Below are 55,695 nucleotides of genomic sequence, written 5' to 3'. Positions count from 1 at the left end.
GATTACAATTCCTTTGAGGAGGTCGCTCAGGCTGCGGCACATTGGATAAATGATTACAACAATTATCGAATTAAAGAAAAGCTGGGTGGTAAGAGCCCTGTACAATACAGGCTTCTTACCACCCAGCGATCAGCATAATACTTTTTGTCCAACATTATGGGGTCAGATCAAATTAGGTACGAATCCAAGAAACCAGTCCTTCATAAGGCAGATGAAAGACAGAATTAGGTACGAATCCAAGAAACCAGTCCTTCATAAGACAGATGAAAGACAAACCAAAGCCGAAACCCTGGTAACCAGTCCTTCATAAGGCAGATGTAAGACAAAATTAGGTGCGACCCCAAGAAACCAGTCCTTCATAAGACAATGGGGGACAAACCAAAGCTGAAACCCTAGTAACCTGTCTTTTGTTTCATATGACCAATAAAAGCTATAACAACTGATTGTTAAAACAAAAAGTAATCCCCCAAAATACCAAAGGCCAATTACTTTGCAGCAACCAACAGCTTGCCGACATATTTCAAAGCCTGACCTGTTCCGAGTACAACAGATTCCAGCGGGCTATCTGAAAGGTGGACAGGAACAAAGATTTCTTTGCTTAGCCATTCTTCCATCCCATTCATCAATGAGCCGCCTCCGGTCAAGATGACACCACGGTCTACGATATCACCGCTCAATTCTGCAGGACAATCCTCAAGTGTGGCACGAATTGCCTCTAAAATATGCAATAAATCTTCTTTCATCGCATTGCGAATTTCATAGGATGATAGTTTTAGAGTTTTAGGCAGACCGGTAACCAGGTCTCGGCCGCGGACATCCATGAAAGCTTCCTCGTGATCTACAAGTGCATAGCCTATTTCCATCTTTATGTTTTCAGCAGTTCTTTCCCCAATTAGTACATTGTACTCTTTACGGACATATTGAATAATATCGTCATCGAGGCGGTCTCCGCCAATTTTTATAGAATGACAAGCAACAACCCCGCCAAAGGAAATGATCGCCACTTCGGTATTTCCGCCGCCAATATCAACCACCACATTGGCAACTGGTTCATCAACTGGCAATCCCGCACCGATTGCTGCCGCAACAGGCTCTTCAATCAACTGAATTTTTTTCGCTCCAGCATTTCTTACAACATCTTCAATGGCTCTTCTGTCCACACTGGTAGAACCAGATGGGATACATACCACTACATTTGGTTTCCTTAAGGATAACCCCGCCTTTTTAGAAGCTTTTCTCATAATTTGCTTCAGCATTTCGGTTGTCACATCAAAGTCGGCAATAACCCCATCTTTTAGCGGGCGGATGGCCACTATTTTTTCAGGCGTTTTACCAATCATTTCTTTAGCTTCCGCGCCAACCGCCACCACATTCTTAGATACCGTATCAATGGTTACTACTGATGGTTCATTAAGAATAATGCCTTTATTTTTGCTATATACCAAAATATTTGCTGTTCCCAAATCAATCCCAATATCAAATGTACTTAACATGTATTTCACCTTTTTTCATAATTTTTGTAAAAAGAAAATTTCATAGGCAATCTGACAATTTTCGTGTTATTTTTACAAAATAACAATACGAATAACCTTATCATGCTTTGAGGGTAGATAGTTGTTTGTAATTGAAGTGTTAATGTTTTGTAAATAATTAATAGAAAGCTCTCTGTTTTGTAACAGACGAAAAAATAAATTAATACAAATTTAAAGCATAGAATTTGCATTTCTTGTATATACTTATTTGATGTTCAACTGCTTTTTAAAATTGTGTTACGATAATATATAGAAAGGGCATCCTTTCTACTGAATTTGAAAACAGAGGCAGTGTGAAAATATTGGATTCAAAACAAAAATTATTGGTCATTATCGGACCGACAGCAGTTGGAAAAACAAAGTTAAGTATCGAAATGGCAAAAAAATTTAATGGTGAAATTATAAGCGGGGATTCGATGCAAATCTATCGTAGAATGGATATCGGTACAGCAAAAATAAGAGAAGATGAAATGGAAGGAATTCCACACCATTTAATTGATATAAAAGAACCAGATGAAAGTTTTTCCGCGGCAGAATTCCAGAAGCTTGTACGTGGCAAGATAACAGAGATTGCTAAAAGGGGAAAGCTGCCGATCATTGCCGGCGGTACCGGATTATATATTCAGTCCGTTATTTATGATTATCAATTTTCTGATGTTTCTGGGAATGAAGAATTCCGGCACCAGCTTGAACAAAAAGCAAAAGAAATTGGAAATGAAGCCTTGCATGAGGAACTAAAGAAGGTAGATCCGGAAAGTGCTGCTAAAATTCATCCGAATAATGTCAGACGAGTAATCCGTGCTTTAGAAGTTTATTATCAGGCAGGAAAAACAAGGAATGAATATGAAAATAACGGGCAAACTGATTTATTGTATCATACAGCTGTCATTGGTTTAATGATGGACCGGGAGCAGCTTTACGGGCGGATTAATGCCCGGGTTGATAAAATGATGAACGATGGCCTTTTGGAGGAAGTGAAAACCCTATACGAGCAAGGATTAAGAAATTGCCAATCCATCCAGGCCATTGGGTATAAGGAAATGTATCAATTCCTGGACGGCGAAATCTCACTTGATGAGGCTGTAGAGAAGTTAAAACAAAACTCCCGTCGATATGCCAAAAGACAATTGACTTGGTTTCGAAACAAAATGGAGGTAAAATGGTTTGATATAACAGATGTGAACAATTTGTCAAAAAAAGAAGAGGAAATTTCACATTATGTTGAAGGAAAGCTTCAAATTAAATCGAATACATATTAGTAGAGATAAAAGAGGAGGAAATCAAAAAAATGAAAACAACGATTAACATTCAGGATCAATTTTTAAATCAATGCCGTAAAGAAAATATTCATGTTACGGTTTTTCTATTAAATGGATTTCAATTAAGAGGCCAAATCAAGGGCTTTGATAATTTTACGGTTTTGTTTGAATCTGAGGGTAAACAGCAATTGGTTTACAAACATGCTATTTCTACCTTCGCACCGCAAAGAAATGTGCAGCTTGAATTAGAACAGCAATAAGATTTGCTATAAGCCGGGGCCCGCTCATGCAGGGCTCTTTTTATTATTTAAAAAAATTTAAATTTTCCTGTGGATACTCTCGACTGGTTATTTGAAACCATCTTCAGCACCCAGCCCCTCGAGATCTTAAGACGTCCCCTTCCAGAGGGCAGGCCCATCCTGCGTGGGACGTCTTAAACTTGTCGGAGCTGACCGCTAAGGACAGCGTCTAAGAGAATCTGCATCGCAGGAACAGTCTGCCTTTGTTCCAAAGGCGCTTGCGCTTTTTGTTCTTTATCCGCAAAATAAATAATGATTTCGCCAAACTGTGAATACAAATAAATTGAAGGATTGTGCAAAGTTTCCGCATGGTGTTCGCAGATTGAGAGGTGAAAGCTTTGGATCAACCGATTCGAATGAAAAGCAACGGCCAAATAAAAGTTGTTCTCAGTTCCCAAAAACGAAAAACAACCATAACAAAAGGATTACCAGACTTTCAAGTTGCTCCAAAGGACATTCCCCCTGAGCATACAGCCCTTAAGGAAATAGAGGAGGAGCTTGGAGCTTTAGTTGGCATGGAAGAAATGAAACGAATGATAAAAGAAATTTACGCCTGGATTTATGTAAATAAAAAACGTGAAGAAATGGGATTAAAAGCAAAAAAACAGGCCCTTCATATGATGTTTAAAGGAAACCCAGGTACAGGAAAAACGACTGTGGCAAGACTTATTGGTAAACTCTTCCAGAAGATGAACGTCCTAACAAAAGGACATCTCATTGAGGCAGAACGGGCAGACCTTGTCGGTGAATATATTGGTCATACGGCCCAAAAAACAAGGGATTTGGTAAAAAAAGCACAGGGCGGCATTTTGTTTATAGATGAAGCTTATTCATTAGGCCGCGGCGGTGAAAAAGACTTTGGAAAAGAAGCTATTGACACACTTGTTAAACATATGGAGGATAAACAGCACGAATTTGTTTTGATCCTGGCGGGGTATTCACGGGAGATGGAATACTTTTTATCACTTAATCCTGGTCTTCATTCCCGTTTTCCACTGGTCATTGATTTCCCCGATTACAATATTGAACAGTTAATGGAGATCTCGTCCAGAATGATCTCCGAAAGAGAATATACGCTGAGTCATGGAGCAGAGAAGAAATTAAGAGACCATTTGATTTGGGTAAAGTCTGTATTAAGTCCAGCAAGTTTTTCAAATGGACGTTATGTTCGTAATATTATTGAAAAGTCAATTCGGGCACAGGCTATGAGACTGTTAATGTTAAATAGCTATGACAGGCATGATTTAATGACCATTCGAAGTAATGATTTGGTTTTTGAAGAAGATGGATAAGGTATTTTAGGAAACGGCAGATTAAGAAAATCAGCCGTTTTTTATATTTTTTACTGTATTTCTGACCATAATTAGAGTAACGTCCTGTTTTTTGATATGATGTGAATTAGAGTTCTTGAGAAAGGGTGCTGCTGTTTGGAACAAAAGGATACAAAAGAAACAGCCATACTGGTAGGCTGCCAAACATCTGATGATGATTTACGGTTTGACTATTCAATGGAAGAGTTAGCGTCTTTAACTGAAACCGCTCAAGGTGAGGTAACGGCAAACCTGGTTCAAAAACGAGACCGGCTTCATCCTGCTACATATATCGGCAAAGGAAAAGTAGAGGAACTTAAAGTACTGGTGGAAGAGCTGGATGCTGAAATTGTCATCTTTAATGATGAATTATCTCCCAGTCAAAAGCGGAATCTGGCGAATGAAATCAATGCCCGGATTATTGACCGGACACAGTTAATCCTCGATATCTTTGCTCAAAGAGCCCGATCTAAAGAGGGGAAACTTCAGGTTGAATTGGCACAGCTTCAATACATATTACCTAGACTTGCTGGTCAAGGTACCGCGTTATCCAGGCTCGGCGGAGGAATTGGGACAAGGGGGCCTGGGGAAACAAAGCTGGAATCAGACCGTCGTCATATTCGCAGGAGAATTGATGACATTAAAGGACAGCTTTCCGTCATTGTCCAGCATCGCGAGCGATATCGAGAAAGAAGGAAGAAAAATAGAGCTTTTCAAATTGCCATTGTCGGATATACGAATGCGGGAAAGAGTACCTTGTTTAACCGCTTATCAGAAGCAGATTCGTATGAGGAAAATCAATTATTTGCCACATTAGATCCAATGACCAGAAAGTTAATCCTTCCTAGCGGATATACGGCTCTTATAACGGATACGGTTGGGTTTATACAAGATTTGCCAACGGCGCTGATTGCCGCCTTTCGTTCAACGCTTGAAGAGGTGAAAGAAGCTGACCTTATCCTTCAGGTAGTGGATATGTCGAACCCGGATTATTTTCAGCATGAAAAAACGGTTGGTAAGCTTCTTGAAGAACTAGAGGTGAAAAATATCCCGCAAATCACGGTTTATAATAAAAGAGATATAAAACATTCTGATTTTGTACCAACAGCGGATACACCGTCTATCTTTATCAGCGCCTATAACAGCGAAGACCGCCATGCCCTAAAAGAGAAAATTGAAAAAGTCATGATGGGGATGATGGAGCCGTATGAGGTCAAAATTCCTTCAACAGAAGGGAAGCTGTTATCTCAATTGAAAAACGATACGATTTTAAGAGAATTAAGCTTTGTAGAAGACATTCAGGCATACAGATGTAAAGGATATTCTTTAAAGGATCATTCCATTACAGGACAATTACAGAAATATAAAGATTAAGATAGGAGAATACAACATGTTTCAACAGTTAAAAAATGGGGAAAAGCTGGAGCCGCTGGTTAGGGAAGTCGAGCAGCAAGTCTTAGAGGTTCATAAAAAAATCGATGAAAGAATTGATACCAATCAATTTCGTGTCCTGCAAAGTTTTCAAAAATATAAAGTAAGTGATACACATTTTAACCCTTCAACAGGTTATGGTTATGATGATATTGGCAGGGATACGCTCGAATCAGTTTATGCCGATGTTTTTGGAGGCGAGGCAGGACTTGTCCGCCCGCAAATTATTTCTGGAACACATGCGATCTCGATTGCTTTATTCGGAGTTCTTCGTCCTGGTGATGAATTGCTGTATATCACAGGGAAACCTTATGATACGCTTGAGGAAATCGTCGGCATTCGGGGAAATGGTGTCGGTTCACTAAAGGAATTTGGTATTGCCTATGACAGTGTTTCTCTAACAAGTGAAGGCGGCATTGACTGGGATGAAGTGGCGAAGAAAATCAAGCCTAATACGAAAATGATTGGTATTCAGCGCTCTAAAGGCTATGCAACAAGACCATCCTATTCCGTTCGTGAAATCGCCGAAATGATTAAATTTGTGAAGGAAATCAAACAGGATGTCGTCGTATTTGTCGATAATTGCTACGGAGAGTTTGTCGAAGAACTAGAGCCTTGTCATGTTGGAGCAGACTTAATGGCGGGTTCGTTAATCAAAAACCCTGGGGGCGGCATTGTAAAAACCGGCGGTTATATTGTTGGGAAGAAGAAATGGGTGGAAGCCTGTTCTTACCGCTTAACTTCTCCTGGTATCGGGGCAGAGGCAGGGGCTTCATTATATAGTCTTCAAGAAATGTATCAAGGCTTTTTTCTAGCGCCCCATGTCGTGGGACAGGCATTAAAAGGAGCGGTTTTTACCGCTGCTATCCTTGAAAAATTGGGAATGAATTCCTCTCCAAAATGGGATGTGGAACGAACAGACTTAATCCAGGCTGTTCAATTTGATGACAAAGATAAAATGGTTGCTTTCTGCCAAGCCATTCAATTTGCGTCGCCGATTAATTCTTATGTTACTCCACATCCAAGCTATATGCCTGGGTATGAGGACGATGTCATTATGGCTGCTGGTACATTTATTCAAGGGGCAAGTATAGAATTGACCGCTGACGGCCCAATTCGTCCTCCTTATGTTGCCTATGTTCAAGGAGGTTTGACCTATTCCCATGTAAAAATGGCGGTATGCCTCGCAATTGATCATCTGTTGGAAAAAGAATTAATCAGTCTTAATAATGAATAAGAAGGGCTTTCAAAAAAGCCTTTCTTTTTCGAAAAAATGATGTAAGGTTTTCTGACATGTACTTGACAACATTTCTTACACCAAATATAATGACATTATAAAATAGCAAGAAAGGAGAAATTATGGTGAATGGAAAAGAGATTCGTCGTTCCATGCCCCTGTTTCCCATCGGCACTGTCATGCAGCTGACTGAGCTTACTGCAAGGCAAATTCGCTATTATGAAGAACACCAGTTAATTTCTCCAGCTAGAACAGAAGGAAACAGACGGCTTTTCAGCTTAAATGATATTGACAGACTATTAGAGATTAAGGATTTAATTGACCAAGGTGTAAATATGGCTGGAATCAAACAGTTATTCTTGGTTAAAGAGCAGCATGAGAGTGAACAGAATCAGCAAGTGAAAAAAGCGAAAAGGGAGCTGTCTGACGAAGAATTAAGAAAGCTTCTGCGCAATGAACTAATGCATTTGGGAAGATTGAACCGTTCGTCACTTAGACAAGGTGACCTCTCGCGTTTCTTTCATTAATATTCAAATTACAACGGAGGTTTGAGCATGCCTAAATATTCAAGAGAAGATATCAAAAGAATGGCAAATGAAGAAAATGTTAAATTTATCCGCTTGCAGTTTACTGACATTCTAGGAACAATTAAAAATGTGGAAATTCCGATAAGTCAATTGGAAAAAGCGCTTGATAACAAAATGATGTTTGATGGCTCATCAATTGAAGGTTTTGTAAGAATTGAAGAATCTGATATGTATTTACAGCCAGATTTAAATACTTGGGTTGTATTCCCGTGGACTGCAGAAAAAGGAAAAGTAGCCCGTTTGATTTGTGATATTTATAATTCAGATGGCACACCTTTTGCTGGTGACCCAAGAAATAACTTAAGACGTGTTCTAAATGAAATGCAAGAGCTTGGTTTTACCAATTTTAACTTAGGTCCAGAGCCAGAGTTTTTCTTATTTAAATTAGATGAAAAAGGGGAGCCAACTTTAGAGCTTAATGATAAAGGCGGCTATTTTGATTTTGCTCCTACTGACCTTGGAGAAAACTGCCGTCGTGACATCGTTCTTGAGCTTGAAGAAATGGGCTTTGAAATTGAAGCTTCTCACCATGAAGTTGCACCTGGACAACATGAAATAGATTTTAAATATGCAGATGCTTTAACTGCATGTGATCATATTCAAACATTTAAGCTTGTTGTCAAAACAATTGCCCGCAAGCACGGTTTACATGCGACCTTCATGCCGAAACCATTGTTTGGTGTGGCAGGATCTGGAATGCACATGAACCTTTCTTTATTTAAAAATGGTGAAAATGCTTTTTATGACCCAACCGGCGATCTTCAAATGAGTGATAATGCCCGTCATTTTATTGCTGGAATCTTGAAACATGCGCCTAGCTTTACGGCAGTAACCAATCCGACTATTAACTCTTATAAGCGCTTGGTTCCTGGTTATGAGGCACCTTGCTATGTAGCGTGGTCAGCACAAAACCGGTCGCCTTTAGTTCGTATTCCGGCATCACGCGGCCTAAGTACTCGTTGTGAGGTGCGCAGTGTTGATCCATCTGCAAATCCATACCTTGCAATGGCTGTACTTTTAAAAGCTGGCCTTGATGGAATTAAAAATAAATTAACTCCTCCTCCAGCTGTAGACCGTAATATTTATGTGATGAGCACAGAAGAACGTATAGAGGAAGGAATTGTTGATCTTCCAGCAACATTAGCACAAGCCTTAGAATTATTAAAACAAGATGAGGTTATTGTGGCAGGACTAGGCGAACATATTTTTGAAAGATTTCTAGATGCTAAAGAGATTGAATGGGATATGTTCCGTACGGTGGTTCATCCTTGGGAAAGAGAACAATATATGACAATGTATTAATAGATGAAGCCTTGGCAGAGTTGTGCCAAGGCTTTTTTCTTTAGGATAAAGAAAAGGCCGGCATCCAGCCGGCTGTTTAGAATTAGTGAATTTGACGATAAACTCCAATAACTTTTCCCAGGATTGAGACATTCTTTAATATAATTGGGTCCATTGTAGAGTTTTCCGGCTGAAGGCGGATATAATCTTTCTCTTTGAAAAATCTTTTACAAGTGGCTTCATCATCTTCCGTCATGGCAACCACGATATCCCCGTTATCAGCGGTTTGCTGCTGTTTGACGATGACATAGTCTCCATCTAGTATTCCTGCTTCTATCATACTTTCACCCATAATTTCTAACATAAAGACCTGCTCATCCGATGGTGCTAATCTTTCAGGCAGAGGAAAATACTCTTCAATGTTTTCAATAGCAGTTATTGGCAGGCCGGCAGTTACCTTACCTACAACAGGAACATTAACGACCTGATTTTTAGGAATATGGGCATTTTCATCTATTTCTAATATCTCAATGGCTCTAGGTTTAGTAGGATCTCTTCTAATAAGACCTTTACTTTCCAATCTTGCTAGATGACCATGAACAGTTGAACTGGAGGCTAGGCCAACTGCTTCTCCAATCTCCCGGACAGAAGGAGGATATCCCTTGCTTCTAACCTCATCTTTGATGAAATCAAGGATATCCTGCTGACGCTTTGATATTTTTATCATGGTAATGCACCTCGTCTTGGTTAATGTTACCTTAATTATACCATGCATACCTATATTATACAAACATAAGTTCGAAAAAATGTTGACATAAAACAAATGTTCGTATTATACTAAATACAAATAAAACGAACGTACATTCTATAAAGAGGGGTCATTTTTATGAAGAAACTATGGAACCAATACTCATATGCTATTATTCTTATCTTGCTAAGCTGTTCTTTCGCTATCATTCTAACAATTCAGAATGGGACTGAGGCATCCAATCACTTTGTGAAAATTACTGTATCAGAGGGGGATTCACTTTGGAAAATATCGGAGCAATATTCGGGACAGCACTCCATGTCAAATAAAGAATTTGTAAACTGGGTTAAAAAGCATAATGAAAATACTGACGATCAATTATTTCCTGGAGAAGAAATTATTATTCCTATCAGTAACGATGTCTCACCTGCTGCCGAACTTGCAAGTGCTCCTGAGAAATAGAAAGGAAATGAAAGAGCATGAGAGCCATTATTTATTGCCGTGTAAGCACCAAAAAAGAAACCCAGGAAACGTCTCTTGAACGGCAGGAAGAGGAATTAATTCAATTGGCCAAAAGGAATCAATTTGAAATTGACAAAATTATCAAGGAACAGGCAAGCGGATATGACTTTGAAAGAGAAGGAATCCTTGAACTGCTGGAAAGAATTAAAGATCCTCAAGTCCATGCTGTCTTAATCCAAGATGAAACAAGGCTAGGCAGAGGCAATGCTAAAATCGCGCTGCTGCACTGTATTTTAAAAGAAGGAATAAAGCTTTACAGCATTTCACATAACGGTGAACTGCAGCTTTCGGAATCCGATTCCATGGTATTAAAAATTGTCGGTATGGTAGAAGAATATCAACGAAAGCTGCATAATGTAAAAATCAAGCGGGGAATGAAACGCGCCGTTCAGAACGGGTATAAACCAGAGAAAAACTTGAAGAATCTCGGAGAACATGCAGGAAGAGAGAAAATTGAAGTGCCCATTGAAGAAATTGACAGGCTGCGCAAAAATGGTCTGACATTTGCGGAAATCGCTGCAACGATGAGAGGTTTTGGCTATAATATATCGAAAGCAACGGTACATAGACGATATAGGGAGTATTTGGAACAAAGAGAAAACTAGCCTTTTTCTTGTCAGCGGGCTATTTTTTTAGTAAATTTATTTCTATGTAATTAGATTTTGAAAGGATGTGCCCGAATGCTGTCCAAAGAGAAAATTGCTAGAATCAATGAGCTTGCAAGGAAGGCAAAAACAACAGGTTTAACTGAACTAGAGGCAAAAGAACAATCAAAGCTTAGAAGTGAATATTTGGCTGCTTTCCGATCCAATATGCTGGATACATTAACAAATACCAAAATTATTGATCCGTTAGGAAATGATGTAACTCCGGCGAAAATAAAAGCGAGAAAACAAAATAAACTTCATTAATTATCAGGGGAATACAATTTAAACTGTATTCCTTTTTCTACATATAAAAGTCATGAATGTATCAAAATAAATAGTAATCGCCCTTTAAAGGGTAATTAATTGAATTAAAATCTTCTGCACTATATTATTAATAATGTATTTCATATCCTCGAAAATAGAAAGGATGTAACAAATGTTTAATACTATTGATGATTTATCTATTACAACAATCCGAACGCTTGCAATTGATGCAATTGAAAAAGCTAATTCGGGACATCCAGGTATGCCGATGGGTGCAGCTCCAATGGCTTATACATTATGGACAAGATATATGAACCATAATCCTAAAAACCCACATTGGTTTAACCGTGACCGTTTTGTATTATCTGCAGGTCATGGATCTGCTTTGTTATACAGCATGCTTCATTTATCTGGATACAACCTATCAATGGAAGATTTAAAGCAATTCCGTCAATGGGGAAGTAAAACTCCTGGTCACCCTGAGTTTGGACATACAGAAGGGGTGGAGGCTACAACAGGACCACTTGGTCAAGGTATCGCAATGGCAGTTGGTATGGCAATGGCAGAAAGACACTTAGCAAGTGTTTATAACAAAGATCAGTATGAACTTGTGAACCATTTTACATATAGCATTTGCGGAGACGGCGATTTAATGGAAGGTGTTTCTGCTGAAGCAGCATCACTTGCCGGCCATTTAAAATTAGGCCGTTTAGTAGTTCTTTATGATTCAAATGATATTTCACTGGATGGAGACCTAAATAAATCATTCTCCGAAAGTGTTAAAGGACGTTTCGAAGCATACGGATGGCAATACCTTCGTGTGGAAGATGGTAATAATCTAGAGCAAATCGCTGCGGCTTTGGAAGAAGCAAAAGCCGACCTTGATAGACCGACAATGATCGAAGTTAGAACGATTATTGGTTATGGTTCTCCAAATCGTGCTGGTACTTCCGGTGTTCATGGTTCACCGCTTGGTGCTGATGAGTTAAAGCTTACCAAAGAAGCATACAAATGGACGTTAGAAGAAGATTTCCATGTTCCAGAGGGAGTTTACGAGAACTTCAACAAATTGATTGTGGAAAATGGGGAGAAGAAAGAAAAAGAGTGGAACGATTTATTCGCACAGTACAAAAAAGAATACCCAGAACTTGCTGGACAGCTTGAATCAGCGTTAAAACAAGAGCTTCCTGAAGGTTGGGATAAAGATATTCCTGTATACAGCGAAGGTAAATCTTTAGCAAGCCGTGCTTCTTCAGGTGAGGCAATTAACGGAATTGCGAAAAACCTTCCAATTCTTATCGGCGGTTCCGCAGACCTTGCTGGATCAAATAAAACAACCATTAAGGGAACAGGTGACTATGCACCAGGTGCATATGAAGGCCGTAATATTTGGTTTGGTGTCCGTGAATTCGCAATGGGAGCAGCGATGAATGGGATTGCTCTTCACGGAGGAGTGAAAGTATTTGGAGGAACATTCTTTGTTTTCTCTGATTATCTTCGTCCAGCAATCCGTCTTGCAGCCTTAATGGGACTTCCTGTCACATATGTATTTACTCATGACAGTATCGCTGTAGGAGAAGACGGTCCGACTCACGAACCTATCGAGCAGCTTGCAGCATTACGTGCAATGCCGAAACTATCAGTCATTCGTCCTGCAGATGGGAACGAAACAGCTGCAGCATGGAAGTTAGCGGTTGAATCAACAAATAAACCAACTGCGCTTGTATTAACCCGTCAGAATCTCCCAACATTAAAGGGAACCGATCAAAATGCATATGATGGTGTTTCAAAAGGTGCATATGTCGTATCACCTGCCACCAAGGAAACTCCAGATGCATTATTATTAGCCAGCGGCTCTGAAGTAAGTCTTGCTGTTGAAGCTCAAAAAGTTCTTGCAGGTGAAGGCGTTGATGTATCCGTTGTAAGCATGCCTTCATGGGATCGTTTTGATGCACAAAGCCAAGATTATAAAGATTCCGTATTGCCTAAGAACGTGAAAAAACGCCTTGGTATCGAAGTTGGTACTTCATTTGGATGGCATAAATATGTTGGCGATGAGGGTACTGTATTAGCAATCGACAAATTCGGAGCTTCAGCACCTGGGGAAAAAGTAATGGATGAATATGGCTTTAACGTTAATAATGTGGTATCACTTGTTAAAGGCCTTTTACAAAAATAAGATTTTGTAAAGAGTGTGGATTTGGTTCCATACTCTTTTTTTTGCGGTTAATAGAAGGAATATTTCAAAAAGTGGGGAATTTATTCTAATAGGCTGGGTTTAAATTTTGGTTCGACAAAATTAGTGAAAGTTTTCGCCGCCTTAAGACAAACGTTTTGTGTCATCCTTTCTATAATAGAAGAAAGAGTTGTCAGCGAAGGAGAGGTCTGTGTGAGAAACTATCAGCTTTATTTAATAGAAGATGAATTTGCCGCTCATTACTTCGGACGAGAACGATTGTTTTTTCAGCTTTTTCAAGAACATCAAAACGCGGATGGCGAGTTGAGATTCATTACGAAAAGACAAATAAACTACATAACCAAAAAAATAGAGGTCTTAAAAATCCATCAGCTGATTCAAAGGCAGCTGGGAAGATTAAGAGGATTTAGAGCAGAACGTGGTGCATATACAATTGAATTGAGTGGAAAAATAAGCATAGCGAAGTTGGAAGTTTTTCAAGATTTAATTACCATTGAGGCACATGGAAGTTATGAAGCGGAAACAGCATTTTTTGAAGTCCTTCGAAAATGTGAGTCCTCCTTCCTAGCCATTGATTTGGAACATGAACGGGGTGGATGGCTGAAGCCTATTAAAGAAAGAAAATTTGTCTAATTGCAAGGAAATATTGTCTAATTCTGTTTTATTTAGTACACTGTAGTATGGTAGACAACATGAAGGAGGAAGTTGAATGGGTATGTACATTCTAGTTGGTGTACTAGCATTAGTTGTTGGTATAGCACTAGGATTTTTCATTGCTCGTAAATATATGATGAGCTATTTAAAGAAAAATCCACCAATTAATGAACAAATGTTAAAAACAATGATGATGCAGATGGGAATGAAACCATCTCAGAAGAAAATCAATCAAATGATGAACGCCATGAACAAGCAAATGAAATAAATGAAACTTTCAATCAGCGAAGGGAACACCAACGCTGATTATTAGTTCCGTTCATGCGGGATAAAACGGACAAGCACTCATATCAATGGGTGCTTTTTTCATTGATTAAAATTATTTCTTAATCTTTATTATTTTGGAAATATTTGATAAAATAGATTTTCGATATACTTAAAAGTTTAATAACCTTTAACTTTTTAACGCGATAAAGATTTTAACTGTGTTTTGGGGGCGGATATATGAAGGTGTTTTTACAATTGGGATGGTTTTTTAAGCAGGAAAGGAAGTCATATATCACTGGAGTAATATTATTGTTGTTTGTCGCATTACTGCAAGTGATTCCGCCAAAAGTAATTGGGGTAATTGCTGATCATATCAATGAGGGAACGATGACAAAAAAACTGCTGATGGAGTGGATGGCGGTCCTAATCGTCACAGGGATGCTCATGTATGGGTTAAGGTTTTATTGGCGGATTATGATTTTTGGTTCGTCCGTCAAGCTTAGTAAGATCTTAAGGGACCGTTTATATCATCATTTTACGAATATGTCTCCTGCATTTTACCAAAAAAGCCGTATTGGTGATTTAATGGCCCATGCAACAAATGATTTATCCGCCATTCAGCAGACAGCAGGAGCTGGTGTTTTAACGCTTGTAGATTCTTTGTCAACCGGTGGTTTTGTCATCATTGCCATGGCTTTTACGATTAGTTGGAAATTAACGTTGATCTGTTTAATTCCAATGCCTCTTATGGCTCTTTTGACAAGCTGGTTTGGGACGATGCTGCACAAAAGTTTTTACAAAGCACAGGGGGCTTTTTCATCTCTCAATGATAAAACCCAAGAAAGCATAATGGGAATCAAGGTGATCAAAACGTTCGGCCAGGAAAAAGAAGATATCGAGGATTTCCGAAAACAATCCGAAGATGTTGTCCAAAAGAACATTGTTGTAGCTAAAATTGATTCACTTTACGATCCCACCATTTCAATCCTTACCGGTATTTCCTTTTTCTTATCCATTGTGTTTGGAGCGAAGTATGTTTTAAATGGCGTATTAACGATCGGGGAATTAATTTCATTTACTACATATTTAGGCTTATTGATTTGGCCTATGCTTGCCTTTGGGTGGTTATTTAATATCGTCGAGCGCGGCCGTGCTTCATATGACCGTGTAACGAAACTTTTAAGTGAAAAGGTTGATATTCAAGATCAGGAAAATGCACGTGATGTTGTGCCATGTGGTGATATTGAATATAGACTGACATCATTTACGTATCCGGGTGAAACCCATCCTGTTCTGAAGGACATCCAATTTTCTTTGGAAAGAGGAGAAACGCTTGGAATTGTAGGAAAAACGGGTTCGGGTAAAACCACTTTGTTAAAGTTATTCATTCGTGAATTCGAAGGTTATAAAGGAGAAATTCTGTTTGGGGGTTCCAAAATAGCTGATTATAAACTGGATCAATTACGTGGAGCTATCGGTTATGTGCCACAGGATCACTTTTTATTTTCTGCTAATGTTGAGGAGAACATTGCTTTTGCCAACCCAGCAGTGAAACAGGCTGAAATTGAGAAGGCGGCTAAATTAGCCAATATCCATGACGATATCCTTCAATTTACCCATGGCTATCAAACGGTTGTCGGAGAGCGCGGTGTTTCATTATCCGGAGGACAAAAACAAAGGATTTCAATAGCCCGAGCCCTGCTGATGAATCCTGAGGTATTAATACTCGATGATTCTTTATCAGCTGTGGATGCAAAAACAGAAGAGGCCATTCTTGCATCACTTAAACAAAATCGCAAAGGGAAGACCACCATCATCACATCCCATCGCTTAAGTGCCATTCAGCACGCGAACCAAATCATAGTCCTAGAAGAAGGAACAATTATTGAAAGAGGTACACACGAGGAGTTAATGGAATTAGACGGCTGGTATAAGAATATGTATTTACACCAGCAGCTTGAAGAACTAGTGGAGCTTGGAGGACAGTAAAATGGAAGAAAAAATAGAGCTCTCAGGAAGTGAACAAAGAAAGGTTTTATTTCGTCTGCTTTCTTATACAAAGCCGCATAAAAAAATAATTAGCTGGGCGTTTCTTCTCTTGTTGTTAACGACGGCAGGTGACATTGTTCTGCCCATTTTAGTGGCAATCTTTATTGATGACTATTTGCAGCCGGGAAGACTGGAGTTTAAGCCGCTCCTCCTTCTCGGGTCAGCTTATATGGGAATTCAAATTTTAAAATCCATTTTATTATTTTTTCAGTTGGTGAAATTTCAGGAAATCGCCTTGTATATTATTCAACAGCTTCGAATTGATGTGTTTTCCAAAGTACAGGCACTTGGATTGAAGTATTTTGACAAAACCCCGGGCGGCAGTATTGTTTCACGGGTAACAAATGATACTGAAGCGATTAAGGATATGTTTGTAACCGTTATTTCGACATTTATTCAAAGCGGATTCCTGCTTATAGGCATTTTTATCACCATGTTTATTTTAAATGTGAAATTGGCTTTGTTTTGTTTGATTATTATTCCCATCTTACTGTTTGTCATGGTTCTTTACCGTAAATGGAGCTCAAGATTTTATCTTGATATGAGAGAAAGATTAAGCCAGTTGAATGCAAAGTTAAGTGAGTCGCTGCAGGGAATGTCAATTATCCAGTTATTTCGTCAGGAACGACGCCTCCGCAGGGAATTTGGCAGCATTAATGAACAGCATTATAATGCCGGAATGAAGAATATCAAAATTGATGGTCTGCTTTTAAGACCGGCAATTGATATGATTTATATTTTGGCGTTAATCATTGTGTTAAGCTATTTTGGCATAACATCCTTTACTCATTCCATTCAAATTGGGGTTATATATGCATTCGTCAATTATTTGGACCGTTTTTTCGAGCCAGTCAATCAAATGATGATGCGCCTTTCATTATACCAACAGGCGATTGTAGCTGGTTTCCGTGTGTTTAGGTTGCTGGATGAGGAGGAAATAGCTCCAAAGCAAGTGGGTATGCCTTTAGAAATTGCTAAAGGGGAAATTGAATTTAAAAACGTAAGCTTTTCATATGATGGAAAACTTGATGTATTAAAAAATATTTCGTTTACCGCAAAACCGGGTGAAACAGTTGCACTGGTAGGGCACACTGGAAGCGGGAAGAGTTCTATCATAAATTTGATGATGCGTTTTTATGAGTTCGATCGAGGTGAGATTATCATTGACGGACGCTCTATTCGAGATTTTTCGAAGGATGAACTAAGGGAGAAAATGGGCCTGGTTTTACAAGATCCTTTTTTATTCTATGGGACCGTTAAAGACAATATCCGCCTGCATAATAACAGCATGACAGATCAGCAGGTTGAGGAAGCAGCGAAATTTGTTCAGGCACATCCATTTATTGATAGGCTTGAAGATGGATATGAACATAGGGTAGTTGAGCGCGGTGCTGCCTTTTCAAGCGGGCAGAGACAGTTAATTGCTTTTGCTAGAACAATTGCTGCTAATCCGAAAATTTTGGTTCTGGATGAAGCAACAGCCAATATTGATACAGAAACAGAAGAGGCGATCCAAACGGCATTGGCCAAAATGAGAAAGGGAAGAACGACAATTGCGATTGCTCATCGGCTTTCAACGATTCAAGATGCTGATTGTATACTAGTCCTTCATAAAGGAGAAATTGTTGAACGAGGCACACATCAGGAACTGCTTGCACAAATGGGATTATATCATAAGATGTATCTTCTGCAGAATGGGATTCAAAGCTTTTTGAAAGTGCAGTAAATAAAGCCTGGAATCATTCCAGGCTTTTATCAGTTCGTTCTATACATGTCCAACTTCTAATAGGATGTAGAAGGGACCCTTTTTGTATATTTTCGATTATATTCATTTAATAACTGGTCTAACTCTTGACTGCACCGGATGGCGATGGAGGAGGTATAGCCGTTGGTATTAGCAGCTTGTATTAATTCAGCACGTTTTTTTTCGATAAGGGCAACTAATTCTGATTTAATCACGGCCAATTTCCTTTCCGGATAGATATCCAAACTTTGGTGTATTGGTAGAAATAAACTTATTTTGGACATTATTTTACTAGTATAACCTAAGATGTAAATTTTTTCAAAGGTGAATGTTAAAAAAGTAACTTAGATTACATGTAAGACCTTTAAAAGGAGCATTGGACACAAAATATTCAAGTTTATTCATTATCATTTGGGTAAAAGTTTTGTTAGAATGAAAGGGTATCGACAATGGTAGGAGTGTTTTTATGTCTGATGTAAATATATTTTTGGCATTGGGAGCCGGGTTTTTAAGCTTTATTTCGCCTTGCTGTTTACCCCTGTACCCAGCTTTTTTATCATACATAACGGGGATGTCAGTTGCGGAACTAAAAACCGAAAATGCTCTGCTCCAAAGAAGGAGTTTGTTTCACACCATCTGCTTTCTCATAGGGTTTTCCATTATTTTTATTGCAATGGGTTTCGGAACATCCTTAATTGGCAGTTTCTTTAGGGAATATAAGGATTTAATTCGCCAGCTGGGCGGAATTTTTATCATTTTCTTTGGTTTGGTTATTGTTGGAATACTAAAACCGGAAATTATGATGAAGGATCGCCGTTATGAGTTTAAAAACAGGCCGTCTGGATATATTGGTTCTGTTCTAATCGGAATGGCATTTTCAGCAGGATGGACGCCTTGTACAGGTCCCATTTTAGCGGTTGTTCTAACACTTGCTGCTAATAATCCAAGTTCAGGTATGATGTACATGATTGCTTATGTACTGGGCTTTGCTATTCCATTCTTAATTCTGTCATTCTTTATTGGTCGAATGAAATGGATTAAAAAGCACAGCGTCAAAATCATGAAAATTGGCGGGTACATCATGATTGTCATGGGTATTGTCTTATTCTTTGACTGGATGACCAAAATCATTTCTATTTTCCAAACATTTTTTGGAGATTTCACAGGATTTTAAATGAACGATAGCAGAAACCATTTAACACTCAGTTTAAATGGTTTTTCCTTTTTTTGTATCTGTTCCTATAAGGATCTAAAATTGGGAACAGAATTGAGTTAAAATCTTTCTCACTTTGAGAGCTTTTAAAGTATAATGGGTAAGGAAAATATGTTGATAAGGGAAGAATGAAAACCATGAACTATGTTGTTATTTCTTCAATTGGTGCAGTTTTTATGGGCTTTTTCGTTTTGTTTGTCCGGATGAAGGCTGCGAAAAAACCAACAAACGGCAAAAAGATTATTATGCCGCCAATCTTCATGGCAAGCGGGGCACTTATGTATGTGGTACCACAGTTTAGATTAACGCCTATGGAAATTTTGGAGGCAGTAGTTGTAGGCATGTTGTTTTCAATCTTACTAATTAAAACCTCCAAATTTGAAATCCGTGACAATGATATTTATTTAAAGCGTTCAAAGGCGTTTATTTTCATTTTAGTAGGTTTACTGCTCATTAGACTTATTATGAAGTCTATTCTAAGCAGTACCATTGATGTCGGGCAGTTAAGCGGTATGTTCTTCCTGCTGGCCTTCAGCATGATTGTGCCTTGGCGGATTTCCATGTACCGTTCGTATATGAAACTTTATAAAGAGCTTCATGGAATCAAAATCGTTTAATTGTTGAAAACACTGATCTGATCGATTGGGTCGGTGTTTTTTTAGATTAAACGTGAAAAATATTGAGGAGATTTGAAACTAAGTTTCAACTAGTGCGGGCACTTATTTCGGCGGTGTCAAAAACCCAATAACACTACTTTTAAAATGCTGGGAAGTGTATAAAAAAAACTCTAATAGAGGTCGGTTTCAAGAAAACTTCTATGTATAGCTAGCATATTGTCGTTTCACCTTTTTTGATTTTGCCATTTTTATCATCCACATAGTCCGTTCCGCTCTCACAGTTTTCTTTATTTACCCATTGAATGATATACTCATTCCCTTTATGACTAACAGATTTTATTTCGACTTTGCCAATCTGTTTGGTGTGATCTTTTATCACAATTGATTTTGCTTGTTCTTCAGGAATTTTAGGTTTGGAAAAATCATTACAACCACTCATTACCAAATTCAACGAGATACACAATATTAAAGTAATTTTCTTCAAATATTTCACCTCCATATTTGCTTAGACGGATAGGATAGTATTGAAGTTTCATATAATACCATACTATTCCATTTTTAATCTAACAATATTCTCTTAGAAAGCAGCCAATAAAAAAACTGTCCAAACGTTGTGGACAGTTCAAAATAAATGTTCAAATGGAGTCACATCAATTTTATTTTCAAAAAGCTTTTTTCGTAAGAATTTATGATCGCGCTTAGGCGTTGCTTGGATATAACCGCGAATCACCAATTCTTGTGTTATTTTCGAGGCATTTTCTTTTAAGGCAAGTTCCCCAATTTTTCCGGCAATCTTGTGTTTTGCCACATCACGGAAGAGTTCTGGAACCGGACTGACTAAATCTTCAAGCAGAGCTTTTTCCTCAGGTCCCCATAAATGAAGGGATTCGTTCACATAATGCTCTTCCCAATCCATTACAGATTTGCCGTCTTCCTTTGGCATTTTCTTAAGGAACTTTCGAAACATAAAAAAGCCGCCGATTCCCATCATACCCGCAAGAAAAACAACCCAAAAAAGAATAAACCATAAAAACCAGCCATGAAGCATCTATATTCACCTACAGAATACTATTTTCATTCTATCATTATAGTCTGTTTTTATGGAAAAAGACAAGCAAACACGATATAAAAAGGACGTTAATCATCAAAAAATGCTTAAAAAGAAGTCAATTATTAATAAAATAGGCTGATTTATTGATTTAAACTACATTCCATTGTAAGATTAGACAAGTGAGAGTAATTATTTTGATATACCTTATGGGGTCGGATGGGGCACTGGTGTCCTCCACGGTCTTCAAAACCGCTTGAGACCACCGTGTGTGGTCTGGTGGGTTCGATTCCCACACGGTCCCGCCAAACTTTATACTAAATATACATAATTAACCACATGGTGAATTTTTAACCTGTGGTTTTTATTTTTTAATGAATAAATTTGCTCCTGGGTATGTGTAATATTTATATGAAACAAGATTTTTCTGGCGTACAAGCTCCTTGTTCATCAATCAGAAAACAATCCCTCTTTCCCGTAAGATGGGGATTGTATGAATTACTTTGAGAAGTAACGATTATTCATGCATTTCTGTCAAAGGTACTACTTTGGCTAAGACCAAATGCATCAGTTTCCATTGTGATCACTTCATAATGAAATTTAACCTCTTCTGTAACTCCAGCACCTGAACCAGTTTGATCGAATCCTGTTACGGTTACATCCTCAAGAATAATTGTTAATATAGTAATGCTATTTTGAGTAACAGTGAGGGTCAATGATGGAAAATGAGTTCCTCTTATTACGGCATCAAAAAGAGGAATGGAACCAATGTCAAGTTCCTTTTGAACAAAGAGATCGCCTGCTTCCACTTTAGACGCACCACCACCACCGCCACCTTCATCTGGTGGGGGATTTGAAAAACCAATGCTATACGAAGAAATGTCAAATGTTAGATCCGGATTAGGACTGCTTCTTTCAATGACAATTGACATCAAGGTTGTAGGATAAATAATCCCCATCTTACACCTTCCTTTTGTTTTTTTGAAATAGCTCATTACATCATATGAGATGTCAATCTGCATTGAATAGGGTGCTTGCTTATTTATTAGAAAAACTCATAGAAATTCGTTATAGAATTACAGATTATGGTAAACAGTTATCAAAACCGCTGGAGACCACCGTGTGTGGTCTGGCGGGTTCGATTCCCACACGATCCCGCCAACTATACATATATCGGATGTAAAAACCGTACGATGCACTCGTACGGTTTTTTTAAATTATGACTGACTTTATTCAGTTGCGCTCACGAAAGCGTGCAAAATAAAAAATTACCTGCATTGATCGGATGGTCATCGGATTATTAAACCACCTCTGCAGGTAATTATACTACCTGGACAATGTCGTTCAGTTGAATTGAAATGACGCCGCGTTTTTCGATAAATTGTTTTAAGGCATCTATGGCATGAGCATTTAAATTTCTCCGATTGCTTCCATATTTTTGCGGAACCCCCTGCATTGTAACGAATGATGCCAAGTATGTTTGATTGATATCAACAAGCTGGTCATTAATAAATAGCTGTTGAATACGTGTTCCAGCAGGATTTTCGATTTTAATGAACATTCTTAGTCCAAAACAGCGCTTCATATATCCTCCCATCTGATGATAGGGGTTACCTGCAAAAGTTCGTTCTAAATTTTCCTCTAACATCTCGAGTATTTCTTTGCCGGTTAATTCCACTGTAGAAACGGGTGGGTTGGTGGGGATTATGTTCCATAGGTCATTCATGGTAATTGGGCCGGGAGGAATTGGAGCACCATAACGCCATCCATTAGAGAAAGCAATCTCGGCATTGGAAATCTCTATAAGTGATTGCAAAAGCAGATTATCCATGGTTGTCTCTAATTGAGCATATCGATGAAGTGCAGTTTTTGTTTCCCCAACTTTGCTTTGAAGCATAGCTCTATGGGGTTCAAGTATATAATTAATAAGCGCTTGAACCTGGGGATCAGGTTGAATGCTTTCCGATACCTCAATTAACTTGTGCCTAAATGTTAGAATCTGCCGGTTTTCAATTTCCAAATCCAAGCGCCCGATGAAGGAGCCATGGCAGCCGGATTGAATGATGAGAGTGTTGTTGATCAGGACAGGTTCGTAAAGACGGTTATGAGTATGTGCGCTCAACAATATATCAATTCCATCAACCTCAGCGGCAATCTTGGCTTCAATAGGAAATCCTAAGTGTGATAGAACGACAATGAGGTCGACATGATTCACTTTACGTAATTTATCAATTTGTGTAAGCAGCTCCTCATTTCCCAGTGTAAAACTGACACCAGTGGAAAAGTGTGAAGGCATTGTTTTATCTACTATATGGCAAGCAATCCCAATTACGCCGATTTTTAAACCTGCTCTTTCGATAACCATATCGGTTGGGAAAATGGGTTGTTTGCTTTTTTTATCATAACAGTTATTTGCCAACATCGGGTATTCAAGTGCTGCAGTTAATTTTTTTAAATGGTTTGGACCATAGGCAAACTCCCAATGAGCTGTCATACCATCAATTCCCATCTTGTTTAAGATAGGGATGAGTGACTCCCCATTGCTGGAAACAGCAGGGTAAGTTCCATGAAAAGTGTCGCCATTATCTAAGATTAGCACCCCGCCTGGATTCTGTGCACGAGCCTCTTTAAATATAGTTGTAATCCGGGAAAACCCGCCTGCGTTTCGAAAGTGAACTTCTCCTTTCTCCTTAATGAACATCTCAGGGTGAAGATTCAAGTATGCGTGAGTGTCGTTCATCTGTAAAATGGTCAAATGCCGTTTCCCGCCCATTGAAACATAACCTCCTTTAATAAAAATGAAAAGAGCTCATTGGTTACTTTTCCCGTTTAAATATGATTTATAAGAAGAATAACTGCCATGTCTGAATTTGAAGGAACTGAAAATGGGGATCATTATTTTCTGTTCATTTTATGAAATGGAAAAAATTTTAAAACCATCTTGGTAAGAAACTCGAATTGAGCGGCTTGTAAGTGTTTGAAAAATAAATTCTATATGGTGAAAAATATGGCAGGCAGTTGTTGGCATGGAAAGATGAATTAGAAAAATAATAATTCTGAAAGGAGGGATTGGATTATGGAGATTACGGTCAATAAAGTGCTGGATGCTAAAGGATTAGCTTGTCCCATGCCAATCGTAAAAACAAAAAAAGAGATGACCACACTTGAGCCGGGGCAGGTCATGGAAATACAAGCAACGGATAAAGGCTCTACTGCTGATATTAAAGCTTGGGCTGAAAATACGGGTCACCAGTACTTAGGCACAGTGGAGGAGGGAAGTGTTTTAAAACATTACCTTCGAAAAGCAAGTGCAGAAGAAGAAAAACCAGAAACGACACACCCGGATATTATGAATTTAGATGACCTTCTTATGAAAATAAAAGGAAATGAAAAAATTTCTGTATTGGATGTAAGGGAGCCGGCAGAATATGCATTTGGACATATTCCTGGTTCCATTAATATCCCTCTTGGAGAATTAGAGCAACGGTTTGAAGAATTAAATAATGCCGAAAATCTTCATATTATTTGCAGGTCTGGAAATCGGAGTGACTTGGCTGCGCAAAAGTTGACGGCAAAAGGTTTTAAAAACGTAAAAAATGTGGTACCTGGAATGAAGGAGTGGGCAGGACCAGTCGATAAAAGTCACTAAACAAGGAGGAAAAGACATGAAAGTGGCAATAATTGCAGCAAACGGCGGGATGTTCGATGCCTACAAAGTGTTTAATATCGCAACAGCAGCCGCAGCAACAGATGCCGAGGTCGGTATTTTCTTTACATTTGAAGGTTTAAACCTTATCCATAAAGAGGCACATAAGAATCTGCCAATGCCTCCTGGTACAGAACATTTTCAGGAAGGTTTTAAAAAGGCGAATATTCCTCCAGTTCATGAGCTGGTATCGATGGCAGGTGAACTGGGAGTCAAAATGATTGCTTGTCAAATGACAATGGATGTAATGAGTTTGGAAAAGGAACATTTTATTGAAGGAATCGATGTAGGGGGAGCCGTAACATTTTTGACTTTTGCCAAGGATGCTGACGTTACGCTAACCTTTTAAATAAACAATACAATGAAAAGGAGGGGGAAAATGGAAACGGTAACAGCTGTTAAGAAAATATCGGTTAAAGAATTGGCACGGAAAGTTTTAAACCATGACGATTTATTCATTATTGATGCTCGAAATACCGATGATTTCGACGATTGGAAAATTGAAGGGGAAAATGTTGAAATTATTAATGAGCCATACTTTGACTTATTAGAAGGGGTTGACCCTATTGCCGACAAGCTGCCAAAAAATAAGGTAATCTATGTAATATGTGCAAAGGGCGGTTCCTCAGAGTTCGTTGCTCAGCAAATTGCAGAAGCTGGGTTTACAGATGTTTACTCTATTGAAGGCGGGATGAAAGCCTGGAGTGAACATTTAGAGCCAATAAGAGTCGGCAGTTTAAAAAATGGCGGAGCGATTTATCAATTTGTTCGAATTGGTAAAGGGTGTTTGTCTTATTTAGTGGAATCAAACGGAGAAGCCGTACTGATAGACACCAGTCGAATGTTGGAGCCATATGAAAGCTTTTTAAAAGAACATAATTTGAAATTAAAATTTGTCCTTGATACTCATTTACACGCCGACCACATCTCGGGCGGAAGAAAAATTGCAGAAAAGCTGGGGGCAGTCTATTATCTTCCGCCAAAAGATGCTTCTGAAGTTACCTTTGATTATCAGCCAATTCATGATGGGTCAGAGTATAAAGTCGGTGAAACAAAGATTACGGCAGTATATTCACCAGGACACACCATTGGAAGCACGTCATTTATCGTTGATGATCAATATTTGTTAATAGGAGATATATTATTTATTGATTCCATAGGACGGCCTGATTTGGCAGGGAAAGCGGAAGATTGGGTAGGAGATTTAAGAAATACTTTATATAATAGGTACACAAAACTGGCGGATAATTTGTTGGTACTGCCAGCTCATTATATGAGCATAAAAGAAATGAGTGAGGATGGCAGTATTTCTGAAAAATTGGGTGTGTTGTATCAAAAGAATCATGGGCTGAAAATAATGAATGAAGATGAATTTAGAAAAACTGTAACAGAAAATTTGCCGCCGCAGCCCAATTCCTATCAGGAAATTCGTCAAACTAACATGGGAAAAATAACTCCTGATGAACAACAAAGAGAAATGGAAATTGGACCCAACCGTTGGTAAAATAGGAAAATAATAATCTCTCAGCCCGTGGAAATTTCAGCGGCCGCTAAATAATTAATTAGGTTAGGCGGGGAAAAACATTGTCCTGGTATTTTAACTGAAGAAGAGCAAAAAATATGAAGGTAGCTATTAACGGCTGCCTTCTGTTTAATTTGAAGAGTATTAATTAAAGGTTTTATTACTTTCAATGTATGTTTCAAAAGCTGGATGAAATTCCTTTTGATAATGATGCTCAGGACACGATTTGATGACGATTGATTTTAATGTTTTAGAATGATGTGTTTCTAATACTTTATTGCATTTAGGACAATGCTCAATAAAAAGGTTTTTTAAAAAGCTCATACCCAGCCTCCTATCCCGTTAATTCATATAGTTATACTATGAATTATACAGCATTTTTGTGAATTTACAATAGTTTAATGGAATGGGCGAATCAATATGATGGCATGAAATAATCCCCATTCAAAATTATTACATCTCCTAATAGCGATTTTTATTTGGATTTATAAAAAAATATTATCACAGAAGGGAAACATCTGACATCTAATAATTTTTTTTAGTCCCATTCTATGACTCTCAATTGGCAAAATTTTTAATATTTCCAATAGAACAATGGACCTTCATTGGTTGAACACTTGATTCAATTTTAATTGGGATAAGAAGTCATTTCTTAACTGTTTCTTAACATTCATCTGAGAGTATACAGTAAAGAAGAATCTTGTTATAGAAATTTTTTTGGTTAAAAGGATAAATAAGTTACTCCCTTAACTTTCTCTTATCACGTTCCAATTTGTTGTATTTTATTATTTTCCGGTCAATTATAAAGGAGTGAAACAAGTGATCAAAAAAATTCTTGTTGTTTTAGTATTAGGTGGATTAATTGGATGGGGAATATATAACTATACGTCATCCCCGGCACAATCCCAAATAGAGGTTCAGAAAAGTAAACCAGTTAACAGTAAATCTGTTGAGATTGGTTTTGAAGAAGGGAATAAAGCACCTGATTTTGGATTACAGACTTTAGATGGGAAAAATATTAAACTATCTGATATGGAAGGAAAAAAGGTAATTTTAAATTTTTGGGCAACCTGGTGCCCGCCTTGTAAAGCTGAAATGCCTCATATGCAAGAATTCTATCAAGAACAAAAAAGTCATAATGTCAAAATATTGGCAGTGAATTTAACAACTGCTGAAAAAGATGCAAATAATATTGCGAAATTCGTAAAGGACTATGGCTTAACTTTTCCAATATTACTTGATCAAAATGGTGAAATAGGGAATTCCTATCAAGCCTTTACCATCCCAACGAGTTATATTATTGACACGAAAGGGATTATACGTAAGAAAATAATTGGACCTATGGATAAAGAAATGATGACTGAACTAATTAACAGTATTAATTAAAAGTGGGGCAGAGATGAAGATTAGGGGAAAATTCGATCCTAATGGTTGATGATGACCACTATATTCGCTGACTTATTGAAAAGATATTGAAAAAAGCTTAAAGGCGTTGGATTGTAAGTTTTAGAGGCTATAGAACAGCATTTTTTATGTATGACCCATGCTTACCCATTGCAGCCGCTGTTTTAAATGATTTTAATGGTTTTGAAATTTGCAGCTGGATACGAACTATGCAAAAAATGCGAGATACCGATTGTGTTTGTTTCTAAAATAACAAATGATGAACATAAAGTAAATAGGGTTAAAAAATGGTTAATTGAGTATTGTATTCTGATTATCTGTGTAAAAAAATGTAAAACTGACGAGGTGTGGTCGTCAGTTTTTACAGTTGAAGGATTATTTTTATTTGAAGTGTTATTTGATAGTTTAAAGTCATTCGTATTTTTAAAAAAAGACATAGTACTAAAATGGTAATCCACCACTTCAGTAAGAAGGGTGGATTTTTTACGCAAATATTTTAAGGAAAACTAAAGGTGAAGGTGCATTAAGTAATCAGTATGCCCCTTTTGGGGATTTATTACATTATTAGTGACTTTAATAGAATTTTTTTGAAATATATTGCAACAATGTATTATTGTAAATTTATGAAAGGAATTTTATTTTAAGTCAAATTCTCTAGTAGAAATACAGGCCGAAAACTGATACGATTACTTTGAAAATATAGGTATTTTAGGTTCATCTTGGATAATAAGAGATACTGGTTCGGGCTTAGACTTGGAGGGGCAGCATCCTTTAGGGATACAACAATCTTGTATACAATAATGCCTGTTGCTGCGAAAAGTTTGGGTGGGTAATCATCTATTTGCATGAGTATAGCTTTCCTCAAACGTTTGCTTAAGAATGGGACGTTTAAAGAAGAAGAAAGAAATTGATTCTCTTAGGAAAAAAGCTTTATACGAATATGCATCACAAGCATAACATGTGTTGCAATAAGTAATTTTGAAAAACAAGTTCTAAACAATATTAGATGAGAGGTTTTAGTATGATGAATGAAAAAACGAATTTGTCACCAGAACAACGTGAAGAAATACTCAGCACATTGAAGGCACGTTTTGAAAAAAACATGATTCGCCATGAAGGACTTGAATGGGCTAAAGTACAAGAAAAGCTAGAAAATAATGCTGAAAAGCTGTGGTCGCTTCATGAAATGGAAAGAACTGAAGGGGAACCGGATGTTATAGGTTATGATAAACAGTCAGGCGAATACATTTTTTATGATTGTTCTAAGGAGAGTCCTAAAGGCCGGAGAAGTGTTTGTTACGATCGTGAAGCCCTGGAGTCAAGGAAACAGCATAAACCACAAAACAGTGCTATAGATATGGCTGATGACATGGGCATTGAGATTTTAACGGAAGAACAGTACCGGGAGCTTCAGAAGCTTGGGAACTTTGATACTAAAACATCAAGCTGGGTGAAAACACCTGCGAATATTAGAAAACTCGGTGGAGCCATCTTTTGTGACCGCCGTTACGCCACTGTTTTTATGTACCACAATGGGGCGGATTCTTACTATGCTGCCAGGGGTTTCCGCGGCTCACTAAGGGTTTAATTTCTGTGGGAGATTCACTGTAGGCATGATGTTTATTGCTTTTCATGGTATTTAAGGTGCTTTTTTGTGCTTTTTATCATAAGACATATACTGTGTATTAAGTGTAATAACGATTTACATAATTGAGGATAAAAGTAAAATAATACTACAAGCAGCCTTTCTTCTATTCACTACTTTATCATTATATATATTTGGGGAAATATTGTTATTTAATAAAATAAATTTCTTACTGCTACATTTATTATTTTTTTGTGTCCTCCCAAATAGATAAAGAAATGATAGAAGAGGGAAAAATTCTTCAAAAAAAGAAGCTGAGATGAAGCTTCTTTTTTTGCATAAATAAATTATATTTACTCAACGACATTATCCAGTTTTGCTAACGGCTTCGTTAAGTTTGAAGAGTTTTTGCCAAACACTTCATTTGTCTCTTTCCAAAGTTTTTCATCGAAGATGCTAGGTGATTTCGCATATCCAGCCACTACCATTATGAGTATACTTAGAATTAATCCATATACACCAGGTTGCCATCCAAGGGAATCGATGAAACTAGGATTGAAAAATCGGAGGAACATGGATAAAGCTGTTCCTGCAATTAATCCAGTAATCGCACCTTCCTTGTTTGCACGTTTCCAGAACAGTCCAAGTGCAACAACTGGAAAAAGTAACGTAATCCCATCATATGTGAAAAGCGCTAGAAATACCATAAGTCCAAGATCTAAAGTGCCAAAAAATAACGATAAAATCGATATGATAACGACAGATATTCTTGCAATATTAATGGCTTTTTTGTCAGATATATTGCTCTTTAAGACCTGTGCAATATCTCTGGAGACAGTTGTACTAATAGCCTGCATGATTCCACTAACAGTTCCGACACTGTTGGCCATTATAATAACCCCTAACATTCCTAATGCGAATGGTCCTGATTCTTTTGCAACATATAAGAAGGCTCCTTGTACATCTGCTAAAACTTGCTCTTGTGAATGAAGGAAGATAGCTGTAAAGACGAACGATGAAAAGAATATAGCATAAATGATTGGTGATAATAAAGCCGACACTTTAATGGAACGTAAGCTATCACCTGCAAATAACTTGTTATACGCCCATGGCCACATAAATCCTCCTAAACCACTTAAGATGACTATAGAAGTCCAGTATGGAGTAGGTGGATCCCAACCAGGACCCGGGAACGTGAGCATATCCGGAAATTGGGTTGATGCCATTTCAAAACCTGCCCCGAAACCGCCGACAAACTTATAAACAAAATAAACCATTAGCGCAGTACTACCAAAGATTAAGACAATACCTTGGAATACGTTGGCAGAAATAACCGACTTCATTCCACCTAAAGAAACAAATAAGGTGATAACGGCCAAGCCTAATACCATGCCCCAAAATTGGCTAATCGTCCCGTCAGAAGCGTACTCAAATACATATCCTTGTGTTACAATTTCAACAATCAACCAAGGAATAGTAAAAACAATTCCCCAAATTCCAGTTAAAACACGAACCGTTTTACTTTGGTATCGAAATCCCAATAATTCGGATTGAGTGGTAATACCATATTTTTTACCCCAAATATAAGTTTTAGGGGCGACAAAATACATAATAATCATTGTGATAGCAGCGTAGGCAACACAATATAAAGCAGTAAATCCATACGTAATGGCCATTCCAGCCCATGCGGTATACATGGCTCCGACACACCAGGTAGCTAAGACTGAAAAGGTAATGGCAAAAAAGCCAAAGGAGCGGCTAGCGGTTGCATATTCTTCAAAAGAACTGACACCTAATTGTTTTCGGATTATGACTAACATGACAACAAAGAAGAGGAATATCATAGAAAGAGGGATCAAAATCATTTCGCTTTTCCTCCATTCTCATCATTTTCAAATATCTCAACCTCTATATCCAATTCACCTAATTTATCCTCTATTCGATATTGAAAAATGAGGCCTAGGAACAATAGACTTACACATAAAAATAAATAAAACGCTGAAAACGGTAATCCAAGTACCCATGGATCAATCTTATTTGCAAGATCAAATACTCCTGGAAACGTCATAAAAATGATTACCAAAGTATAGTAAATGAAAAAGCCAATGTTTTTTTTTCGGCTTGCTGCATTTTCCATTGTGTCAACTCCCTTTCGAAGTTACAAAAATTTGGTAAAAATAAAAGAATAATAGAGTTTTAAGTAATGGCATACAGCCCGTTAAGAAAAATTTAGAATGATAATAAGGTAAGGAGAACCCTTTATTAGTTCTCCCCAACAACTTTCCTTATTAAAATTGCCAATAGGCAGACTGGATTTCTTTTACTATGGCAACATATTGTTTGTGGATATCATACAATTCATTTATTGGAAGTTCCATATAGGCTTCGGCAAAAGGGTCCTCCACATCTGTACGATGACCGCACAATTCTTCTACAATCGCAAGGGAACAGAATGGGACATACCCGGAACTATATCCACCTTCGTGACAAGCTACGAGTCTTCCATTACAATGCTTATCAGCTAGATTCATCATGAAACGTGTCATTTCTCTAAATCCATCTGCTCGTACCATCATTCTTCCGAGCGGATCAAACATACTAGGGTCCTGGCCAGCAGATATAAGGATGAGTTCCGGTTTAAATTGATCGGTAACTGGTCCAACAATTTCATAAAAGGCATGCATGTAACCAGCGTTTCCTGTGCCAGCTGGAAGTGGAATGTTAATCGTTTTTCCGATACCTTCTCCTTTTCCTGTGTGTTCTGCTTTCCCACGGCCAGCCGGATATAACTGTTCTTGGTGAAGTGAAATAAACAAGACATTTGGATCATCGTAAAAGGCTGATTCGGTTCCGTTTCCATGGTGAACATCCCAGTCTACAATCAATACCCGCTTTAATCCAAGTACATTTCGGGCATATTTGGCTGCAATGGCCACGTTATTAAATAGACAAAAGCCCATTCCTAAATCTGATTCTGCATGATGTCCAGGTGGGCGAGTTAAGGCATATGCATTATCCACTGTACCGTTCATAACTGCTTCTACAGCAGTAAGGGCGCCTCCAGCAGATAATAGGGCGATTTCATAAGAGCCTTTTCCAACTAAAGCTAATTCCCCTGCATCTCCAAATCCTATTTTACTTAACTCCTTCACCTTATTAATATAGGCTTCAGTATGATAAAACTTAACCTCTTTTACTGAAGCAGGGCGGGGTTCAATTTGATTTAATTTCTTCATTAGTCCACTAATCTCAACTAAATTTTTAAAACGACGTTTCGTTTCTGGGTTTTCAGCATACACGTCAGCTTGAACATATCCTCCTGAGGACAAATATAAAGCTCCAGAACCATTATCGTGCCAAAAATAACTTTCATCGCTGATAAATCCTGTTCTTCTCATACTATCCCTCCAGAAAAATGAGTTTTGTTAACTTTAATATTATTTAACTAGATTTGAAGCTGGATATCTATTACCCAACTGGATAATTTTTTGCACCAGGGGTATAAAAAATTGGAAAAATTGCAAATAATATTTTGCAATGGGCTGTACAATTTAATATAAGAAAATGATAAGTGGAGGTTTTTCATGAAAAGCACCATATTGACGGCTAATGATTTTGAAAAAATTATTCAGTTTTCAGCACGAATTGCTCGTCCAGCAGAGAATATTCATCTTAGCATTCAATATGAACTGGCAAACTGTTTTGGATATAATGAAACTATTCTTTGGTATGCCGATGACAATGGGAATCTAAGCGATCCAGTAAATTTTCAATTAAGTGATAAAGTTTTATATGAATATCTTGATGAATTTCATTACCATGACTATCTGCATCCTAAAAAAAACCCGGAATTGTTTCGAGAACGTAAGGCCCTGCGATTGGCTGATATTGTAACATTTGATCAGTATGATAAATCTCCATATTCTCGGTATTTAAAATCTTATGGTTATTACGATGAAATGGTTGTTGCACTTCTAAGTGATGGTAAATTTGTTGGTGCAATTGGAATGCCGCAGAAAAAAGAACATCCTGGCTTTTCTGAAAAAGATTGTATTCGTTTTCAATACTTATCTGATATTATTGCATCCGTACTTTTACATGAGCGGAATAAGGGGATAAATGATTCCTTGTTAACGGCGCGGGAAAAAGAGGTGGTTGAACTCGTAAAAAAGGGATATTCAAATCAAGTAATTGCTGATAAACTGCATATTTCAATAAATACAGTTAAAAAACACCTCATAAATATTTATCAAAAATATGAGGTTGAAAACCGGACTCAACTGGTGCAGAAACTGTAGTAAACTCTACTATAAGCTAGAACTAAGCATCTAGCACCGTCACTCAATTTTTTAATAAATTAGTGTATTATAAACTTTGGAGCGAGTACGGAAATATTGAGCTTCAATGAGTTCTTACCTTAATTGATAGGCTGGCCGACATGCCAAATCACTTTTCGCGAGCAACAAGTGATAGCTAACTATATAAAATAAAAATTTTTGAGTTTTGAGTGTAAAAAATACGCTAGTAAAGGTGAAAATTATTTATAAATAATTTTGTCTTTCTACCATTATCTGTCCAGACAAGTGGAGAATATAATACTATAGTTAGTTTAAAATGACCGAAACACTCACTAAATGTTGTTAAACCAGCAACTTGTGAGTGTTTTTTTGTAGATTTGAGTATTAGGACAAACGGACGTTTCGTGTAATAGCAGCATGAAGTAAACTCTTTTTCACAAAATATCCACAGACGCTAATTAAGAACTGTTTTAAAATGAGATTAATAATATTTTGTAAGTGAAAACAATGGAAAATATGTCCAAAATTATTCGTGCTAAAATTTACTTAAAACTAATTCAAAACCCATCTGGTTATTGTGGAAAATTCAAATTTTAAAATCAAACTGGTTCATTTTTAAGAATGAATCTAAAAGTTTCAAAAATGCAATTCATACATAAATAAACTTTTAATTACCGATGGTAGAAATTAAGGGAGTCGAGCAAAATGAATGTTGAAATCGAACTGGATAAAGCAATTAAAAAATTAACGGATATTGAATTTGCTTTAAATGAATCTTCTATTGTTGCTATAACAGATAACAGGGGGATCATACAGTTTGCAAATGATAAATTTTGCGAAATTTCCAAATACGGTAAAGAAGAATTAGAAGGCAGCAACCAGAATATTGTAAAGTCTAGTTATCATAGCAAAGAGTTCTTTAAGGAAATGTGGCGGACTATCGGCCGAGGAAATATCTGGAGGGGAGAAATAAAAAACAAGGCAAAAGATGGGACCTACTATTGGGTAGATACAACGATTGTCCCTTTCTTAAATGAGAAAAACAAGCCTTATCAATACATTTCAATACGTCATGATATTACAAAACTTAAAGAGTATGAAGAGGAAATCCGACGTATGGCATATTATGATGATTTAACCCTATTGCCTAACCGTAATATGCTAAATAAATGGATTGATGAGCGGTTTGTGGAAAATAATGAAGCTTATACAGTCATGTTTTTTGACTTAGACCGTTTTAAATCAATAAATGATAACTTTGGGCACCATATTGGGGATTTGATTCTAAAAGAGGCTGCAAGACGATTGCAAAACTGTGTTAGGCAGTGGGATTTTATCTCTCGTCAAGGCGGAGATGAATTTATCATCAACTTAAATGGGCTGTATGATAAAAAAGCAATCGTTTCTTTGGTAAAAAGAATCATAGACGAACTGAGTATCCCCTTTTATGTGAATGGAAAACAACTCACCATTACAACCAGCATTGGGATAAGCCGGGGCAAAATAAGCGGGACTATAGAAGATTTCCGAAACGGTTTTGAGATATTAATGAAACAGGCTGATAATGCCATGTACTATGCGAAAAAGGATGGCGGAAATACATATTGCTTTAACACAGAGAATCAATATAGTGAATTGGAAAGATATTATCAATTAGAACGAGAAATAAAAAATGGATATGAAAAAGGTGAGTTTCACATTGTCTACCAACCTTTGGTTAACTTAAAAAACAATCAAATTGTTGGTGTGGAAGCATTATTGCGTTGGAATAATACAAAACTAGGCGCAGTACCGCCAATAGAGTTTATTCCGATATTAGAAGAGCAAGGGCTGATCATTCCAGCAGGCAGATGGGTTCTAAAATCAGCATGTGAACAATTAAAGCAATGGCAAGAAAAAGGGATTGAACTTGAAAGGGTTTCGGTAAATGTGTCACCAGTTCAATTTAGAGATAAAAATTTTGTAAAAGAATTGAAACAAATTCTAAAAGATTCAAAGGTGCAACCACATTTTATCGAAATTGAAATTACCGAAGGAATGCTTTTGAATATAAAAGAATCATCCAAAACATTACATGAATTGAAAGAGCTGGGCATAAGAATTGCTATTGATGACTTTGGTACTGGCTATTCTTCTTTAAATTATCTAAAACTGCTGCCAATTGATACATTAAAAATCGATAAATCATTTATCGATGATTTAGATATGAACAGTGAGGTAATTGTCAACACTATTATCTTTATGGGGAAGCATTTAAAGCTTAACGTTTTAGCCGAAGGAATAGAAAGCAGTGAACAACTCTCATATCTTCAACAACAAAATTGCAATGAGGGGCAGGGGTACTATTGGAGTGAGCCTGTTACAGAGGAAGAGATTCAAAAGATTTACTATTCCAAAATAGATAAACCTTTAATAAACATAAGTTAATAAAAAACTCACGAATGTTGTTAAATCAGCATTTGTGAGTTTTTTTGTGGAGTTTTTTTAAAACAAAATTCTCACCAATCAAAAAGAGTGTTCTATTTTATCATCAAATATTCAACTAAATATAAAAACCAGCCTATCCTTTTACTAGAATCAATCATATATAAACAATGGAGAAGAATATTAGCAGTAGAAAGGATAGTGATTAATTATGGCTAAATTTAGAATGGTACGTACAGAGTTTTGGAAGAATCCGATGGTTTTGGAAGAGATGACCCCGGAGGATAAATATTTTTACCTTTATCTGCTCACGAATCCGAATACTACTCAAATTGGAATCTATCAAATAACGAAAAAACAAATGGCTTTTGATTTGGGGTATTCAATTGAAAGTGTTCAATCGTTAATGGAGCGATTCATTGAGCATCACAAGTTAATTCGTTATAATACCGAAACGAGAGAACTTGCAATTAAAAACTGGGGGAAAGATAACCTGTATAAAGGCGGAAAACCGGTTATGGACTGTATTCGTTCTGAATTAAAAGATGTCGAGGATCATTCGCTAATTCAATATGTTTCGGAATCCATACAAAGACAGGAATTTCGCAGCTTATATGAATCTTATTATAAAAATGAAAAGTGCTTTAGTGAGGAAGATAAAGATCTTGATGCAGATGATACATATTTAACGGAATATAAAGAACATGACGATACGTTCCTATGTCGACATACGATACGGGGGCAAAAAGAAAAAGAAAAACAAAAAGAAAAACAAAAACAACAACAAAAAAAACAAGAAGTTCTCTATCCAAATATAGATAATAATCCAGACATAGAGAACTCCCTACAAAGTAATCAAAAAAATGAAGATGTGAAAGAAATTGTTGAGTTTTGGGACGAAAATGGATTTGGGCTTACAAACATAAATGCGAAAGAACAGCTGTTATCTTGGTTAGATGAATCTCATTTTTCACAGCCAAAAGAGATGATTTTAAAAGCCATGAACATTGCGTGCGCCAATAACAAGCGAAGGCTGAATTATATTGCTGGGATTCTCAAAAATTGGGAGAATGAATCTTTACTGACCGTAGAAGAAGTGGATTCATATGATGATAGACAAAAGCCTATACGAAGCAAATGGCCATTTATCGAATTTCCTCCTGCAGGTAGAGCCATTCCAAGCGGATTTATACTCGATCTAACGGCTGGAGAAGAGTGATTGGATGGGCTGCAAAACGTGATGATTCATCTTTTTGACAAAAACAACTGAATATTATAATATATTAAATAAATTATGATATATTGTAATTTTCTCAATTATCAACGAACCATAAATATAAACAGTTGGGAGGGTTATTTAATGAAGGTTTTTGATTTACATTCAGACTTATTTACAGATATAGCATGGAGAACCAGCCTTGGAGAGAAAAATGTTTTTGACCGGATACATTATCCCAAACTGAAAGAAGGAGGAATCCAATCGATCATTTGTGTTTTTTGGGTAGAACCAAAATATCGCTGCCAGCCTTATGATAGATTTCAAAACTTATTGAAAAATGTGATGGGGGATTTGATTCACTCTAAGCATGCGGCCATTTCACATCCTTCTCTTGCTCAAAACGAAGAGAATACTGAGAAGATTAACATTTACTTAGGACTGGAAGGTTTGACTTTTATGGAAGGCTGGGAAGGTGAGACAACGGAGAAAAAAATTGAAGGCGCCTTCAATGTACTACATAATAATAAAATCATGCATTCGATTTTTGCTTGGAATGAACACAATTTTTTGGCAACTGGTACTGGAGCAGATCATTCAACCCAGCCGAGAGGGCTGACTACATGCGGACGGATGGCGGTTCAAAAGGCAAATGAAAAAAACTGGATTCTTGATGTATCACATTTAGATGAAACTTCTTTTTGGGATATCTATAATTCTAGTGAAAATCCTATCATAGCTTCCCATAGTAACGCCAAAGCTGTTTGTGATCATGAGAGAAATTTGACAGACAGGCAGATAAAGGCCATTGCTAAAAAAGGCGGGATTATCGGGTTAAATTCATATGGAGCATTCGTGGATTTGGAAAACCCGACTGTTGAAAAATTTATTGATCATGCTATCTATGTGGCTGAACTGGTTGGTACTGAACATCTAGCATTCGGCTTTGATTTTGTCGATTATTTAGAATCGTATGATCTTGGTTCAACGTTCAATACTGTTACAAAAGGCCTGGAGGATGCATCAAAAATCCCTCATCTTCTTGAAAGAATGAGTAAAAGGGGATTTACCAATAAAGAATTAGAAGCTATTAGTTTTCATAATGCACAACATTTCATAAAAAAAATGAAGAATCTAGCAAAAACCATATAAAGTAAAAGGGGAAGGTTAATAATGAGTAATACACTTATTCATGCAGATGACACCCTCATGTTATGGGGAATTATTGTTGTTTGGGCTTCTGTAAGCATCTATTTGGAACAGCGATATGAATGGGCTTCTAAAATATCGGGGGCTATTATTGCACTTATTGGCGCAATTGTTTTATCGAATACTGGAATTATCCCAATTGCATCACCAGTATATGATGCGGTTTGGTCTTATATTGTTCCATTAGCTATTCCATTACTGCTTTTCCATGTGAATTTCAAAAAGATTTGGAAGGAAAGCGGCAAGCTGCTGATTATCTTTCTATTAAGCTCTATTGGAACAGTGGCAGGTACAATTATTAGTTTTTATGTGTTAAAGGGTCATATTCCATATCTGGATAAAATCGGCGCCATGATGAGTGCTTCATACATAGGGGGCGGCGTTAACTTTGCCGCAATGGCTGCTAAATTTGAACCGCCTGGAGAAATTGTTTCAGCTGCGGTGGTAGCGGATAATTTAATGATGGCTATTTTCTTTGTGATTTTAATGATTATTCCTACACTATCATTTTTTAGAAAGTATTTTACCACTCCACACGTTCTTGAGGTAGAAAAAGGGGTAGGAATGGAAGAAGGGAAGACCCTTTCAGAAAGCTTTTGGACAAGAAAGGATATTTCCTTAAAAGATATTGCCCTTTCGGTTGGAACTGCCTTTTTACTAGTGATGGTTTCATTTAAAATAGCTGAGCTGCTAGATAAACTGATTCCTTCAGGTGAAAATGTATCGGCCGTTTCCAATTTATTAAATGGGCTTTTTGGGGACAAATATTTAATGTTAACGACATTAACATTTTTGGCTTTAGCGTTATTTCCTAAATATTTTGCGAAAATTAATGGCAGTCAGGAAATCGGTACATATCTAATTTATTTATTCTTTGTGGTAATCGGAATTCCGGCATCGATACCGCTTATTATTCAAAATGCACCATTATTATTATTATTTGTATTTATAATAGTAGTCATCAATATGGCTATCTCTTTAACCGCTGGAAAATTGCTAAAATATGATCTGGAAGATATACTCTTGGCCAGTAACGCGAATATCGGCGGCCCTACAACTGCTGCGGCGTTTGCCATTGCTAAAGGGTGGAAACAATTAATTGGACCTATCTTAGTAGTGGGTACATTTGGTTATATAATAGGAAACTATGTGGGTACAATACTTGGATTTTGGTTTTCCAATTTAATTTAAAATGAATAGTATGTGCTCACCCAGATAAATCACTGTTAATATATGGTGCAATTTAAGCAAAATAATTTGAACTGAGGGGTTCTTATGTTTGATGGTGCAAAAATTCGTATTCTGCGATTAGCGCAAAAATTATCCTTAAAAGAACTTTCAGAACGGTCTGGGGTAAGTACGAGTATGATAAGTCAAATTGAACGGGGAACAACTGATCCAACGCTCACTACCCTTTATAAATTGTGTAAAGGATTAGAAGTGTCTATTTCTTCTCTTTTGGAGAGCGACGAAGATTCAACACACATCATTCGAAAAAATAATCGACGAACCTTAAGGTTTCCACAGTCACATTCACAATATCAATTTTTGACCCCCATCTCAGAAGGAACTTTGGAAATGATTATGATTTATCTGGAACCCGGGCAAGAGGATACACAATTGGTTGAACATACGGGTGAAGAGTGTGGTTATATTTTAAAAGGGAAAATGACGGTTATCTTAGGGGATAAAGAATATATTTTACATGAAGGAGACAGCATTCGTTTTAAAAGTGCCATTCCGCACCGGTTTTTTAATCATTCAGAAGAAACTGCAATATCGATATGGGCCATGACTGGGAGAATTTTATAATTCGTAAAAAGGAAAATGATGACAAATGAATTAGCATTCGCTTGATAATGTCAAAATAAGACTCTATGTGTTTTAGATGGGGTCTTATTTTATTGTTTTATTTAAACGGACAGTTAGGAAGTGGCAAACTAATATTATATATCAATCATTTCATACAACACCATTGAACTTTCAAGGAATATCTGCTGGAATTCGAGCTTGCAAGAAGAGATAGTGTCATTTCGTTTTTGTGATATGGCAATTTGACGAGCTAATCCTATTTTTTGTTTTGAAGCCTTGAGCCATTTGGCTCAGAATGATGAATTCTTTAAAACTATATACTGTTATATATAATTATTTACAAATAAAATAGGAGTGTTTATAATTTGAATTATTGGAAAAATGGTAGCAAAGGGAATAATATAACAATTTTAGGTCATTAATTTAAAAAATACATAAAATTTGATAATTTTGTAACACATAATTTTGAGTTAGGTGTAAATCGATTGAAAATGTTCCGTACATAGGCATAGTGGGTATGCATAAACCAATCAATGAATTTATAAATGAATTTTTCTATGATGAGTTGAGTAATTTGAAGGTTCATTTTGAATTGTCACGAGATTGGAGCACAATCAGAAGTAATTGCGCTAAGTATTGTTTTATTGTTGAAAACAAAAAGGAAAGTAACCAAAAAATTACAATGAAAGGCGTTATAGAAGTCGTAGGTGATAAGACCCTTCTAATCGTTTCCTTCCTTGCCATTTTGTTTCAGCTCCTTGTATTTGCTACTGTATTTGGATTCACACCAGTTTATGCTCAAAGTTTAGGTGCATCAAAATTTGACATGGGCCTGCTAACTTTTTTCTCCACTGTCCCAATGGAGATTGCTGCATGGATTGGTGGTGGTTTTTTATCAAAACGATTTGGTGAAAAGAAAGTAATTATTGCTGGTTTTATTATCATTGGAATCTTTACAATTGTAATTCCTATTTTAGGGTATTTCCTTATTATTCATAACGCAGTCTCTAGCTGGTTTTGGCAGAGGGTTTGTCTCTCCGATTCTAATGGCTATGAGTATAAAGCATATGGATTCTGGTAAAAGAACTACTGCTATGGGTTTTATCAAGTAATCTATGGATTAGGTATGTTTTTGGGCCCTCTGTTTATGGGGATTATTGGGGATTGGCTAACTTTAGAACAAGGATTTATAATTCTTGGTCTATTAGGTTGTGTGACTGCTATATTTTCCTATTTTATGTTAAAACATATGGATGTAGTGCAAGTTACATATAAGCAAGAAGGAAATGTATCTGGTTAATCTTAGTTTTAGAGGATTTTGTTGAAGTATTTGTTATTAAAAAAATTTATTCGCGAACTAAGAATTTTACGCTTTTTGTAACATCTTGACTATTTTAAAATAACATAAGTTATTTAATTTTATTCTTTAACGAGCATTATATTTTGAAGTTTCAAGGTGGGCACCATGGCATTAATGCTTGGCAGGGTGAATTTTCCACTTAATGTTTGGGAGGACATCAATTCCTTTTGGTCCGCCGGTTTAGGGTAGCAATGGTCATCATACGGAGGATAATCAGTATGACAGCGACTACATGGTACCAGCATCCCACTCACTTGGTTTACTGGGACTAGCGTCGGATCTCTCAGCTAATTTTAAAGAAAGGCAACTAACCCAATTGGTGTTGCCTTTCTATGATTTTTGAAAAGTGAATGCGAAACTTGAGATAAGATCTAAGGGAAACGCTAGGTATTTTATAAATATAATGTTTTTGCAGTATTTTTAAAAAAATCAATAGAATATTCACGAAATTGTATAGCAGCTTTTGATAAGTAATGATTTTTATTCCAAGCAATACCTATTGTTCTTTTACAAACTGGTTTACTAATCCTAATTGGAACAATTTTAAAAGAAGCACCTTTAAGCAATGAAAGACTGGGAATAAAAGATATGCCAAAACCTAATTCAACTAATTGTTGCATAGCACTCGATTCCTCAAGCTCGATGGTTGTATTAGGTTTAAAGCCAGCTTCCATACAAAATTTGTCCGTAATATCCCTGAATCCATAACCTGACTGTAAATTTATAAAATTTTCTTCCGAAACTTCATCAAGATTAATCGATTCACGGTTTGCAAGTTGATGGTTAGGGGGGACAGACAAAAAAATTTCCTCTTCGATTAACGGAACCCACTCAATATCACGTCCTGATATAGGACTTGTAGATATACATATGTCTATTTCAGCATTTTCTAATAAGGATTTCATTCCTGAGGAAGATGCTTGATAGTGTTTTATTTTGACATCTGGGAAATTTGTTAAAAAATCTCCCAAAAATTTCGGCATTATATGTGGGAGCGTCATAGCTAATGATATTATTCCTCTTTCAAGGCTGTTCATATCATTTACTTGACGAATACCTTCATCTACTTCAAAAAATATACGATTAACTCGTGCTAAGAAAGTTTTGCCAAATTCATTCAAATGTATTTGTTTTCCTTGTCTGTGGAATAAAGGTGCACCTAGGTCATCTTCTAAACGTGAAATGGTTTTACTTAATGCTGGTTGTGAGATATTAAGCTCAGCTGCCGCTTTTGTCATATGTTCAAATTTTGCTGCTACTTGAAAATATTTTAATTGTAAAAGCTCCATTTTGAACTCCTTTATAAACTTAATTCTATATATAACCCATTATACATGAAATTAAATAAATAAAAGGAACAATTTGAAGATTTTAAAAAAACAAGTCCAATACAACTGAAATCATTATATTAAAAAAGTAGTCATGTAGAGATCTTTATTAAATTCAAATAATAGAAATTTTTCGCTGATATCAATTTAATACTTTAGGATTGGGATTAGAGTGAAAATTATAAATATATTGACATCTATTTAGGCATAATGGTATATTAAATTTAAATTATTAAACAACATATACAGTATGAATAAAAGAGAATATTAAGGCTGTTATTTACGTGGATTGATCAAAAATCAATCTAACTTTTAGTAAATAAGTCCAGCACTATAAGTAATTGTATTACTTTGTGCTGGGCTTTTTTATTTTTTAAAATTACCTTTCTTTTTTGAACTAAAAAAGGAGGCAGGGAGGAGGTACTTTTTAATGTGATTGTTTTATTATGATTCTATTATTCTCTAGTAATTGGAAGAAAGCGAAAAAATATATAATATAAGGAGATTGAACAGATGAAAATTAAAAAGTTCCATTTACAATGTCTTATTTTAATTGTTGCATTAGGGCTTGTTTTAGCAGGGTGCAGCTCTAGTTCTTCGACTTCTTCAACTTCTTCTGATTCAAATAGTGATAAAACAATTCGAATTGGAGCAATTTGGGATGTGACAGGCGCAGGTTCTGCATTAGGAGTACCAGAACGAAATGCTTTAAGAATGCTAGTAGAGAAAACAAATGAAAATGGAGGTATAAATGGGAAGAAAGTTGAACTGATTGAATCTGATAATCAAAGCAATGAAACGAAAGCGCTTACTGACGCGAAGCGAATGATTAGTCAAGAAAAGGTAGTAGCAATTATTGGGGGAGCCCAAAGTACAACATCACTTTCAATGGTACCAACTATCGAATCTGAAGGTGTTCCTTATATTTCAAATGGTTCTAATAGAGGTATTATTAATGGAAAAAAGTGGGCATTTCTTACACCTCCTTCTGATGAAGTCTTAATAACTACAATCTTAAAGGATGCACAAAAAAACGGAATAAAGAAAATGGCCATGATTCGAGTTAACAATGATTTTGGAAAATCAGGTGAGGAAGCATTTAAGAAAAATGCATCTAAATATGGATTAGAAGTTACAGGGGTAGAACAATTTAATGCGGATGCAAAGGATGTAAAAGTGCAATTAAACAAATTAATAACTGATAAACCTGATGCCTTAATCGTTTGGTCAGTCGTTCCTGGATCAGCAGCAGTAGCCAAAGATTTTTTTGAGTTAGGATACTCTGATAAGTTAAAACTCTATGCAAGTTCTGGAACGGTTTCTCAAAAGTTTATTGAATTGGCAGGTAAGGGTTCTGAGGGAGTCATTATGCCGACATATAAACTCCTTGTAGCTGATCAACTATCCAAGGACGATCCACAGTATAAGATAGTCACCGAGTTTAAAGAAGCATACGAGGCAAAATATGATGATGAACTAAGTCAATTTCCTTCGAACGCCGCTGATGCATGGTATTTATTAGAAGATGCAATAAAACGTGCAGGGGATAACGTTAGTCGTAAAACGATCAGAGACAATCTTGAATCTACTAAAGGTTTAGTTGGACAGATTGGTGAATATCAGATGACTCCTGATGATCATAATGGTTTGGATGGCAGTGGTCTCATTTTAGTAAAAGTTGAAAATGGAAAGTTTGTTCCCTACGGATATGAAAAAAAGTGATTCATTAAAAATAGTCACCTTTTAATAATAGAATAAGTTCAAAGGAGAGGTTAAATGAACATTGAGCAAGTTATTTTAACCGGACTAACAAATGGCTCAATCTATGCGCTTATCGCTGTCGGATTCGTAATTATTTACAACGTAACAGGGATTATCAACTTTGCACAAGGTGAATTTACAATGCTTGGTGCGATGATTGTAATATCATTTGTGGATTTCGGATTTAATATGATAACTGCGGCCATTCTCACAATAATCATTGTGATGGGGATTAGTACTCTTATGTATGGTCTTGCTATCTATCCACTGAAAAATACAAAAAATAGTTTAACGACTATTATGGTCACAATGGGGTTGGGTATTGTCATTACAGGTATTTCCTTATTAATTTGGGGTACAGAAGCTCGTCCTCTTGCCCCTTTTACCGGAAATCGTCCAATAACTTTTCTAAATGCCTCCATCAGCCACCAAGACTTATGGATTATTGGATCATGTGCAGTGTTAGTTTTGTTTATCTATCTTATGTTTGAAAAGACCTATTTTGGAATGGCATTCCGTGCATGCATGAGCAATAAAGAAGCTTCTAGATTAATGGGAATATCTACCGAGGTTATGGCTATGTTAGCTTTTGCCTTAAGTGCAGGCATAGGTGCTTTAGCTGGAATTGTAATGGCTCCTGTTACTTTTGCAGAATATGATATGGGGATGATGTTGTCACTAAAAGGTTTCGTTGCAGCAGTTCTTGGGGGCTTAACAGGTGCTCCAGCTGCCATAATCGGAGGATTTGTATTAGGAATATTAGAGAGCGTTGGCACTGGGTTTATTTCATCTGGGTATAATGATTTCATTGCTTTTGCAGCATTAATCATAATTATGTTGATAAGACCGAGTGGAATTTTGGGTCATAAAAGTATTAAAAAGGTATAGGGGGAGTTTGATTGAAAACCAAAAGCAATATAAAAGTACTAGGCATTATTGCTGTTCTTGTTGTTATATTACCGCTTGTAGTTCAAAACTCCTATCTTCTTCAAATATTCATTAACATTGGTTCGTGGACACTTATATCATTGGGGTTAACAATATTATTGGGATACGCGGGGCAAATTTCTTTTGCACAAGCAGCATTTATGGGGATTGGGGCTTATACTGCTGCAATAATAACTGTAACATTGCATTGGCCGCCTCTTCTTGCATTAATTACGACTGCTGTAATCTCATCAATAATGGCGTTTTTAGTAGGTCTACCAGTTTTACGCTTTAAGGAACACTATTTAGCTCTTATTACAATTGGTTTTAGTGTAATGGTTTTTGTACTTATGAACCAATTATCTGATATTACTGGAGGTCCTGGAGGTTTCATAGGGGTTCCGCCATTTTCAATTGGAAGCTTTGTTTTTAAAGGAGATATTGCAAACTATTACCTTATATGGGGAACTGTTTTAATAAGCATTTTTTTGATTATTAATCTTCTTTCTTCACGAATAGGAAGAGCATTAGAAACATTGCGAAGTAGTGAAATTGCGGCGAAAAGTATGGGAATCAATACTTTCTTATTAAAAATGAAGGTATTTATTTTTGCTGGTGTTTTAGCAGGAATTGGAGGAGCGTTATATGCCTTTCAACTATCCTTTATCGCACCAAACACATTTAATGTTTTAGAATCCATCACCTATTTAACTATTGTTGTTGTAGGAGGGTTGAGAAGTGTGTGGGGTGCTCTAATTGGAGCTATAGTTGTCACTGTTATTGAAAAAGGATTGACCCACCTTCTTCCATTAATTATTCCCGATGCAGGAGGGGAACTTGAATCCATTGCCTACGGGTTACTTCTAGTTCTCGTATTATTATTTATCCCTGACGGATTAGGCCCAACAATTGCAAAATCGTTTAAAAATAAAAGAAACATGACTAAATCTTCAAAATTAAAAACATTAGATCAATCAAATTAGAAATGGAGGGGGAAATTTGACAATTCTTAAGGTACAAAACGTTTCAAAAGTGTTCGGGGGTCTTCATGCAGTAGATAACGTTTCCTTTGAAGTGAAACCAAACGAAATTTTATCTGTTATTGGGCCTAATGGTGCTGGAAAAACAACATTGTTTAACCTAATTACCAGAATTTATGATTTATCAAGCGGTAATATATATTTTCAAAATCAAGATATTTCAAAGGTAGAAGCATATAAACTTGCATCGATGGGGATCTCAAGGACATTTCAAAATATTGAATTATTTGAAGGGCTTACTACTTTAGAAAATATAATGGTGGGCGGTTATATTCATGGAAAATGTGGATTTGTCGAATCAATGTTTGGATTCCGCAATCGTTCAGAGGATAAACGTTTAGAGAAAATGGCGAAAGAAAAAATCAATTTAATTGGTTTACAAAATTATGAGCATTCTGAAGCCCTTGAAATTCCTTACGGCAGGCAAAGAATGGTAGAAGTGGCACGCGCTTTAATGACTTCTCCAAAAGTATTATTACTAGACGAACCTGCCGCAGGTCTAAATTCGGTTGAATCAGAAGAGTTAAAAAAATTACTCTTACGAATACGCGGAGATGGAGTAGCCATTATATTAATTGAACATGATATGGAAACGGTTATGTCTGTTTCGGATCGTATTGTCGTTATGAATCATGGACAAAAGCTGGCAGAAGGTACACCTTCTGAAATTCAACAAAATCAAGAGGTCATAAAAGCATACCTTGGGGAGGAGGTTTTTTAATGCTTGAAGTGAAGCAATTAAATGTCAGTTATGGTCATGTCAAAGCAATACACGATGTTTCATTTCATGTTAAAAATGGTGAAATCTTTTCATTAATTGGTGCAAATGGTGCTGGAAAAAGCACACTCCTCTTGGCTATATCAGGGGTACTAAGCCCTCAGGGTGGTGAAATTTTATATAACAATCATCCTGTGCAAGAAAAGAATGTTCGATATATGGTGAATCAAGGAGTGACTTTGGTTCCCGAGGGCAGACAAATCTTCTATGATATGAAGGTAAAAGAGAATTTAATGTTAGGAGCTTACCGCCATAAAAAGAAGATTAATATTCTTGAAGAATTAGAAAAAGTTTATGAACTATTTCCAGTTTTAAAAACCATGGAAAGTAGAATAGCAGGGACATTAAGTGGAGGGGAGCAGCAAATGGTTGCAATAGGACGTGGGCTTATGTCAAACCCAACTCTCCTTTTGCTGGATGAGCCTTCTCTTGGATTGGCGCCCTTAGTTATCAAAGAAATTTTTCTTCAATTAGAAAAGCTTAGAAAAACCGGGGTAACCATTATATTAGTTGAACAGAATGCAAAGGCCGCTCTAAAGATTTCCGATCGAGCAGCCGTTCTTGTAAGAGGTAAAATTGAAAAAATTGATCTTGCAGAAAACTTATTTCAAAATCAGAATTTACACGAAATGTACGTAGGGACGGCTGTTAATAAATAGTAAAACCAACGGGTTTAATGAAAAATTATTTAAAGTATACAATTTAATTTTTAGGAGGAAATCATGATTAAAAGAACAGGTATTCTACGAAAAAGAGATGATATCTCCAAAGAAGAGTTTAGAAGTTACTGGCTTGAAACACACGGACCGTTGGTTAGGGAGACACTTGGTCAAGGTGTAAAAGCTTATCATCAAAATCATGTAGTGAATTCTGAACAATTAGGAATTAACTTTCCAAGAAGTAATTATAAAGTGGATGGTTTTTCACAAATTACCTTTAATGAAACCACTTCTATGGAAGAGGTATTTAATGAAGAAAACCAAAAAACACTTAAAGAAGATGAGCCTAAATTTATTGGTGAGTTACAATTAGTTATGACGGAACCAAAAATTGTTGTTCCACCCCCGGAAAATAAGCCGTTAATTAAAAGGATATCACTCCTCAAACGTAGGCATGATATTGACCTGGAGAGGTTTAAATTTGAATGGTTACAGGTACATGCGGAATATGTCCTATCCATGAATGGTATTGAAGGCTACATACAAAATTTGGCTATAAATCGAACAATAGATAAAAAAACGCAGGCTAGTTATAATGAAGTTCCAGTCGATGGAATTGTTGAACTTTGGTTTAAAGATGTAGAAAGTTTGGAAGCAGCCTTTCAATCTGAGAATGGTCAAAGAACAATGAATCACGCCAAGGAGTTTCTTGATGAAATTACAACGTTCATCGTGGAAGATCATAAAATCGTATAAGCAACCAAAAAAGAAGTAAATGCAAATATTCCATTTATTAACGAATCAATGAAAAAGCTGTTTTACCCAATTTAACTAAAATTAAGTCTGAACTGAAAGGCTCGGCGAAAAAGTGAGTAGATTTCTTTCTTTTTTGCTGGGCCATTATATTTAAATCTTGTAAGAAGGATGAGGGTGGAAACGTGATTTCTATATTTGATCAGAAAGTATCCCCTGGTGATTATAAAAAGCAAACAAGAAACTGAACGGTATCAGAAGATGAAAGTGTTTTATAAATGCTAAAGAGAAACAGTGAAACCGACAGTTAATTAAAAAAATCCAAATGCACTTGCACAGATTTAATGATAAAGCTGGACTATAAAATTGGATTGTTTTGTAGCTGAATTTTCAGTAAATTGATGTTATAAAGGGTGAATAGGAGATTATTTGCCTTTTTGGTAAATGGTCTTGGAACAAATCTTAGGGGGGGAGTATTGAGTACAATGTTGAGTAATGCTCTTAATAATCCAGATTTAGATTGCAAATGGAAAAGATTTATTCATGAAGGCATACATCCACTAGGTATGCGGAAGGAAATTGTGAATTCATGGAAGCGATCCCGTTCCAGGGGAATTGATCCTTATGAAATGCCTCCGGTTTTGAACAGGCTGCTTCAACTAATTTATTGGATCGGAACACTCTGTTATTAAATGTAGCCAGACCGATTTTGGAGGACTTTTATACCTATATAAATGGGACAGGATATATTGCTGGTCCAACCGATGAAAATGGAATCGTGATTGATTTAAAAAGTGAAACAAATATTTCTGAAAAAGGGCTAGAAAGCAATTATGCATTGGGTGCTCATCGCTCGGAGCAAAAAGTAGGAACTAATGCTATTGGGTTGGCAATTGTCGAAGGTAAACCTGTCCAGATCGTAGGATGGGAACATTATAACGTCAACTCTAATTCCTGGACTTGTTCCACGGCCCCGATCAGGGATAAGAAAGGAAAGATTTATCGGTACTTTTGTTGTTGCCGGAGATAATACATTAAAACATGAACATACTCTGGGAATGGTTGTCTCCATGGAACAAATAATTGAAAGGGAAATTTATCTACAACAGTACACCAATAAAGCGGCCAGCAATATGTCGATGCTTATGTTGGTCAGGACAATGTAGAAATGGGAAATATTGCAGGGAAAGCAATGATTGAAGTACTTAACGGAAAAGGAAAGGTTGAACTGGTGCACCTGGATTTCCAATTACAAACGAATTTTCTAAAGGGTTTCATGATGTAGTAAAGAAATTTTCAAAAATTAAAATCTTAGAATCTCAGGCTGGAGATTGGCAACGTGATAAGAGTAGAAAGGTGATGGAAAATTTTATTACCAAGTATGGAGATGAAATTAATGGCGTGTTCGTTGGATCAAATCCCCAAGCTTTTGGTGCTATAGATGCTATAAAAGCTGCTGGTTTGGAAGGAGACATTAAAGTAATTACATCTTCATTATTTTCGGATGGCTATGAATATTTAAAAAATGATGGAAAATTTTATTACGGTGGAGCACTTTCATCACCACCAGAAATGGCAAAGTTAGTATATGAAACTGTAATTAATCTCAGTGAAGGTAAAGAGGAACAAACTGAGAAGAATATAAATATTACCAAATTATCGGCTGAAAATGTGAATGAAATTGAAAAACCTGATTGGAAAAATTGGCCTTAAGCTTTATCAAAAAAGCTCTAGCTTAAATAACTAGAGCTTTTTGAAATGATTTGATAAGGAGTCGTTTAAAAACTCTGATTCCACCATACTCCTTCTAAAAATCTATCAATTCTCATTTACAACTAAATATTCATTGTTATTAGTTGCCGTAGGTTTTCTTCTTAATGTCATGATACCTATAAGTATCGCGAAAACTTGGATAGCTAATACGCCAAGGAATACAGCATAATAGGATCCAGTTATGTCATAAGCAAATCCAAAAATAGTTGTTCCAACGGCAATTGCTAAAGTAGCCGATGACATGATCATGGAATAGATGGATGCATAGTCTCGATTTCCAAAAACCGCTTTGATCATGAAAGGTGGTAACAAAGTACTGCACGAATAACCAATACCAAAAGTAAGCCCTCCAATATATATAGAAATACCCCCAAAGCGTCCACTAAATAAAATGAGCAATATTCCTATCATACCTGAACCGATTCCAACTAAGTTTGTCATCTTTATCCCGACTTTATCGTTTAACCAGCCTAAAAGGAATTTCCCTGATGTTTGTCCAATCATGACACACGTAACGACAGTTGCCGCAAATGAAGTGGAAAATCCTTCTGATAGGAGATGATTTGGAATATGAAAACTTACCGTTACCACTAGACCTAAAAGACCCGTAAAAATAAATAATCCGTAAAAAGGAACTGATTTTATGGCCTGTTTGAATGGAAATCCTGTTTCCTCAACAACCTTCTTGAAGGACTTTTCAACAGATTCTGCACCATATGCAGTCATGTTCTTTTCCTTTGGATCCTTTCGGATAACAAATATGGTAAAAGGAAGTGTTAAGACGGCAACGAATACTCCAAGTGCCATATAAGAGCTTCTCCATCCAATTGTTTCAATTAGATATCCTGCTATAGGAGCACAGATTGCCCCGCCAATCCCCATAAATGTCATGGAAACACCAAGAACAGTTCCCATTTTAACCTTAAACCAATTATTAATTATTAATGGTACTGCCGCATATATCAAGAAGGAGTTGCTGATACCAAGTAATACACCTGAAACGTAAAAATGGTAAACAGATGTATAAGTGCCCATTAATCCAAATGCCAAGGCATCGGTTAGTGCAGCAACTGATAATATTAGGCGCATATTAAATTTGGAAAAGATTTTTCCGGCAAAAGGAAGGGTGATAGTTATCACAAAATACATAAGTGTTGTATAAAAAACAATATCAGCGGTCCCAACGCCCAATTCAGTACTTACAGATTTATAAAATAATCCGGCGCAACTAACAATAATTCCGACACTGCCTGCATAAATGGCACAACATGCAACTGCTATCCACCATGCATAGTGAAATTTCTCCCTTTTTTTTGACACTATAATCCCGTCTCCTTTTTTTATTGTTTTTTAGCAAGTAGATCAGGTGATCAAAGAAATTTAAGTATTGTTCTTATAAAATTAAATGAAAAGTATTTATCGAATACCCAAAATCCCCTCCCTTGTCATATTGATTCTAGGGATGTATAATTCCCACTAATGTTAAGTTCTTGACCAATCGCGTTATATAGGGAACCTAGCAAAAGTGTGGAACATTCTCCCCAACTTTCAAAAAAAATAAGTCCAGCATAAAGGAAATAGAAACCTTATGCTGGACTTATTTACTAAAATAGATAAATTTTTGTTTACCCCTGTAAATAACAGCTTTTATAATATTTGTAACAATCAGAATTTTATGTTAAATTATGATAGATGTCAATATTAAAGATAAAGAAATAAAATACGAATTTATTATTGATTAATGATGATTGATATAAAACTTCAAAAGATCTTAGGAAATATCAAATTTTTGATATTTTCCAAAAATAATAACTTGACAATAAATTAGTTAATTTATAAAATTAAATCAAGAATTAAATAAAAGCTGTTATTTATTGGGGTTGACTCTTCAAAAGCCAATCTCTCTTCGTAAATAAGCCCAGCAAAAAGCGATTAAGCTATTTTGCTGGGCTTTTTATTTTGTTGAAGGTTAAGGAGAGTATTTAAACAAGTTGCGGTTAATTTCAATTGAGTAATAGCTTATAAATGCATCATAATCTACCAATTTCTAGAAAAGTAAAGGAAGGGAATATAAGTGAAATATGAAGTAATGGAAAACCATCAGGAATTAAGAAAAACAGTTCGCAAATTCGTACAAAAGGAAATTGTCCCTAATATTGAAGAATGGGAAAAGAATGGATTTCCGAACGAGATTTTTAGAAAGATGGGTCAAATGGGGTTGTTTGGAGTCCGCTATCCAGAGGAATATGGCGGCAGCCATCTAGATTACTTTGCAGCTATGACAGTAACAGAGGAAATTGCTTCATCAGGCTGTGCAGGTTTAGGGATGGCATTTAATGTGCAAGCATTAATGGCAACGAACCCCATTTTAAAATTCGGTACGGAAGAACAGAAACAAAACTATCTTGTACCTTCTATAGCTGGGGAAAAGATTGCTGCTCTCGGTATTACTGAGCCATCTGCAGGATCAGATGTGGCAGGCTTAAGGACGACGGCTAAAAAAATAGAAGGCGGCTGGATTATCAATGGATCTAAGGTTTTTATTACAAATGGGGTAAGGGCTGATTATCAAATATTAATTGCCAAGACGGGAGAAAAAGAAAGCAAGCCGTTATTTAGTATCTTTTTAGTTGACAGTAATTTAGATGGGTATACGGTTGGACGAAAGTTAGAAAAGATAGGAATGCACGCATCTGATACGGCAGAAATCTTCCTTGACAATGTTTTTGTTCCGGATAATGCCTTATTGGGTAATGAGGGAGAAGGATTTAAACAGCTTATGTGGCAATTGAATGGAGAGCGTTTAATTCAAGCGACTGCTTGCGTTGCAGGTGCACAAAGATGTTTGGAATTAGCAGTACAATATGCAAAAGAACGCGAACAATTTGGCCGATCCCTAACAAAGAAACAGGTGATCAGACATTACCTTGCCGAAATGCAAACCGATGTTGAAGCTGCACGTGCTCTTTTATATAATACCGCTGCTCAATATGATAAAGGCGAAGTACTTGTAAAAGAGATTTCCATGACAAAACTATTGGCTTCTAAAGTTTATTATGAAGTGGCTGATAAGGCATTACAAATTCACGGTGGTTATGGATATATGGATGAATATCCAATCTCCAGGGAATGGCGGGATGCCCGTTTAATGAGAATTGGCGGGGGAACTGACGAGGTTCAAAAAGAGATTATTGCCAAAGAGATGGACTTATAAATCAATTATTTTACATTGATAAATTAATTGAAATGGCTAATATTGCAAACGGTTTAAAATAAGAGGACAATCAAATGCTGAATATATATTAGAAAATAAAATTCATACTTTTATTTCTTAATTAATGGGTTTCAGCGGACTTGATTCAATATGTGTATTAATGGATATAGTCTCTGGGTTTTATAGTGTAAAAAAATTGTGAAGGGAGTGACAAATCATCGTTAAATTGTTTTCTCCGTTTTCGGTAAAAAATATCATGCTAAAAAATAGAATCGTCATGTCACCAATGTGTATGTATTCTTCTTTTAAAAGGGATGGACATGTAAGTAAATTTCATCATTTGCATTATGGAAGCAGGGCAATGGGTCAAGTGGGATTGATTATGCTTGAATCCACAGCCGTTCATCCGCAAGGAAGAATCTCAATGAAGGATTTGGGAATTTGGGATGATAGTCATATGGAAGGATTAAGTGAACTTGTCCAAGAAATCCATCGATATGGAAGTAAAGCCGGAATTCAGCTTTCACATGCAGGCAGAAAGGCAGATATTGAAGGAGAAATTTATGCTCCCTCTCCATTGCCGTATAAAATGGATCGTCCCGTGCCAAACGAGTTATCCATATCTCAAATACAAGAAATTATAAATCATTTTAAGGAAGCTGCAAGAAGAGCAAAAGGAGCCGAATTTGATTTAATTGAGCTTCATGGAGCACATGGTTATTTGATCAATCAGTTTTTGTCTCCCTTAACCAACTATCGAACTGACCAGTATGGCGGAACAAAAGAAAACCGCTATCGATTTTTGGAAGAGATTATTAATGGGATTAATGAAATTTGGGATGGACCATTATTTGTACGTTTATCTGTAAATGAATACCATCCCGAAGGTAATCAAATGGACGACATGATTTATATTGCTGGAAGACTAAAAGAGCAGGGAGTAGATTTAATTGATTGTAGTTCTGGAGCAGTAGTACCAGCAAAAATTGATGTCTTTCCTGGATATCAGGTTCCTCTTGCGGAACAAATTCGGAATGAAGTTGAGATTGCAACAGGAGCTGTTGGCTTAATCACAAACCCTCTTCATGCAGAAGAAATATTAAAAAATAATCGGGCAGATTTAATTTTTATGGCCAGAGAACTATTACGGAACCCGTATTGGCCGCTGAAAGCGGCTAATGAATTAGGGATTGAGATTACTGGGCCGGGTCAATATTCAAAAGCATGGGAAGAAGCTTTTCCTGTATTAGAAAAGTGGTATCCTAATTAATTACGGTTCGATTACACTTTAAGTGTTGATATAACGAAAATACAACTTTGGCTAAGCGGTGAAATGAATCATAAGAGACAAGTCCTTGAGTGACGGGGCAATATATAATATGCAGAAGACATTACGGATTAAACTATAGTAAATACAGACGCTGCTATCTATTTTATTTAGTATAAACTAACACTACTATTATAGGAGGCTATCAAATGGAAGAAACAAAAGGAACCACTGTGGAAACAAAAGGTATTGACCAAACGGTATATGAAAAAATTCAAGAAATCAAAACATCAACAAATCGCCCATATTACGCAAAAATGAAAGATATTGGCAAGATGTTTGTTCGCGACCGAATTAAGTATTTGGTAGATGAAGATAGTTTTGAAGTGGAAGATGGACTTTTTGCACGATGCAAGGAGGAAGACTTTCTCCCGGGAGATGCAGTTGTGACGTTAGTTGCAAAAATCAATGGGAAGCCAGTAGCAATCATCGCAAATGATATGACAATTAAAGCTGGGACATGGGGCAAGAAAACGATTGAAAAAATTATTAGAATGCAAGAATTGGCTGAAAAGAGAAAGATTCCTCTCATTTACATGATAGATTCAGCAGGGTCAAGACTTAACGAACAATTTGAAACCTTTACTGACCGACGCCATGCTGGAAAGATTTTTTACAATACGGCTAGAATGTCAGGAGTTATCCCGCAAATTGCTTTAGTGTTTGGTCCATCTCCAGCCGGAAGTGCTTATT

Annotated in this window: 53 protein-coding genes, 1 tRNA gene and 1 pseudogene (1 of these 55 running past the window's edge); 42 read left to right on the top strand and 13 right to left on the bottom strand. The window is 36.6% G+C overall.

Annotation, left to right across the window (positions count from 1 at the left end; all coding sequences use genetic code 11):
• Positions 1-138 (top strand): IS3 family transposase (locus M3183_RS08580; RefSeq protein WP_251468526.1); only part of this gene is annotated, 138 nt, incomplete at its 5' end.
• 347 nt (positions 139-485) lie between these two features.
• Here the strand turns inward: M3183_RS08580 and mreBH are convergent.
• Positions 486-1,493 carry a rod-share determining protein MreBH gene (gene mreBH / locus M3183_RS08575; protein ID WP_251468506.1) on the bottom strand — a complete coding sequence of 336 codons (1,008 nt, stop codon included), beginning with the start codon at positions 1,491-1,493 and terminating at the stop codon, positions 486-488.
• A 341-nt stretch (positions 1,494-1,834) separates the two neighbouring features.
• Between mreBH and miaA the strand changes: the two genes are divergently transcribed.
• From miaA to glnA, 7 genes are all read left to right on the top strand, one after another.
• Positions 1,835-2,791, top strand: coding sequence for a tRNA (adenosine(37)-N6)-dimethylallyltransferase MiaA (miaA, locus tag M3183_RS08570; RefSeq protein WP_251468504.1), 957 nt, complete (start codon positions 1,835-1,837; stop codon positions 2,789-2,791).
• A 29-nt stretch (positions 2,792-2,820) separates the two neighbouring features.
• The gene (gene hfq / locus M3183_RS08565) at positions 2,821-3,051 is read left to right on the top strand and encodes an RNA chaperone Hfq (RefSeq protein WP_251468502.1); all 231 of its coding nucleotides are present in this window, start codon (positions 2,821-2,823) and stop codon (positions 3,049-3,051) included.
• A gap of 377 nt (positions 3,052-3,428) precedes the next feature.
• Entirely contained in the window at positions 3,429-4,382 is a 954-nt protein-coding gene (gene spoVK, locus M3183_RS08560) for a stage V sporulation protein K (RefSeq protein ID WP_251468500.1), read from the top strand.
• Between the two features lie 135 nt (positions 4,383-4,517).
• Positions 4,518-5,774, top strand: a complete 1,257-nt coding sequence (gene hflX, locus M3183_RS08555; RefSeq protein WP_251468498.1) for a GTPase HflX — start codon at positions 4,518-4,520, stop codon at positions 5,772-5,774.
• A 16-nt stretch (positions 5,775-5,790) separates the two neighbouring features.
• A complete protein-coding gene (locus M3183_RS08550) occupies positions 5,791-7,068 on the top strand; it encodes a methionine gamma-lyase family protein (RefSeq protein WP_251468497.1) in 1,278 nt (425 codons plus the stop codon).
• A 122-nt stretch (positions 7,069-7,190) separates the two neighbouring features.
• Positions 7,191-7,595, top strand: a complete 405-nt coding sequence (locus tag M3183_RS08545) for a MerR family transcriptional regulator (protein WP_251468495.1) — start codon at positions 7,191-7,193, stop codon at positions 7,593-7,595.
• 27 nt (positions 7,596-7,622) lie between these two features.
• Positions 7,623-8,957: a type I glutamate--ammonia ligase gene (gene glnA / locus M3183_RS08540; protein WP_251468493.1), complete on the top strand. Its 1,335-nt coding sequence runs from the start codon at positions 7,623-7,625 to the stop codon at positions 8,955-8,957.
• Positions 8,958-9,039: 82 nt separating this feature from the next.
• On the opposite strand, the gene lexA is transcribed toward glnA, so the two are convergent.
• Positions 9,040-9,663: a transcriptional repressor LexA gene (gene lexA, locus M3183_RS08535; RefSeq protein ID WP_251468491.1), complete on the bottom strand. Its 624-nt coding sequence runs from the start codon at positions 9,661-9,663 to the stop codon at positions 9,040-9,042.
• A 159-nt stretch (positions 9,664-9,822) separates the two neighbouring features.
• On the opposite strand from lexA, the gene yneA reads away from it, so the two are divergent.
• From yneA to M3183_RS08495, 8 genes are all read left to right on the top strand, one after another.
• Entirely contained in the window at positions 9,823-10,146 is a 324-nt protein-coding gene (gene yneA, locus M3183_RS08530; RefSeq protein ID WP_251468489.1) for a cell division suppressor protein YneA, read from the top strand.
• Between the two features lie 17 nt (positions 10,147-10,163).
• On the top strand, positions 10,164-10,811 hold the full coding sequence (locus tag M3183_RS08525; protein WP_251468487.1) for a YneB family resolvase-like protein: 648 nt from the start codon (positions 10,164-10,166) through the stop codon (positions 10,809-10,811).
• A 75-nt stretch (positions 10,812-10,886) separates the two neighbouring features.
• A complete protein-coding gene (locus M3183_RS08520) occupies positions 10,887-11,117 on the top strand; it encodes a DUF896 domain-containing protein (protein ID WP_251468485.1) in 231 nt (76 codons plus the stop codon).
• 172 nt (positions 11,118-11,289) lie between these two features.
• On the top strand, positions 11,290-13,296 hold the full coding sequence (gene tkt / locus M3183_RS08515; RefSeq protein WP_251468483.1) for a transketolase: 2,007 nt from the start codon (positions 11,290-11,292) through the stop codon (positions 13,294-13,296).
• Positions 13,297-13,506: 210 nt separating this feature from the next.
• Positions 13,507-13,947, top strand: coding sequence for a sporulation inhibitor of replication protein SirA (gene sirA / locus M3183_RS08510; protein ID WP_251468481.1), 441 nt, complete (start codon positions 13,507-13,509; stop codon positions 13,945-13,947).
• Positions 13,948-14,023: 76 nt separating this feature from the next.
• Positions 14,024-14,236, top strand: coding sequence for a YneF family protein (locus tag M3183_RS08505; RefSeq protein WP_251468479.1), 213 nt, complete (start codon positions 14,024-14,026; stop codon positions 14,234-14,236).
• Between the two features lie 236 nt (positions 14,237-14,472).
• A complete protein-coding gene (locus tag M3183_RS08500; RefSeq protein WP_251468477.1) occupies positions 14,473-16,224 on the top strand; it encodes an ABC transporter transmembrane domain-containing protein in 1,752 nt (583 codons plus the stop codon).
• Between the two features lies 1 nt (position 16,225).
• On the top strand, positions 16,226-18,010 hold the full coding sequence (locus M3183_RS08495) for an ABC transporter ATP-binding protein (protein ID WP_251468475.1): 1,785 nt from the start codon (positions 16,226-16,228) through the stop codon (positions 18,008-18,010).
• Between the two features lie 56 nt (positions 18,011-18,066).
• Here M3183_RS08495 and M3183_RS08490 read toward each other — a convergent pair whose 3' ends face one another.
• Positions 18,067-18,243, bottom strand: a complete 177-nt coding sequence (locus tag M3183_RS08490; protein WP_251468473.1) for a Spo0E family sporulation regulatory protein-aspartic acid phosphatase — start codon at positions 18,241-18,243, stop codon at positions 18,067-18,069.
• 251 nt (positions 18,244-18,494) lie between these two features.
• Here M3183_RS08490 and M3183_RS08485 point away from each other — a divergent pair, with 251 nt between their 5' ends.
• Both M3183_RS08485 and M3183_RS08480 read left to right on the top strand, forming a co-directional pair.
• Positions 18,495-19,202: a cytochrome c biogenesis CcdA family protein gene (locus M3183_RS08485; RefSeq protein ID WP_251468471.1), complete on the top strand. Its 708-nt coding sequence runs from the start codon at positions 18,495-18,497 to the stop codon at positions 19,200-19,202.
• A gap of 176 nt (positions 19,203-19,378) precedes the next feature.
• Positions 19,379-19,858, top strand: coding sequence for a CcdC family protein (locus M3183_RS08480; protein ID WP_251468469.1), 480 nt, complete (start codon positions 19,379-19,381; stop codon positions 19,856-19,858).
• Positions 19,859-20,066: 208 nt separating this feature from the next.
• On the opposite strand, the gene M3183_RS08475 is transcribed toward M3183_RS08480, so the two are convergent.
• The gene (locus M3183_RS08475; RefSeq protein WP_251468467.1) at positions 20,067-20,342 is read right to left on the bottom strand and encodes a hypothetical protein; all 276 of its coding nucleotides are present in this window, start codon (positions 20,340-20,342) and stop codon (positions 20,067-20,069) included.
• Positions 20,343-20,480: 138 nt separating this feature from the next.
• The gene (locus tag M3183_RS08470; protein WP_251468465.1) at positions 20,481-20,906 is read right to left on the bottom strand and encodes a DUF2621 domain-containing protein; all 426 of its coding nucleotides are present in this window, start codon (positions 20,904-20,906) and stop codon (positions 20,481-20,483) included.
• Positions 20,907-21,117: 211 nt separating this feature from the next.
• Between M3183_RS08470 and M3183_RS08465 the strand changes: the two genes are divergently transcribed.
• Positions 21,118-21,214 (top strand) — tRNA-Sec (locus M3183_RS08465).
• Between the two features lie 213 nt (positions 21,215-21,427).
• Here M3183_RS08465 and M3183_RS08460 read toward each other — a convergent pair.
• Together M3183_RS08460 and M3183_RS08455 are read right to left on the bottom strand one after the other, a co-directional pair.
• Positions 21,428-21,865: a type VI secretion system tube protein Hcp gene (locus M3183_RS08460; protein ID WP_251468463.1), complete on the bottom strand. Its 438-nt coding sequence runs from the start codon at positions 21,863-21,865 to the stop codon at positions 21,428-21,430.
• 362 nt (positions 21,866-22,227) lie between these two features.
• The gene (locus tag M3183_RS08455; protein ID WP_251468461.1) at positions 22,228-23,679 is read right to left on the bottom strand and encodes a bifunctional metallophosphatase/5'-nucleotidase; all 1,452 of its coding nucleotides are present in this window, start codon (positions 23,677-23,679) and stop codon (positions 22,228-22,230) included.
• A 303-nt stretch (positions 23,680-23,982) separates the two neighbouring features.
• On the opposite strand from M3183_RS08455, the gene M3183_RS08450 reads away from it, so the two are divergent.
• The 3 genes from M3183_RS08450 to M3183_RS08440 are packed head-to-tail and all read left to right on the top strand — an operon-like array spanning position 23,983 to position 26,116.
• Positions 23,983-24,555: a sulfurtransferase TusA family protein gene (locus tag M3183_RS08450; protein WP_251468459.1), complete on the top strand. Its 573-nt coding sequence runs from the start codon at positions 23,983-23,985 to the stop codon at positions 24,553-24,555.
• Positions 24,556-24,571: 16 nt separating this feature from the next.
• Positions 24,572-24,961 carry a DsrE/DsrF/DrsH-like family protein gene (locus M3183_RS08445; RefSeq protein WP_251468457.1) on the top strand — a complete coding sequence of 130 codons (390 nt, stop codon included), beginning with the start codon at positions 24,572-24,574 and terminating at the stop codon, positions 24,959-24,961.
• Positions 24,962-24,991: 30 nt separating this feature from the next.
• Positions 24,992-26,116 (top strand): MBL fold metallo-hydrolase, encoded by a 1,125-nt coding sequence (locus tag M3183_RS08440; protein WP_251468455.1) that lies wholly within the window; start codon positions 24,992-24,994, stop codon positions 26,114-26,116.
• A 162-nt stretch (positions 26,117-26,278) separates the two neighbouring features.
• Here the strand turns inward: M3183_RS08440 and M3183_RS08435 are convergent, their stop codons facing one another.
• Positions 26,279-26,458 (bottom strand): hypothetical protein, encoded by a 180-nt coding sequence (locus M3183_RS08435; RefSeq protein ID WP_251468453.1) that lies wholly within the window; start codon positions 26,456-26,458, stop codon positions 26,279-26,281.
• A gap of 495 nt (positions 26,459-26,953) precedes the next feature.
• On the opposite strand from M3183_RS08435, the gene M3183_RS08430 reads away from it, so the two are divergent.
• Both M3183_RS08430 and M3183_RS08425 read left to right on the top strand, forming a co-directional pair.
• Complete coding sequence (locus tag M3183_RS08430) at positions 26,954-27,520, top strand: peroxiredoxin family protein (protein WP_251468451.1); 567 nt, start codon at positions 26,954-26,956, stop codon at positions 27,518-27,520.
• Between the two features lie 1,042 nt (positions 27,521-28,562).
• Positions 28,563-29,126 (top strand): DUF4256 domain-containing protein, encoded by a 564-nt coding sequence (locus tag M3183_RS08425; protein ID WP_396953707.1) that lies wholly within the window; start codon positions 28,563-28,565, stop codon positions 29,124-29,126.
• 350 nt (positions 29,127-29,476) lie between these two features.
• Here M3183_RS08425 and M3183_RS08420 read toward each other — a convergent pair whose 3' ends face one another.
• The 3 genes from M3183_RS08420 to M3183_RS08410 form a co-directional block, all read right to left on the bottom strand.
• Positions 29,477-30,988, bottom strand: a complete 1,512-nt coding sequence (locus M3183_RS08420) for a sodium:solute symporter family protein (RefSeq protein WP_251468447.1) — start codon at positions 30,986-30,988, stop codon at positions 29,477-29,479.
• Complete coding sequence (locus M3183_RS08415) at positions 30,985-31,260, bottom strand: hypothetical protein (RefSeq protein ID WP_251468445.1); 276 nt, start codon at positions 31,258-31,260, stop codon at positions 30,985-30,987. Before M3183_RS08415 ends, M3183_RS08420 begins: the two co-directional genes overlap by 4 nt.
• Positions 31,261-31,411: 151 nt before the next feature.
• A complete protein-coding gene (locus M3183_RS08410) occupies positions 31,412-32,521 on the bottom strand; it encodes a class II histone deacetylase (RefSeq protein WP_251468443.1) in 1,110 nt (369 codons plus the stop codon).
• A 186-nt stretch (positions 32,522-32,707) separates the two neighbouring features.
• Between M3183_RS08410 and M3183_RS08405 the strand changes: the two genes are divergently transcribed.
• The 7 genes from M3183_RS08405 to M3183_RS08375 all read left to right on the top strand — a co-directional run bounded on the left by M3183_RS08405 (position 32,708) and on the right by M3183_RS08375 (position 41,163).
• The gene (locus tag M3183_RS08405) at positions 32,708-33,421 is read left to right on the top strand and encodes a LuxR C-terminal-related transcriptional regulator (protein WP_251468442.1); all 714 of its coding nucleotides are present in this window, start codon (positions 32,708-32,710) and stop codon (positions 33,419-33,421) included.
• A 705-nt stretch (positions 33,422-34,126) separates the two neighbouring features.
• Complete coding sequence (locus tag M3183_RS08400) at positions 34,127-35,848, top strand: sensor domain-containing protein (RefSeq protein WP_251468440.1); 1,722 nt, start codon at positions 34,127-34,129, stop codon at positions 35,846-35,848.
• 208 nt (positions 35,849-36,056) lie between these two features.
• A complete protein-coding gene (locus M3183_RS08395) occupies positions 36,057-37,064 on the top strand; it encodes a DnaD domain-containing protein (protein ID WP_251468438.1) in 1,008 nt (335 codons plus the stop codon).
• Between the two features lie 141 nt (positions 37,065-37,205).
• Positions 37,206-38,213, top strand: a complete 1,008-nt coding sequence (locus M3183_RS08390; RefSeq protein ID WP_251468436.1) for a dipeptidase — start codon at positions 37,206-37,208, stop codon at positions 38,211-38,213.
• A gap of 21 nt (positions 38,214-38,234) precedes the next feature.
• Positions 38,235-39,461 (top strand): DUF819 family protein, encoded by a 1,227-nt coding sequence (locus tag M3183_RS08385; protein WP_251468434.1) that lies wholly within the window; start codon positions 38,235-38,237, stop codon positions 39,459-39,461.
• Positions 39,462-39,545: 84 nt separating this feature from the next.
• Entirely contained in the window at positions 39,546-40,082 is a 537-nt protein-coding gene (locus M3183_RS08380; protein WP_251468432.1) for a helix-turn-helix domain-containing protein, read from the top strand.
• A gap of 517 nt (positions 40,083-40,599) precedes the next feature.
• Positions 40,600-41,163, top strand: a complete 564-nt coding sequence (locus M3183_RS08375; RefSeq protein ID WP_251468430.1) for an MFS transporter — start codon at positions 40,600-40,602, stop codon at positions 41,161-41,163.
• Positions 41,164-41,834: 671 nt separating this feature from the next.
• Here M3183_RS08375 and M3183_RS08370 read toward each other — a convergent pair.
• On the bottom strand, positions 41,835-42,731 hold the full coding sequence (locus M3183_RS08370; RefSeq protein WP_251468428.1) for a LysR family transcriptional regulator: 897 nt from the start codon (positions 42,729-42,731) through the stop codon (positions 41,835-41,837).
• Positions 42,732-43,283: 552 nt separating this feature from the next.
• Here M3183_RS08370 and M3183_RS08365 point away from each other — a divergent pair.
• The 8 genes and pseudogenes from M3183_RS08365 to M3183_RS08330 all read left to right on the top strand — a co-directional run.
• Positions 43,284-44,492 carry an ABC transporter substrate-binding protein gene (locus M3183_RS08365; protein ID WP_251468426.1) on the top strand — a complete coding sequence of 403 codons (1,209 nt, stop codon included), beginning with the start codon at positions 43,284-43,286 and terminating at the stop codon, positions 44,490-44,492.
• A 54-nt stretch (positions 44,493-44,546) separates the two neighbouring features.
• The gene (locus M3183_RS08360) at positions 44,547-45,419 is read left to right on the top strand and encodes a branched-chain amino acid ABC transporter permease (RefSeq protein ID WP_251468424.1); all 873 of its coding nucleotides are present in this window, start codon (positions 44,547-44,549) and stop codon (positions 45,417-45,419) included.
• Between the two features lie 11 nt (positions 45,420-45,430).
• Positions 45,431-46,441 carry a branched-chain amino acid ABC transporter permease gene (locus M3183_RS08355; RefSeq protein WP_251468422.1) on the top strand — a complete coding sequence of 337 codons (1,011 nt, stop codon included), beginning with the start codon at positions 45,431-45,433 and terminating at the stop codon, positions 46,439-46,441.
• Between the two features lie 16 nt (positions 46,442-46,457).
• Entirely contained in the window at positions 46,458-47,219 is a 762-nt protein-coding gene (locus M3183_RS08350) for an ABC transporter ATP-binding protein (RefSeq protein ID WP_251468420.1), read from the top strand.
• Positions 47,219-47,935 (top strand): ABC transporter ATP-binding protein, encoded by a 717-nt coding sequence (locus tag M3183_RS08345; RefSeq protein ID WP_251468418.1) that lies wholly within the window; start codon positions 47,219-47,221, stop codon positions 47,933-47,935. Before M3183_RS08350 ends, M3183_RS08345 begins: the two co-directional genes overlap by 1 nt.
• A gap of 63 nt (positions 47,936-47,998) precedes the next feature.
• Positions 47,999-48,691: an EthD domain-containing protein gene (locus M3183_RS08340; RefSeq protein WP_251468416.1), complete on the top strand. Its 693-nt coding sequence runs from the start codon at positions 47,999-48,001 to the stop codon at positions 48,689-48,691.
• A 473-nt stretch (positions 48,692-49,164) separates the two neighbouring features.
• On the top strand, positions 49,165-49,380 hold the full coding sequence (locus M3183_RS08335; RefSeq protein WP_251468414.1) for a hypothetical protein: 216 nt from the start codon (positions 49,165-49,167) through the stop codon (positions 49,378-49,380).
• 547 nt (positions 49,381-49,927) lie between these two features.
• Positions 49,928-50,401, top strand: a pseudogene (locus tag M3183_RS08330) (sugar ABC transporter substrate-binding protein); the annotation flags it as partial.
• A gap of 105 nt (positions 50,402-50,506) precedes the next feature.
• Here M3183_RS08330 and M3183_RS08325 read toward each other — a convergent pair.
• Entirely contained in the window at positions 50,507-51,781 is a 1,275-nt protein-coding gene (locus M3183_RS08325) for an MFS transporter (protein WP_251468411.1), read from the bottom strand.
• A 754-nt stretch (positions 51,782-52,535) separates the two neighbouring features.
• On the opposite strand from M3183_RS08325, the gene M3183_RS08320 reads away from it, so the two are divergent.
• The 3 genes from M3183_RS08320 to M3183_RS08310 form a co-directional block, all read left to right on the top strand.
• Entirely contained in the window at positions 52,536-53,675 is a 1,140-nt protein-coding gene (locus M3183_RS08320) for an acyl-CoA dehydrogenase family protein (RefSeq protein WP_251468409.1), read from the top strand.
• 214 nt (positions 53,676-53,889) lie between these two features.
• A complete protein-coding gene (namA, locus tag M3183_RS08315) occupies positions 53,890-54,945 on the top strand; it encodes an NADPH dehydrogenase NamA (protein WP_251468522.1) in 1,056 nt (351 codons plus the stop codon).
• Positions 54,946-55,151: 206 nt separating this feature from the next.
• On the top strand, positions 55,152-55,695 hold the 5' end (the start) of the coding sequence (locus M3183_RS08310) for an acyl-CoA carboxylase subunit beta (protein ID WP_251468408.1). It continues 1,034 nt past the right edge of the window; only the first 544 of its 1,578 coding nucleotides appear in the window; its start codon is at positions 55,152-55,154; the stop codon falls past the right edge of the window.

This window comes from Neobacillus mesonae (assembly GCF_023715155.1).
Lineage (GTDB): Bacteria > Bacillota > Bacilli > Bacillales > Cytobacillaceae > Neobacillus > Neobacillus mesonae_A.
Note: the sequence above shows the minus strand (reverse complement) of the source record. Positions and strands in the feature narration are given on the sequence as shown.

Excerpts from the sequence above, each read along its gene's own strand:
- mreBH (WP_251468506.1), bottom strand. The coding sequence starts at position 1,493 with ATGTTAAGTACATTTGATATTGGGATTGATTTGGGAACAGCAAATATT.
- hfq (WP_251468502.1), top strand. The coding sequence starts at position 2,821 with ATGAAAACAACGATTAACATTCAGGATCAATTTTTAAATCAATGCCGT.
- M3183_RS08550 (WP_251468497.1), top strand. The coding sequence starts at position 5,791 with ATGTTTCAACAGTTAAAAAATGGGGAAAAGCTGGAGCCGCTGGTTAGG.
- M3183_RS08545 (WP_251468495.1), top strand. The coding sequence starts at position 7,191 with ATGGTGAATGGAAAAGAGATTCGTCGTTCCATGCCCCTGTTTCCCATC.
- glnA (WP_251468493.1), top strand. The coding sequence starts at position 7,623 with ATGCCTAAATATTCAAGAGAAGATATCAAAAGAATGGCAAATGAAGAA.
- lexA (WP_251468491.1), bottom strand. The coding sequence starts at position 9,663 with ATGATAAAAATATCAAAGCGTCAGCAGGATATCCTTGATTTCATCAAA.
- yneA (WP_251468489.1), top strand. The coding sequence starts at position 9,823 with ATGAAGAAACTATGGAACCAATACTCATATGCTATTATTCTTATCTTG.
- M3183_RS08525 (WP_251468487.1), top strand. The coding sequence starts at position 10,164 with ATGAGAGCCATTATTTATTGCCGTGTAAGCACCAAAAAAGAAACCCAG.
- M3183_RS08520 (WP_251468485.1), top strand. The coding sequence starts at position 10,887 with ATGCTGTCCAAAGAGAAAATTGCTAGAATCAATGAGCTTGCAAGGAAG.
- tkt (WP_251468483.1), top strand. The coding sequence starts at position 11,290 with ATGTTTAATACTATTGATGATTTATCTATTACAACAATCCGAACGCTT.
- M3183_RS08505 (WP_251468479.1), top strand. The coding sequence starts at position 14,024 with ATGGGTATGTACATTCTAGTTGGTGTACTAGCATTAGTTGTTGGTATA.
- M3183_RS08500 (WP_251468477.1), top strand. The coding sequence starts at position 14,473 with ATGAAGGTGTTTTTACAATTGGGATGGTTTTTTAAGCAGGAAAGGAAG.
- M3183_RS08495 (WP_251468475.1), top strand. The coding sequence starts at position 16,226 with ATGGAAGAAAAAATAGAGCTCTCAGGAAGTGAACAAAGAAAGGTTTTA.
- M3183_RS08485 (WP_251468471.1), top strand. The coding sequence starts at position 18,495 with ATGTCTGATGTAAATATATTTTTGGCATTGGGAGCCGGGTTTTTAAGC.
- M3183_RS08480 (WP_251468469.1), top strand. The coding sequence starts at position 19,379 with ATGAACTATGTTGTTATTTCTTCAATTGGTGCAGTTTTTATGGGCTTT.
- M3183_RS08470 (WP_251468465.1), bottom strand. The coding sequence starts at position 20,906 with ATGCTTCATGGCTGGTTTTTATGGTTTATTCTTTTTTGGGTTGTTTTT.
- M3183_RS08460 (WP_251468463.1), bottom strand. The coding sequence starts at position 21,865 with ATGGGGATTATTTATCCTACAACCTTGATGTCAATTGTCATTGAAAGA.
- M3183_RS08455 (WP_251468461.1), bottom strand. The coding sequence starts at position 23,679 with ATGGGCGGGAAACGGCATTTGACCATTTTACAGATGAACGACACTCAC.
- M3183_RS08450 (WP_251468459.1), top strand. The coding sequence starts at position 23,983 with ATGGAGATTACGGTCAATAAAGTGCTGGATGCTAAAGGATTAGCTTGT.
- M3183_RS08445 (WP_251468457.1), top strand. The coding sequence starts at position 24,572 with ATGAAAGTGGCAATAATTGCAGCAAACGGCGGGATGTTCGATGCCTAC.
- M3183_RS08440 (WP_251468455.1), top strand. The coding sequence starts at position 24,992 with ATGGAAACGGTAACAGCTGTTAAGAAAATATCGGTTAAAGAATTGGCA.
- M3183_RS08435 (WP_251468453.1), bottom strand. The coding sequence starts at position 26,458 with ATGAGCTTTTTAAAAAACCTTTTTATTGAGCATTGTCCTAAATGCAAT.
- M3183_RS08425 (WP_396953707.1), top strand. The coding sequence starts at position 28,563 with ATGAATGAAAAAACGAATTTGTCACCAGAACAACGTGAAGAAATACTC.
- M3183_RS08420 (WP_251468447.1), bottom strand. The coding sequence starts at position 30,988 with ATGATTTTGATCCCTCTTTCTATGATATTCCTCTTCTTTGTTGTCATG.
- M3183_RS08415 (WP_251468445.1), bottom strand. The coding sequence starts at position 31,260 with ATGGAAAATGCAGCAAGCCGAAAAAAAAACATTGGCTTTTTCATTTAC.
- M3183_RS08410 (WP_251468443.1), bottom strand. The coding sequence starts at position 32,521 with ATGAGAAGAACAGGATTTATCAGCGATGAAAGTTATTTTTGGCACGAT.
- M3183_RS08405 (WP_251468442.1), top strand. The coding sequence starts at position 32,708 with ATGAAAAGCACCATATTGACGGCTAATGATTTTGAAAAAATTATTCAG.
- M3183_RS08400 (WP_251468440.1), top strand. The coding sequence starts at position 34,127 with ATGAATGTTGAAATCGAACTGGATAAAGCAATTAAAAAATTAACGGAT.
- M3183_RS08395 (WP_251468438.1), top strand. The coding sequence starts at position 36,057 with ATGGCTAAATTTAGAATGGTACGTACAGAGTTTTGGAAGAATCCGATG.
- M3183_RS08390 (WP_251468436.1), top strand. The coding sequence starts at position 37,206 with ATGAAGGTTTTTGATTTACATTCAGACTTATTTACAGATATAGCATGG.
- M3183_RS08385 (WP_251468434.1), top strand. The coding sequence starts at position 38,235 with ATGAGTAATACACTTATTCATGCAGATGACACCCTCATGTTATGGGGA.
- M3183_RS08380 (WP_251468432.1), top strand. The coding sequence starts at position 39,546 with ATGTTTGATGGTGCAAAAATTCGTATTCTGCGATTAGCGCAAAAATTA.
- M3183_RS08375 (WP_251468430.1), top strand. The coding sequence starts at position 40,600 with ATGCATAAACCAATCAATGAATTTATAAATGAATTTTTCTATGATGAG.
- M3183_RS08370 (WP_251468428.1), bottom strand. The coding sequence starts at position 42,731 with ATGGAGCTTTTACAATTAAAATATTTTCAAGTAGCAGCAAAATTTGAA.
- M3183_RS08365 (WP_251468426.1), top strand. The coding sequence starts at position 43,284 with ATGAAAATTAAAAAGTTCCATTTACAATGTCTTATTTTAATTGTTGCA.
- M3183_RS08360 (WP_251468424.1), top strand. The coding sequence starts at position 44,547 with ATGAACATTGAGCAAGTTATTTTAACCGGACTAACAAATGGCTCAATC.
- M3183_RS08345 (WP_251468418.1), top strand. The coding sequence starts at position 47,219 with ATGCTTGAAGTGAAGCAATTAAATGTCAGTTATGGTCATGTCAAAGCA.
- M3183_RS08340 (WP_251468416.1), top strand. The coding sequence starts at position 47,999 with ATGATTAAAAGAACAGGTATTCTACGAAAAAGAGATGATATCTCCAAA.